Below are 57,013 nucleotides of genomic sequence, written 5' to 3' on the forward strand. Positions count from 1 at the left end.
ACCTCAGAGCGACACACAATCCAAGAAGCCCACGACCACCCCTCGACCCCGCCGCACGGGTTAAAACTCAAGCTAGGTTCTGTTTCGTAGTTGAGGCGGGGCTGCGGCTCCCACCCCAACTACGAAGCAGAACCTAGAACGCGGCGAACCGGCGGCGGTCCTGGCCGTTGATCATCGTGAAGTCGCCGCCCGCCTCGATGGTGCCGGCCACGTGGTTGACGGCTAGCACGCGGACGCCGATTACCCCGTTGGCGGTCGGCGCCCAACCGGTGAGCTGGCCCTTCGAGGTCACCGCGGCCAGCTTGAAGCGCGCCCGGGCCCCGTCCACGCAGCCGCCCTTGAGGCCGTTCCGCTCGGTCACGCAGGCGCTGTCGAAGTGGCCGCCGACGTAGGTGATGCCCCCGGTGGTGACGATCGCCGACGCGTCCCCGTCGAACACCCGCTGCCAGCGCAGGGCGCCCGTCCAGCCGTACGCGATCGCCCGTCCGCCCCGGCCCGCCGTGGCGACGTGCACGCCCAGCGGGTCCAGCGAGATCGCCCGCACCTCGGCCGGCACCCGCGGCCGGAACCGGGGCTCGACGATCCCGCTCACGCCGTTGACGCCGGCCAGCCGCAGTGTGCCCTTGACCGCGTTGACGGTGTGGAAGCCGCCACCGAGGTAGACCCGCGGGCCGGTGACCGCGAGCGCGTGCACGGTGTCGTCGGCGGCCGGGCGCCAGCGCGGGTCGAGCACGCCGGTGGTCAGCGAGAAGGCCGCCAGGTTGCTGCGCTTCTGGCCCGAGACGTCGGTGAAGCTGCCGCCCAGGTAGAGGCGGCCGTTGCCGGCGGCGAGCGCGTAGGCCGTGCCGGCCAGGGTGTGCCGGAACGACTTGAGGTCGCCGCTGGTGGGGTGGACGCGGGCCAGGGAGTCGCGGGCCTCGCCGTCGATCCGGTGGAAGCCGCCGGCGACGTAGACGCTGTCCGCAGTCGCGGCGAGGGCCCGCACCACGCCGTCAGCTCGGGGCGCCCAGTCGAGCAGCCTGCCGGTGCGCGAGTCGAAGGCGGCCAGCCGCTCGCGCGGGTAGGTGCGCCCGGCCACCGTGGCCGCGGTGAACGAGCCCCCGACGTACACCGTCGCCCCGCGGTGGGCGATCGCGTAGACGCCGCCGTTGAAGGTGGGTGCGGTGGACCGGACCTGCGGGGTGGCCGCGGGCGCGGCGGACGACGGAACGAGCAGAGCGATCAGGGCGACCAGGAAGAGGAGAAGACGAGGCACAAAGTGCCTAACCGTCGTGCGTCCGGGAAAGTCTCGCCCGATCTTGATCGTCGAAGAGGTCCGGCTGCTCGGCGAACGGCTCGAGAGCCGGCGGCTGAGTGCGCAGACCGAGCATGGCCAGCCACTCGACCAGCTGGCGGTGCACGGCGTCCGGGCCGTCGAGTTCGTTCTCGGTGACCGGCCAGCGGGCCGGGTGCACCAGCACGGCGTCGGTCTGCCAGCCACCCAGGCCGCCGTGCGAGCCGACCAGCTCCTCGAAGGCGGCCACCTCTTCGGTCACCGGGTCGACGCAGCTGATCAGGACCAGATCGCCGATGTGGACCGACTCCTGGTGGCGCAGCAGGTCGTGGCGGGCGCGGGGCCCGTACGGCAGAAGCGGGTCGACCCCCTCGACGACGCCGTCGACGAGCCGGTGGCTGCCCGAGCCGCCCAGCGCGACCGGCCCGTCCGCGGTCCGCACGATCACCAGGCCGATTCCGGGGTGGGCGGCCAGGCCGTTCACCAGCCGCGGGTAGGCCCGGTCGATCGCGGTCCGGTCGAGCCGCTCGGTGTAGCGGGTGAGATAGATCAGCGCCAGGTTGCCCGACGAGACCACCAGCAGCGGAGCCAGCGGCGACTCGGGGAAGTCCGGTTCGCGCGTGGCCTCGCTCTCGGCGGGCGTCGAGGGCGCGTCGGCGTGGCCCGGGGCCGAGAACCGCTCGACCACCTCGTCGAGGGTCTCGCCGTAGCGCTGCTTGAACGTGGCGCCCTGGCTCTGCCCGTGGTCGGACAGCACCACCAGGTGGTAGCGGCGGGCTGCCTCGGGGGCCAGCCGTTCGATCACGCCGAGCATGCGGTCGAGGCTCTCGAGCTGGCGCATCGACTCGGGCCGGGCCGGGCCGGCGTGGTGCGCCACCTCGTCGTAGTCGACCAGGTCGCAGTAGATGGCCGGGGCGCCGCGGGCCATCTGCTCGGCGACGAGGGACACGTTCACGTCGCGCAGCAGCATCGAGGCCGGCCGCAGGGCCAGGAAAGCGCCGGAGCGGCTCACCCGGGGTTGCAGGTTGCGGCGGCGCTGCAGGCGGGCCTGGTGCAGCTCGGTGAAGACGTCGCCGACACCGAGGACGAGGGCGCGTGTGAAGCCGTACGGGGAGGCCATGAACGCCGCCCAGCCGCGCGCCGACCGCCCGGGCAGTGCGGCGTGACTCACCGTGAGCAGGCTGACCGCCGCGTCGCCGCTGAACGCGTTGCCGATGCTCACCCCGCCGTCGCGCAGCAGGCCGCGACCGTCGCTGAGCCGCGGTTCGAGCACTGCCGCGTCACGCGGGCGGTTGGTCACCATGAGCTTGCCGGTGTCCTTCTCGAACCACCGGAACGCCGGGATCTGCCGGGTCGCGCCGTGCAGGATGCCGGCCTGGGACGCGGGCGTGGTGGAGGGCAGGCCGGTGTGCCAGCCGCGCATGGTGTGGCTGCCGGAGCGCAGCCAGTGGCCGAGCGTGGGCAGGTTTCCGGCACGTACCGCCCACCGCAGCACCGGTTCGGAAAGGCCGTCGAGCTGCACCATCAGCAGCCCGGGCTCGGTGCCCGGGCGGGGCCGGCGGAAGGTCAGCAGCGGACCGCCGGCGAGCCGGGACTGCCGGCGGCGCACGCCGCGCATCAGCCGCCGGGCTTCGCGCACGAACGTGTCCTCCGTGCCGCTGTCGGCCATCCAGTCGACGATCGCGGCGAACACGACGGCCAGGATCGCGGTGACCACCAGCGAGGGCAGGCCGCTGATCCGGTTGGCCGGGTCGATTTCGAGGGCGACCACGATGACCACGACCTGGGCGATGACCCCGAGCAGCATCGCGCCCCAGCCGCCGAGCGCGGTGATGCCCAGCAGCAGCAGCGGGCGCAGCACGGCGCCCACCCCGGCGACGATCGCCACCAGGCCCAGCGTGTCGACGATGTCGTTGCTCTCGACGCCCGGCATCAGCCAGAGCGTGACGGTGAGCACGACGAAGGTCACCAGCGCGCTGCGCAGCACGGCTCGGAGCCGGTTGAGGATCCGGCGCCAGCTCAACAGGACGCGAAGTTCGGCGCGCCAGCTGCGGACGACTGGAACGGAGGCGGGTTCGTGGGGGCTGATGGCCACCGGCAAACGATCGCACAACCACGGCCGGTGGTGACCGACCGTGCGCGGAATCACCCGGGCCCGGGCGTACACCCGGACGGGTGATCACCTGGGCCGGCTTGTCCGGCCCGGATAGCTTCGGAGCGGTGCGCGCCCGATTCGTCTTGATCATCCTTATCCTCCTCGGCCTCGCCGCCTGCGGCGCCCCCGAGGAGGAACCCGCCCCGGCGCCCCCGGCCAAGGTGGTCGGGTACTTCACCGGCTGGGGCGTCTACGCCCGCGACTTCCAGGTGAAGGACCTGGACGCGAGCGGGGCGGCGGGCCGGCTCACCCACCTGCTGTACGCGTTCGGCAAGGTCACCGGGGGCCGGTGCACCGCCGCGGACCGCTGGGCCGACTACGAGAAGCCGATCGAGGCCGCACACAGCGTGGACGGGGTCGCCGACCAGCGCGACGCGTCCTTGCGCGGCAACCTCGGCCAGCTGCGCAAGCTCAAGCAGAAGCACCCCGGGCTGCGGGTGTTGTGGTCGTTCGGCGGCTGGACCGGCTCGGCCGGGTTCACCCAGGCCGCCCGCGACCCGGAGGCGTTCGCCGCCTCCTGCCACGACCTGGTCGAGGACCCGCGCTGGGCGGGCGTCTTCGACGGCATCGACGTCGACTGGGAGTACCCGAACGCCTGCGGCCTGAGCTGCGACAAGAGCGGGCCGCAGGCGCTGCCACGGATGCTCGGCGCCTTGCGGGCGAAGTTCGGCCCGGACTCGGTGATCACCGCCGCCGTGCCGGCCGACGTGAAGAAGCTGACCGCCACCGACTACCGGACGGCGGCCGGCGCCGCGGACTGGCTGAGCGCCATGACGTACGACTATTTCGGCACCGGCGGTGACCCGGCGCGGAAGGCGCAGAAGACCGCGCCGCACTCGCCGTTGACCTCGTATCCCGGCATTCCCCGCGAGACGGCGACCACCACGACCACCATCGAGGAGCTGCTGCGGCTGGGCGTCCCGCCGTCGAAGGTGCTGCTCGGCATCGGCTTCTACGGCCGGGGCTGGACGGGGGTCTCGGCCGCCGGACCGGGCGGCGACGCGAGCGGCCCGGCCGCCGGCCGCTACGAGAAGGGCCTGGAGGACTACGAGGCCTTGGTCAAGCGGTGCCCGCCGACCGGAACGGCCGGCGGCACCGCCTACGCGCACTGCGGCTCCCAGTGGTGGTCCTACGACACCCCTGAAACGATCAAGGGCAAGATGGCGTACGCCCGCAGCAAGGCCCTGGGCGGCGCGTTCGCCTGGGAGCTCTCCGGCGACACCGCGAAGGCGGAGCTGCTCACCGCGGTGACCGACGGCCTCGCCGGCCCGAGGGAAAGTTAGCCGACCTGCACCCAGACGTTGTCGAGGGCGCCGTTGAACTGGTCGTTGTCGGCGAAGGCGCCCTTGCCGCCGATGCTCATCGGGCGGTTGTTGGTGACCGAGAGCGAGGCCGGGACGGTCGTGCGGCCGCGCAGGAGGTTGTCGACGAAGACGGCCAGGACGCCGCCGACCCGGGAGCAGCGCACCCGGTGCCAGCGGCCGTCGGCCACCGTGACCGTGCTGGTGGCCATCCGGATGCGGCGCAGCCGGTCGCCGACGAGCACGCAGCTCGGGTGCCCGGCGACGCCGTCGATCTGGAGCTTCCACTGGCTGCTCGTCTTCGAGAAGCCCTTCTGGATGACGTTCTGGCCCTTGCTCGTCTGCGTCGGGCTCAGATAGACGTCGGCGCCGAAGGAGATGTCACGGGCGCCCGGGTTGAGGTCGGGCGTCGACGGCGTCTGCAGGGCCACGTGCGGGCAGATGCGCAGCAGGCACCGGGACGGGAAGAGCAGTGCCGATCCCTGCCCGTGCGCGACCTTGCGGACGACGCCGCCGTGGCCCGAGATGATCCGCAGCGTGTGACCGCGGCCGGATTCGTCGAGTATCGGGTGCCCGTTGAAGGCGTACCGGGCCATCACCACGGACGTCGTGTCACCGCGGTCTGCCGGTCGGCTCCGCGCGGACACGGGGGCACCCGTGCTCACCACGACAGCGGCCGAGACAGCCACGGCCATTCCGCCGAACCACCTGGATCCCATGTCCTAATTATGGCTTGTGAACTGTTTGTAACCCTTCGGGCACTACCGGCCATCCGTCCGGACCACTCGACTGAACGGACTAATCCCCCGAACAGGCGTCAGCCCGACACCGTGGAGCTCTCCAACGGGACGGCGGCGCCCCGCACCAGGCCCAGCTGGACCCCCTGCCGGGGTAGCAGCAGGTCGAGCAGCCAGTCGGCCGCCACCCGCACCCGGTTGCCCGGCATCGAGAGCAGGTGGTAGCCGCGGGTCACCACCTTGGCCGGGAACCCGGTCAACGGCACGCCGAGCGGGTTGGCCGCCGCGTCGAGGCCGCCCAGATCGACGACGAAGCCGAGGTCGTAGTGCTTGTAGGGCCGGCGGCGGCCCTGCCCGTACGAGGCCGCGATGTTCCGGGCGACCGCCGTGCCCTGCCGGGTCGCGTGCTGCGCGGTCATGCCGGTGAGCTCGCCGGGACGGGTCAGGTCGGGCACGGCGGCGGCGTCGCCGATCGCGAACACGTCGGGGTGGCCGGGGACGCTCAGGAACTCGTCGACCACCAGGCGGCCGTTGTTGAGCGGCAGACCGAGGTCGGCCACCACCGGGTCGGGACGCACGCCGACACACCAGATGAGCGAGCGGGTGGGCACGAAGTCGCCCGTGGACAGGTGGACGCCGTCCTCAGTGGCCTCCTTGACGCTCGTCCGCAGCAGGAGCTCGACACCGCGCGAACGCAGCACGGCGTCGGCCGCGTCGCCCAGGCGCTCGTCGAGGCTGGGCAGCACCCGGTCGGCGGTGTCGAGCAGGAGCCAGCGCACCTTGTCGCGCAGGTCGGGCCGCTCGGCGGTGAGCGCGTCGGTGTAGAGCACGCCCTGCGCCGCCACCTCGGTGCCCGTGTAGCCGGCGCCGGCCACCACGAACGTGCAGCGGGCGCGCTGCTCCTCCTCGGTGGTGGCGTTGACGGCCAGTTCGATCTGGCGCGTGATGTGGTCGCGCAGGTAGAGCGCCTCGGGAATGCCGCGGTAGCCGTGCGCGTACATGGTCACGCCGGGCACGGGCAGCAGCTTGTTGACGCTGCCGGCCGCGATCACCAGGCGGTGGTAGCCGATCGAGCCGGCCCGGCCGTCGGGGTCGACGAAGGTGACCGTGCGGTTGTCGAGGTCGAAGCCCTCGACCTCGCCCAGCACCAGGCGCACGCCGGGAAGGGCGGCCTGAAGCGAGACGGTGACCCGGCGCGGTTCGAGGATGCCGGCCGAGACCTCGGGCAGCAGCGGCAGGTAGAGGAAGTAGTCGGTCGGGTTGATCACCACGATGTCGGCGCCGCCGCGGGACAGCTTGGCCAGGGTGCGGGCCGCGGTGAAACCGGCGAAACCGGCCCCGACGACCACGATGCGAGGGCGTGCCATTCAGGTTCCTTCCCTCCTGGGCGCCACCGACGCCCGCCGAGCGAACCGATGCCCGACCGACGCTACCGAAAACGGCGTCACCAGGGATGTGAGCGGCGTGACATTCGAGCGCCTCCGTTTCGCTGACCGTTCGGCCGATCTCAAAAATGGGCCGAACGGTTGTCGTCCGGCAAGGGATGGTTCGGCGTCTGGTATGGCGCCGAACAGTGCCCTCACGGGGAGGCACTGCACGGTGAAGTCGCTGGTCGGTGCCCACACGGGGTGGCATCGCCCGGCCCGCGCGGGGTGAAGGGGGAGGACGTGACCGGCAGCGCGGTCCTTGAGCCGCCTGGGTACGCTCACGTCTCCCTCGACACCTCGAACGGACACCTTCGAATGGACGCCCGCGAGGCCGACTATGCGCATTTCGTCCGTACGCGGACGCACGCATTGTTGCGCTCGGCGTACCTTTTGACCGGAGATCAACACCTGGCCGAAGACCTGGTGCAGGAGGCGCTCGCCCGCACCCACCGGGCCTGGCCGCGCCTCGACCGGGCCGAGAACGCCGAGGCGTACGCCCGGAAGGTCATGTACCACGCGCAGGTGTCCATCTGGCGCCGCCCCAAGGTGGCCGAGGTGCTGCCGGCCGACTTCGAGCCCGATCTCCGCCGGGGCGCCGACGACCCGGCCGACGCCGCTGTCGAGCGCCTGGTGCTACGCCGTGCCCTGCTCACGCTCAGCGCCAAGCAGCGGGCCGTGGTGGTGCTGCGCTTCTTCGAGGACCACACCGAGGCCGAGGCGGCCCAGATGCTCGGCGTGTCGGTCAGCACGGTCAAGACCCAGACCGGCCGTGCTCTCGACCGGCTCCGTGCCCTGCTGCCCGACCTGCGGGTACTCACCGACGTGCCGGAGGGTGGCCGATGAGCGCCGATCACGACCGGCTCCGGTCCTCGCTGCGCGACCTGGCCGACGTCGTCGAGCCCACCGACATGTACGACCGGGCCGTGCACCGGTCGCGCCGGATCGGCCGCCGCGAGGCCACCGTCGGCACGGGTGCCGCCGTGCTCGTGCTCGGGGTGCTGGCCAGCGGGCTGTGGCAGATTCCGCAGCACAAGCAGGCCGACGTCCCGGTCGCGGCCCGTCCGCAGTCCTCGGCCGCGGCCCGGCCGTCCTCAGTGGCGGCACCGCCCCTGCGAAGCGCCAAGCCGACCCGCACGTCCGCGTCCGCGACTGTCCCCGCTCGCCAGCGCGACCAGGGCGGCCGGCCCACGAAGAAGCCCCGCCCGGCCAAGCCGCAGTCGCGCGCGCTCTCCGACATGACCGGCCATGTCTTCTACGCCGAACGCGACAGCCGGCCCGACGTCGTCCGCATGTCACCGGACGACGGCGCGCACGAGGTGGTGCTGCGCGACGCCCCGTCCTCGGTCGGCATCTCACCCGACGGCAACCGGGTCGCCTACGTGTCCGACGGCACGCTGCTGATCAGCGAGGCCGGCGGCGAGCCGGAACAGGTGCTGGCGGGCGTGGTCGCCGCCGATCAGGCGCCGGTCTGGTCGCCCGGCGGCGACCGCCTGCTGATCGACGCGACCGAGCTCGACTCCGCGCCCGGCATCCTCGACGTCGAGACCGGCACGGTGACGCCGCTGCCCGCCGGGCTCGCTGCCGGACAGCATTTCCGCTGGTCGGGCGATGGCACAACGCTGGTCTACGCGACCTCGTACTGCGGCCTCAAACTGACCGAGGGCGATGCCGACACCAGCACCAGCGTGCCCGTGCTGGGCGCCACCCAGACCCGCGACAACCCCGACGGCCTGGCCGCCTGCAAGCCCACCAGCGTCGACGTCACCGGCCGCCGGGTGACCGTGCCGCTGCAGACCACGGGCGAGAACACGACCGGCACCGACACGGCCGACACGATCGTCGACACGTCGACCGGCCAGCTGGAGGATCTGCCCGTCCGCGGCTCGGTGGTGGGCGCCGTCTTCGACGCCGAGGGCAACCTGCTGGTCCGCACCGATGAGGACGGCCGGCGGGTGCTGTCGCTGTTCGGGCCCGACAACACGCTCAAGGTGCAGGCCACCGAGCCCGAGTCGGTGCGCGACCTGGATCTGCTGGCCTACACCCGCTGATGTCCGGCGCGCTCCCGCCGGGAGTGCGACGATGATCTCGATGGCCGTGCAGCAGCCGACCGCCCGGGCGACGAGCGGGGCGCCGCCGTGGTGGCGGCGGGGGCCCGCCGTGGCCGCCATCGTCGTGGTCGTGCTGGGGGTCGAGCTGGCGCTGGGCTGGTCGTCGCTGGCCACGGCCCTCGCCCAGCTGCGCGCGCCCGAGTGGGACTGGGTGGCCCTGGCGCTCGCGGCCGAACTGGCCTCGATGGGCACGTACGCCCGCATGCAGCGCGCCCTGCTACGCGGCGCGGGCACCAAGGTCAGCATGAAGAAGCACGTCGCCACCGCGTACGCGGCCCACTCGCTGAGCGCCACGCTGCCGGGCGGCCCGGTCTTCTCGACCACGTTCAACTTCCAGCAGCTCCGGCGGTACGGGGTCTCCCCCGCCGTCGCGTCGTGGTGCATCGCGCTCAGCGGGGTGCTGTCGGCCGGCGCCCTGGTGGTGATCGGCGCGGTCGGCGGCCTGCTCACCCGCAACACCGGCAGCTGGCACTCGCTGGCCGGCTACGCGATCGGAGCGGTGGCGGTGGCGTTCGGCGTACGCCAGCTGGCCGAACACCCGCACCTGCTGGACCGCCCGGTGCGGGCCCTGCTGGGCGGGGTCAACCGGGTGCGGCGGCGACCGCCCGAGCACGGCCACGCCCGGCTGGTCGGCTTCGTCGACCAGCTGCGCGAGGTGCGCGTCCGCCCGGCGAGCTTCGCCTTCGCGGTGGTGCTCGCCCTGCTCAACTGGCTCTTCGACGCGTTCTGCCTGTGGCTGTGCTGCGTCGCGGTGGGCGCCGGCGAGGTGAACCCGGTCAGCCTGGTCATCGCCTACTGCGCCGGGATGGCCGCGGCGAGCGTGCCGATCGTGCCCGGCGGCCTCGGCGTGGTCGACGCCGCGCTGGTGCTGGGCCTGGTCGCGGGCGGCCTGGACAGCGGCTACGCGGTGGCCGCGGTCGTGCTCTACCGCGTGATCAGCTTCGGCTTCATCATCGGCCTGGGCTGGCTGGTGTGGCTGGGAATCCGCTACAAGTACCGCGCGGCCGCCTAGCCTTTCCGGCCGAACAGTCGCCAGCCGCGCTTCTTGTTGTCGGCCGGGCGTGCGGCCTCGCCGTTGAGCACGGCCAGCCGGTGCTGGGCGACCGGGTTCTCGGGTTCCATCCGCAGCGAGATGAGCAGCGCCTGGCGCGCCTGGTCGAGGTGGCCGAGCGCGTCCAGTGTCACGCCGTGCGTGTAGTAGTAATGCGCCTCGGTCGGGTCGAGCCCGATCGCGGTGCGGGCAGCCTGCTCGGCGTCGGCGATCTGCCGCTCGGCCGAGAGCAGCGCCCAGGCCACCCGGTCGTGCCAGAGCGCGTTGCGTGGCTCGGCGATGACCGCCCGGTAGGCCATCGTGACAGCTTCCTCGTGCCGGCCCAGCACGGTGAGCGCGCGGCTCGCCAGGGCGAGCGGCCGCGGGTCGCCCGGGTCGAGCCGGATGGCCCGGTCGGCCGCGTCGAGGGCGGCCGGGGCGTCGTCCATCGCGAGCCTCAGCCGGGCCAGCAGGATCCAGCCCTCCCGGGCCGCGGGCTCGGTGGCCAGCACGGGCTGGAGCACGGCGACGGCCTGCTCCAGCTCGAGCTGTTCGAAGAGGGTGGCGGCCTGGGCGAAGGCCACCTCGGTACGGTTGTTGAAGGCACGCGGGCCGGCAGGCGCGGGCCCATCGGCGTCGAGTCGCTGGTCGGGGTCGGCCCGCAGGGGGTTAGCGGTCACGTAGACCACTTCGGCCGATTCGGGCCGGATTTGAGCGTTCGGCGTCAGGAAGGCTGCCAGCCCGCCGACCTCGTGTGATCGTGCGGCTCGTAGTACGGCACCTGCGCGTACGCCCGCACCGGGAACGTGCCGAAAGCCGTGATCCGCGGCGGCGCGGCAGTGAAGCGCGCACCGTGCGGCGGCAGGTTCTCGAGGCCGGTGAGGTGCTCGACGACCGGGATGCCCGCCGCCAGCAGCACGGTGTGTGCCGGTCGCTCGCCACCGGGCACGGCGTCGTCGAGGTTGACCGAGTCGATGCCGACCAGCGCGGCGCCCCGCTCGACCAGCAACGCGGCTGCTTCGCCGGTCAGGTAGGGCGCGTCGACGGAGTACTCGGGCGTGCCCCAGCCCCGGTCGCCACCGGTGTGCAGCAGCACCGCGTGCCCGGCCACGGTGAGCGGCTCGAGATCAGCCTCGGTGACTGCCCGGCGCCCGCTGCCGGCCGTGCGCACTACGACGGCGGGCAGGTCGGCCAGCCGTTCCAGGGGCATTCCGGCCAGGTCGGTGCCGCCGTCGTAGCGGTGCCTCGGCGCGTCCAGGTAGGTGCCCGTCTGTCCGAGCATCTCGATGCGGTCGAGGCTGAACTCGGTGCCCCGGGCGTAGTGCGGGCGTGACTGCTCCCAGCTCTGGTGGACAGTGATCGCCGGCGCCGCCATGCCCGGATAGGTCGTCATGCCGTCCGTGATCACGTGGCTGAGCTCGACGAACCGCAGCCGCGGGGCCGGATCGGGCGAGCCGGGCGCCGCCGGCTCGGCGAACGTGCGTACGCCGGTGAGCTCGACCCGCTCGACGTCGCGCAGCCCGAGCGAGCCGACCAGGATCCGGACCAGATCGGCCTCGGTGACCTCCAGGTGCGGCACCTCCACCCGCAGGCCTTGCGTCTGCAGGCGACCGCCCGTCGTGAAGGTGACTTCGGCCGTCACTTCCGCCCGATATTGCTGCACGCCGTTCCCCTATCGCAGCTCGATGATCGCTTCGATCAGCAACCAGATGCCGAAGATAGCGAAGAGCGCGGCCGCGCCGTACCGGATGGCCTTCTCGGGCAGGTGCCGGCCGAGCATGCGACCGACGACGATGGCCAGCGCGTCGGCCGCGACCATGCCGACCGTCGAGCCCAGCCAGGTGCCGAACCAGCCGTACTGGGTGGCCAGCGTGATCGTGGCCAGCATGGTCTTGTCGCCCAGCTCGGCCAGGAAGAACGCGCCGCCGACGGCCAGGATCGCCGAGCCGGTGCTGCGCTCGGCCTTGGTCTTCTCGTCGTCGGTCAGCTTGTCGCCGCGCAGCGTCCAGGCGCCGAAGGCGAGGAACGCGACGGCCGCGACCAGGTTGATCCAGCCGGTCGGCAGCGTCGCGCCGAGACCGTAGCCGATGCCGACCGACACCAGGTGCACGATCGCGGTGGCCACGGTGATGCCGATCAGCACCGGAAGGGTCTTGAAACGGGTCGCGAACGTCATCGCCATGAGCTGGGACTTGTCGCCCAGCTCGGCCACGAAGATCACCGCGAAACTGACCGCGGTCGCGGCGAGGAAGCCTTCCACAGATAACTCTCCCGATTCGAAGACCGGGAAGAAGAAGCGCAGGGCGGCCTCGACCCGGCCGTTGTGTGACAGCCAAGTCGAAGGTCTCGCTCGCCTTGTGTGAAAGGCCGCACGGCCGGACCCCGGAACGAGTCAGGAGTCAGTATGTCGACCGCGACATTGGGAGCTACTCCCCTTCGCGGAACCGAGCATAGCCAACGGCCCCCGCCGTCGGGCGGGGGCCGTGATCACTGTCACCGGCCGGTGATGAGTTTCCGCACCTCTTCGACGGGTCCCGGCGCCCGCTTGGCCTTGGTCGCCGCGACGGCGGCCGGCGGCTGGATCGGCTTGCAGCGCTTGTCGGAGCGCTCGCCCGGCAGCCGCTTCGGCAGCTTGCCGGTGGCCAGATAGTCGGCGATCGTGTCGTCGACACACCTGTTACCGGAGAGCGAACCCGAGTGGGTGGTGCCGTTGACGCCCTCGACCAGCACCGAGCGCGGGAACCGCTTGCGGACCTCGAGGCTGCCGCTGAACGGGGTGGCCGCGTCCAGGGTCTCGCTGATCAGCAGCACCGGCGGGACGGTCTCACCCGACACGGTCACCGGAATCCCGCTGCGAGCCGGCCAGGTCCGGCAGGGCGCGTTGTACCAGGCGTTGGCCCACGTCTCGAACGGCGCCTTGCGGTGCACCTCCCAGTTGTCGGCTGTCCACTTGGTCCAGCTCTGCGGCCACTCCGCGTCGGTGCACTGCACCCCGAGGTAGACCGCGTAGTTGTTGTCCGCGTCCTTGGTTTGCGGGTTGTTCGTGTCGTACAGCGTGCGGAGCCCGGACGCGTCGCCGTCGCGCACCCAGTCGCTGAAGGCGCGGGCGATCCCGTCCCAGCCGAAGGTGTAGTAACCGGCCTGCAGGAAGATGTCGGTCAGCTCGGACGGGCCGATCCTGCCGCCGGCCGGCTTGCGGGCCAGGTTCTTCTGCTCGGCGTAAAAGCGCCGCTCCACCTCGCGGCCGGTCCGGCCCAGGCGGTACGCCCGGTGGTTCTTGGCGATCCAGCGGAAGTAAATCTTGATGTTGCGGTCGAACGCGATGTCCTGGTCGAGGTTCGAGTCGTACCAGACCCGGGCCGGGTTGACGTTGCCGTCGAGCACCATGCGGCGCACGCGCTCGGGGTACCGGGTGGCATAGACCTGGCCCAGGTACGTGCCGTACGAGAAGCCGAAGTAGTTGATCTGACGGGCGTTCAGCGCCTGACGCAGCAGGTCCATGTCCCGTACGGTGTCGAGGCTCTTCAGGTGTTCGAGCAGCTTGCCGCCGGCCTTGCCGCAGGCCCGCGCGTAGCCCTCGGCCCGCTGGAGCCACGCGCGCTCGATCTGGGGCGTCGTCGGCACGTAGGCCGGCCGGTTGTAGCCGGTGTAGCCGGCGTCGCAGCTCAGTGACGGCTTGCTGGCCCCCACTCCGCGCGGGTCGAAACCGATCCAGTCGTACGCGGCCCCGGCCCCCTTGGGCACCAGCGCACCCATCACCGACAGGGCCCGGCCCTTGCCACCCGGTCCACCCGGGTTCACCAGCACGACGCCCTGATACTTGGCCTCGGCGACGGTGTGCTTGATCCGGGACACCGCGATCTGGATCTTCTCGCCGTCCGGGGCGGCGTGATCGAGCGGCACGGACAGCATTCCGCACTCGGCCTTGCGCAGCCGCAGGGCCGACTCGGCGCAGGCGCTCCACTTGATCGTCGGCGCTATCCGGCCCGCCGGGCTGAACTGTTGCGGACCTGCCTGGGCGGTGCTTGCCGGGGCAGCGATCACCGTCAGGGCGATCGTGGTGGCCGCCGCCAGAAGTCGTCTCATGCCAGCCTCTCGTGTCCGTTACGCCCCACTATGGTGGACTGTGGGTGGCCTGATGGGGACCGCCCACGCCGGAGCGCCACGAAAGAGCGGCTACGCGGTGACGCGTTTCCGCATCTGCTGAGCGACCAGGGCGGCCGCGCCGAGCACGGCCACGACCAGGCCGTAGACCAGAGCCGTGTCGTGCAGGCCGGCCGAGGTGGCCGCGAAGCCGGCGATCACGGCCGGAACGCTGAAGGCCACGTACGCGATGACCAGCGCCACCGCGAACAGCTCGCCGCGCTCGTGCGGGGCGGCCAGCACGGCCAGCGTGCCGAAGGAGGCCAGCGAAGAGGCGCCGAACCCGACGCCGGAGATCACCGTGCCGATGGCAGCCAGGAGCGCGCTGCCCAGCTCCAGGCCGGTCACGCTGATCGCCGCGCCGACGGTCAGCAGGCTGCCGGCCAGCAGCAGGACGCGCTTGGTGGGAACGTTGCGCAGCAGGAACGAGGTCAGCGCGCCGGTCCCGCAGAGCAGCGTCACCACCAGGCCGCCGACGAGGTGGCTGCCGATCCCGAACACGCCGGCCGCCACCGAGGGGCCGAGCGAGAGGTAGAGCCCGCCGATGGCCCAGCTCGCCACGATGATCGGGACGAGGGCGAACAGGTCGCCGCGCAGCCGGGGCGGAACGCCGAGCCGGGGTGCCAGCGAGGCGGCGGCGCCGGGGCGACGGGCCGAGGTCTCGGGGATGCGGGCCACGACGATGCCCGCCAGCACCATGCCGGCCAGCAGCAGCGCCCAGATGAAGTGGGTGGGCGAGGGTGCGTACTGGACCAGGACGCCGGTGCCGAGCGCGCCGACCGCCAGACCGGCGACCGGGGCGAGTCCGTTGATCAGACCGGCCCGGCCGGGCGCGTGCGGCGGATTGAGGTCGACCAGGGCCGCACCCAGCGTGGTCATCGCGGCGCCGGTGGCGATGCCCTGGATCAGCCGCGCGGCGAGCAGGATGCCGACGTCGCCGGCGGTCAGGAAGAGCACGAGCGAGACGGCCTCGAGCGCGATCGCCGCCGCGAGGACGGGACGGCGGCCGATGTGGTCGGAGAGCGCGCCGAGAACCAGCAGCGAGCCGATCAGGCCGACCACGTAGACGGCGAAGACCGCGGTCAGCGTGGTCGCCGAGAAGCTCCAGAGGTGCTGGTAGACGACGTACAGCGGAGACGGTGCCGCAGATGCCGCGGAGAACGTCACGAAGATCGCGGCAATCGCTGCGAACGCGACCGGGCGGGACAGCCGCCGGTTGCGGACGGACGGCGGAGCGTCGGCAAGGGTGGTCATGGAGGGTGCCTCCGAAAGATCTAACAGACAGGTCTGTCTGACCGGACGAGACTAGACAGGTCTGTCTGCTATCGTCAACGTCATGTCCGCTGCGTCACCCTCCACCACCCGCAAGCCGTCGGCCCGCGACCGGCTTCTGGCCGCCGCCGACGAGCTCTTCTACGCCGAGGGCATCCACACCGTCGGCATCGACCGCGTCATCGAGCGCGCCGGCGTCGCCAAGGCTTCGCTCTACAGCACCTTCGGCAGCAAGGAGGAGCTGGTCCGGGCCTACCTGGAGGGCCGGCACGCGCTGCGCCGCACCCGCCTGCTGGCCGGCTTGGAGCGTTACGACGACCCCCGCGACCGCCTGCTCGGCGTGTTCGAGGTGCTCGCCGAGCTGACCGGCACGCCCGGCTTCCGGGGCTGCCCCTTCTACAACGCCAGCGCCGAGTCGACCCCCGGCGGCGCGATCGAATTGGTCTCGAACGCCAACCGGGCGTGGACTCGTGGCCTCTTCTTCGAGCTGGCCCGCGACGCCGGCGCCAAAGACCCGGCCACGCTGGCCGACCAGTTGGTCGTTCTCTACGACGGCGCATCGGTCGGCGGGCGCATGGACAAGGACTCGAAGGCCGCCCTCATGGCCCGCGACATAGCCACCATGCTGCTGGCCACCGCCACCCTCTGACCAACTCGCCTCGCACTTCTCAGGATCGCGGGCGCACGCCCTCCAGTGCGAGATCGGTCAGCCGGGTGGCCTCGGCGGCCGCGTCGGCGCCGCCCTCGGTGGCGAGCGAGATGGCGTTCACCAGCGTCAGCAGATCGACGATCGACGCGTCGGGTCGCACGCTGCCGGCGGCGTGCGCGAGCCGCAGAAGCTCGCCGCCCGCGTCCACCAGCATCGTTTCGCAGGTGCTGTCCCGCGGCGGTTCGGCCGCGCGACCCCCGTCCAGCAGCGACCGGGCCAGACCCCGCGTGGTCGCCCCGTAGCGCGCGACGGCACGTAGCCACCCACCGAGCGCGGCGCCCGGATCGGGGTGCCCGGCCAGCTCGCGCGCCTGCGCGCACAGCACCTCGACGCGATCGTGGAACACCGCCTCCAGCAACGCCTGCCGCGACGGAAAGTGCCGGTGCAGGGTGGCCGAACCCACGCCCGCACGCCGGGCGATCTCCTCGAGCGATGCCTCAGCGCCATGGCGGGCGATCTCGGTCTCGGCAGCGGCCACGATCTGGTCGAAGTTGCGCCGTGCGTCCGCCCGCTTCGGCTTCACGAGTGCCACGCCGCCATCCTCCAAAAGTGGTGGGGTACCCCACTTCGTCTTTACCAAGTGGGGCGGCCCCCCATATCGTACGACAGGCAAGCGGGGCGCCACCCCGTTTTTTGAGACAGGGAGAAGACCATGAGCGAGGACATTCGCCGCGTCGTGCTGGTCACCGGCGCGAGTTCCGGTTTCGGCCGTCTGACCGTGGAAGCGCTGGCCCGGCGCGGCCACCAGGTCTACGCCGCTCTGCGCGACACGCCCGGCCGCAACGCCAAGGCCGCCGCCGAGCTGGCCGCACTCGCCTCGGCCGAGCAGCTCGATCTGCACGTCGTCGAGCTCGACGTGACCGATCAGGACTCCGCCGACCACGCGATCGACTCCGTCACCAGCGCGGCCGGCCGCTTGGACGCGGTGGTGAACAACGCCGGCGGGATCTTCCCGGGCCCGGTCGAGGCCTTCACCGCCGAGGAGGCTCAGCGTCAGTTCGATGTGAACGTCTTCGGCGCGCTGCGCGTGGCCCGGGCGGCGCTGCCGCGGCTGCGGGAGCAGGGACACGGCGTCCTCATCCAGGTCGGTTCGATCTCCAGCCGGATCACCATTCCCTACTCGGGGCTGTATGCCGCCAGCAAGGCCGCCCTCGGGAGCCTGACCGAGGCGTGGCACCACGAGCTGGCGCCGTTCGGGGTCGAGGCGGTCATCGTCGACGCGGCTCCGTACCCCACCAACATCGGCACGAATGCCGTGCTGCCGGCCGATTCGGCGCGCTTCGGGGCGTACGGCGAAGGTTTCGGCCGTTTTGTCGCCGAGCTCACTGAGCGCCAGACGCAGACCCCCGGCGACCCGACCGCCGTCTCGGACGCCATCGTCGCCCTGGTCGAGACCCCGGACGGTGAGCGCCCGCTCCGCACCGTCGTCGCCCCGGCCGCGCAGCTCGACGCCGTCCAGGCGCTCAACACCCAGGCCGCCGAAACCGCCCGAGCCGTCAGTGCCGACATGGGCGTGTCCGCCTTCTTGGCCGGCCACCCCGCCTCGTAGGCGCGACCCGGAAGCGTCCGGGATCAGCCGGCCAGGGCATCGAGACGGGCGACAGCGGACGGGGGCAGGGAGAGGTCCGCAGCGGCCACGTTCTCGCGGAGATGGGCGACGGAGGACGTGCCCGGGATCGGAAGCATGGTGGGGCTGCGCTGCAACAGCCAGGCCAGCGCAGTCTGCTGCGGGGTCGCCCCCACCGACGCCGCCACCTCGTCGAGAACGGTGGACTGCAGCGGGCTCCAACCGCCCAAGGGAAAGAACGGCACATAGCCGATGCCGTCCGCGGCCAGGCTGTCCACCAGGGCGTCGTCCGTCCGCAGAACCAGGTTGTACATGTTCTGCACGAAGACGACGGGGGCAATGGCCCGGGCCTCGGCGACCTGCTCGGCGGTGACGTTGGAGAGGCCGAGGTGCCGGATCAGGCCCTCCGTCCGCAGGCCGGCCAATTCGGCGAAGCTCCCGGCCAGCGCGCCGGGGCCTTCGACGCGCAGGTTGACTGCGTCGAGAGCGTCCAGGCCGAGGTGCTCGAGGTTCGATTCGACCTGGGCGCGCAGGTCGTCCGGGGCGGGGTCCCAGCTTCCGCCGGGTCCCCGGCGGAAGCCGACCTTGGTGACGATCCGAAGATCCGGCGGGTACGGGTGCAGCGCCTCCCTGATGATCTCGTTGGTCACGAAAGGCCCGTAGTAGTCGCTGGTGTCCAGGTGCGTGACGCCCAGGTCGACGGCCTCGCGCAACACCCGGACCGCCGTGGCGCGGTCGCGCGGCGGGCCGAAGGCGTTGGGCCCGGCGAGTTGCATGGCACCGAAACCGATGCGGGTCAGGGTCAGGTCGTCGGCGAGCGTGACGGTGTCATTCATGGCTTCGAGCGTGCCGCCGCGACGGCGGCGACGGGAGCCAACGAAGGTGCTGGTACAGGCCGTACCACCCAAGGACGGGCGGGCCGGAGGACCATGGTGGGCATGAGTCAACTCGGTGCGGCGCTGCGGGCCTGGCGGGACAGGCTGGATCCGGCGGCGCTGGGACTCGCGCACCATTCGCCTCGGCGGGTGGCGGGGTTGCGGCGGTCGGAGCTGGCGATGCTGGCCGGCATCTCGGTCGAATACGTGGTCCGGCTGGAGCAGGGCAAGGCGACCACCCCGTCGGCCCAGGTCTGTGCGGCGCTGGGCCGCGCGCTGCAGCTGTCGGACGACGAGCAGGCGCATCTGATGCGCCTGGCCGGGCACGCCGCCGATCCGGGACGGGTGCCGCGCCTGATCCCCGGCAGCCTGCACCGGATAGTGGATCAGCTGAAGGACAACCCGGTCGCGGTCTACGACGCGACCTGGCAACTGCTGCATTGGAACCGGCTGTTCGCGGCCACGTTCGGTGATCCGACACGGCAGCCCGAGGCGGAACGCAGCGCGCTGATCGGCCAGTTCGAAGGGCGCTTCTCGTGGATCCGCCAGACCGCGGCCGAGCGCGCCGAGTTCGAGAACTCCCTGGTGGCCGACCTACGCGCGACCACCGGCCGGTATCCGAACGATCCCGGCCTGGCCGCTCTGGTGGCCCGGCTGGTGCGCATCGATCGGTTCCGACGGCTGTGGGATTTGCGCGCGGTGGCCGAGCACGAAACCGCGAGCAAGACCGTGGAGCACCCCGAGGTCGGCGACATTCCGATCGACTCCAACGTTCTGACCACCCAGGGCACGGACCTGCGGATGGTGGTGAGCACCGCGCGACCGGGCACGGACGCGCGCGGCAAGCTCGACCTGCTGGCCACGATCGGCCTCCAGAAGATGTCCCCCGCTTCGTAGGCGCCTCAGTGCCGGCCGGGCGCGACCCTGCGACTCGGCCGCACTCCGCTAGGAGGCCTGCTCGGTGGCAAGGTCGCTGAGCCGCTCCAGCGCCGGCAGGGCGGCGACGACCGCCTCGTACTGCTCGGGAGTGAGGCCCTGAAGCAGTTCGGACAGCGCCTCGGCACGCACCCGGCGGCGGTGCGACACAGCCTCGCGACCGGCCTCGGTGATGCTCACAACCACGGCCCGCCCGTCGCTGGGGTCGCTCGTCCGCTCGGCCAGCCCCTCCTTCTCGAGGCGGGTAACCAGCTGCGTCATGGCCGGCTGGCTGATCCCCTCGGGCGCGTAGAGCTCACACAGGCGGTGCGGGCCGGAACGCTCGAGGCGGCGCAGCGTCGAGGCGGCGGTCAGGCTCAGCGGGCCGCGCGGTGTCAACCGGCGGAGCGTCTCGTAGAAGCGCTCGAAACCGGCGGCGACAGCCGCATCCTCGGCGGGCATGGTCGGATCCGTGGTCACGGTGGCAGGCTGCACAACCCCAATTTATATCGCTGACTTATGTACGCAGAATTCGCCCGTACGTGCGGGCCGTCCAGCAGACCTAGGGGCGACCGAAATGTCACCATGCAGAAATGGTCGACCACAGCTCGGACGCCGCGGACAGCGACTCCTGGCTGCACCCGCACCTGGGCACCACCACCCGCGGCGGCCACGCCCCGCGCGAGTACGTGGTCGCCCTGCAGCATGTCGCCCTCGCTCTCGACGCCGACCCCCGCTGGCGATCGTGGTGGCAGCAGTCCGGCCTCAGCTCCTGCGAGCTGGGCATCGTCGCCGAGGGGCGGCTCGACCACCTGCGGCCCAGCGCCGACATCCGCCGCCTCGAGGACCGCCTTCAGGCCAACTTCACCTGCGCCCTGCCCACCGGCACGGCCTCGGCCGAACGCACCGCCGCCGACGAGGTGCGCGCGATGTTCGAGGTGATCCGCCAGGCCCTCACGCTGCCCGCGCTGCCGCCCAGCCCACCCCTGCCGTGCGTCCCCCGCGACGTCCCGGACGTGCCGGTCACCGCCAAGCGCCTGCCCGAGCCCACGCACGAGCCCGAGGTGCAGGGCTACCTGACCCTCACCCAGATCCAGGAGTTCTTCGCCTAGTTCTAGGACGGGCCCTCGACCCAGGTGAGTGCGACCAGCTCGCGGAGCTGGGTGAGCGCGTCGCTCTTGGCCGGGCCCTCCGGCAGCTCGCGGCGGGCGGCCGCGACCAGGTCCGAGCGCAGCAGCGCGTAGATCTGTTCGCGGCCCGCATCGGGCAGGTCGGGTATCCACAGGCTGCCGAGGTTCTCCGCGACGACCAGGCGGAGCCGGTCGGCGGTCTTCCGGTCGTCGAGACGCGGGATGAGATATTCCAGCGTCCATTCGAAGAGCCCGCCCGTCGCCTGCCAGTCCCGGCCGGGTCGAACCATGATGAGAGCCGCCATTGTCGCCGTCCCAGGATGAAGACCCGCGGTGCCAAGCCCTGCTCCGTCACGAACTTTTCCACCTTTGCCACCTGGTCGGCGGTGAACAGTGAGACGTCCACCGGCACCAGGTCCGCCTTCTTCAGATGCAGCACGATCTGCTGCGAGAAGCGCGCCCACTGCCGTTCGAACCGGTGGGCCGCGAACGGGCCCACCGCGTCGTACGAGCGTCCGCGCTGGTCGAACCAGTCGGCCCGGCACCCGGGAGCGGCCCGGGTCAGGCGCACGCCCAGCTCGACCTCGATACGGACAGCCGTCACCGCCTCGTTGTGCCGGTAGCGACCGGTAGCAGGGTCCATGCCCAGCGCGCGGATCCGCTCCCGCTCAGGCGCCAGAACCGATCTGAGCAACATGGGGTCCATCCCCAGCGCACGGATCCGTTCCCGTTCGGGGGTCGGATCCGGCGCGCGCATCAGCTTTGCACTCGCTCGGGCCGGTGGGCGCCCGGCTCTTTGGCGGGGCGCCGATCCTTGACCGAGGGCCGTTCCTCGGCCGCAGGTCGCTCCTCGGCCGAGGTCTCGGGTCGTGGAGCCGCCGGGGTGACAACCACCGGAACGCCGCCCTGCCCGATGCCCGCGTAGATCACCGGCCGGGCGCCGCGCACGGTCAGCGCGTGCGCCACCCCGAGCAGGAACGCGGCAGCCAGCGCGACCGGCACTATCCAGCGCAGCGGCGAGCCGCCGGGCACGCCGAACAGCGCGGCGAGGTCGCGGAGCACGAGGTAGCCCAGCGCGCCCAGGGCGACGCTGGCCAGCACCGGCGCGGCGAAACGGGTGAACGCGCCCTCGCCGTTCGGCACCCGGTTGAGGTGCAGCAGCGCGGCCACCGACGTCAGGATCAGCAGCACCAGGATGCCGGCGCCGCCCGCGATCATCAGACGGCGACCGGTCAGCGGCGCGTCAGCCACTTCGACCGCGACCGCCCCGGCCAGCAGCAGCGCGGCGACGGCGGACTGGGTCAGTGAGGCGCCGCGAGGAGCCAGGGTGCGGCGGGAGGTGCGACCCAGCCCGGCCGGCAGAACGCGTTCCCGGCCGAGCGCGAACAGGTAGCGCGACATCGCGCAGTGCAGACCCAGGATCGCCGCGAGCAGCCCGGTGAGCAGCATCAATCGGCCCAGCGTGACGGCCCAGGGCGCGAGCCGGGCGGCAGCCAGGTCGAACAGCAGCTCGGAGCCGCGGGTGCGGGCCAGCCCGGTGATCCGGCCGGCGCCGGCGGCCGCGCTCAGCGACCACGAGGCGCCGGCCAGCAGGAGGGCGAAGACGACGACGGTCGCGTAGGTGGCCAGGCCGGAGTCCCGCCGGGGGCGGATCGATTCCTCGGCGTACGCCCCGGTGGTCTCGAAGCCGGCGAAGGCGAGCACGCCCACCGCGAGCAACAGACCGAGCGCGGACCGGTCGATCCCCGGCCCCGGTGGGAGGATGCTGCCGACGGTGAGCCCGCCGGCGCCCGGATCGAGCACATTGGCCGTCGCGAAGCCGGCCGCCACCGCGATCTCGGCCAGCACGATCAGCGCGATCAGACCGCCGACGATCTCGACCCGGATCGTGCCGCAGAGCGCCACCAGCAGCCAGCAGCCGGCGGCGACCATCCACCACTCGGCGCCCACACCGAACCAGCTGCGTAGCAGGGGAGCCGCGGCGGCGCCCACCAGACCGTAGAGGCCGAGTTGAATCGCCTGGTAGGACGCGAGGGCGAGCCAGGCTGAACCGATTCCGGCCGGCCGGCCCAGGCCACGAGCGACATACGCGTACATCGCACCGGCGAAGGGCGCACGGTTGGCCATGGCGGCGTAGCCGGGTGCGAACACGACGAGGACGACGCCGAGGGCCAGGAAGCTCAGCGGAACCAGAGGCCCGCCGCCGGTGGCGTAGGCGGCGGGCACCACGGTGATGAGAACGGCGATGGGCGCCGTCACGGCCAGCGCGAAGAACGTGACAGCGGCCGCGCCGAGACGGCCGGGTGCGAGGGTGTGCGGTGACTCCTCGGGCGTACCCACCCGTCTATTTGATCCTGAAGAGTGACTGCCTGACAACTGGCCGTAAGGTTTCACTCACGGCTCAATGAGGATCTTCCTCCCGACCCCGGCCCGGAACTGGTCGAGCGCCTGCGCGTAGTCGGCCAGCGGAAAGCGGTGACTCACGAAGATCGACGGGTCGAGCACCCCGGCCGCGAGCAGCTGCCCGGCGCGGTCGAAGCTGTGCAGCACCGCCATCGAGCCGGTGATCGTGATCTCGCGCCGATAGATGTCGTACGGCTCGATCGCGACCCGGGCGTCATAGCTCGACACTCCGAACTGGAGAAACGTGCCACCGCGCCCCACCCGGGACAAACCATCCCGGATCGCCGCCTCGGCGCCCGTGCAGTCGATGACCACGTCGAAGCCCCGCGGGGCGTCCAGCTCGGCGGCCGAGGTGGTCGCGGCCGAACAGCCCAGCCGCTCGGCCGTCTCGAGCCGGGCCGGGTTGAGGTCCACCATGGACACCGACTCGGCCCCGGCCCGCTTGGCCAGCTCCAGCATCATCAGCCCCATCGTCCCCGAGCCGTAGATGAGGTACGAGGTGGCCATCGCCCGCGGCAGCACGTCGAAGCCGCGGACCGCGCACGAGAGCGGCTCGATCAGCGCCGCATCCCTGGCGGCGAGGTGGCTCGGCAGCTTGAACAGGTTCGCCATCGGCGCCGCCACGAACTCGGCGGCGCCGCCGCTGACCGTCACCCCGATCGCCGCCCAGTTCTCGCACTGGTTGCCCCGCGCCCGCTTGCAGTAATAGCAGTAGCCGCAGTACAGCGACGGATCGACCGCGACCTGGTCGCCGACCGCGTAGCCGGTGACCGCCGAGCCGACCGCGACGATCTCGCCGGCGAACTCGTGACCGGGCACGATCGGGAACGACGGGGCGAACTCGCCGTCCATGATGTGCAGGTCGGTGCCGCAGATACCGACGGCGGCCGGCTTGACCACCACGTCGGTCGGGCCCGGAGCCGGGTCCGGCACCTCCTCGATCGCGATCGTTCCGGGCGTGACGACGACGGCTGCCCTCACTTGACGGCTCCCATCGAGAGGCCGCGGACGAGCTTGTTCTGGGCCACCCAGCCGGCGATGAGCACCGGCAGCGACACGATCGTCGCGGCCGCGCACAGCCGGGCCAGGAAGGCGCCCTCGGACGAGATGAACCCGACCAGGAAGATCGGCGACGTGCCGGAGTTCGTGGCGGTCAGGTTCACGGCCAGGAAGAACTCGTTCCAGGCGAAGATGAAGCAGATCAGCGCCGTGGCGGCCAGACCGGGGCTGACGATGGGCAGGATGATCTTGCGGATCGAGGTGAGCAGCCCGGCCCCGTCCACCTCGCCCGCCTCCAGCACCTCGCGCGGCACCTCGAGCAGGAACGAGCGCATCATCCAGACCGCGAGCGGCAGGTTCATGCTCGTGTAGAGGATGACCATCGTCCAGATGTTGTCGAGCATGCCGAGGTGCTTGACCAGCAGATAGACGGGCAGGAAGGCGGCGACGACCGGCATCATCTTGGTGCTGATGAAGAAGAAGAGCGAGTCGCTCCACTTGGCCACGGGACGCAACGACAGGGCGTACGCAGCCGGGGTCGCCAGCAGCACGACCAGGAGCGTCGAGAAGACGCTGGCCATCAGCGAGTTGAGCAGGAACGGCGTGATGTTGCGGTCGAAGACCTGGCCGTACTGGGCCAGGGTGGGCGCGAAGAACCAGGACGGCGGGTTGGTCGCGGCCGCGTTCTCCTGCTTGAAGCTGGTGAGCACCATCCAGATCACCGGGAAGACGAACACGATCCCGGCGATCCAGGCGGCGACGCCCCATAGGGAGTTTTGGAACCCCCGTTTTTTACTTCTGTTTTCCGCCGCGGGCGTGCTCAGCGCCCTCATCGGTTCTCCTCCATCTTGAACAGGCTGGAGATGACCCGCAGCGCGAACGTCGCGACGATGATCGTCAGGATCACCACGATGACGCCGGCCGCGGAGGCCTCGCCGTACTCGAACTTGCGGAACATCGTCAGATAGATCTCGTACGGCAGGTTGGTCGTCGCGGTGCCCGGCCCGCCCTGAGTGATGCTGAAGATCGCGTCGAACGTGTTGACCAGGTAGATCGAACCCAGCAGCGCGCCCAACTCCAGGTATTGGCGCAGGTGGGGCAGGGTCATCCGGCGGAAGATCTGCCACGCGTTCGCGCCGTCGACGCGGGCCGCCTCGAGCACCTCGTGCGACTGCGACTGCAGACCGGCCAGCAGGATCAGCATCATGAACGGCGTCCACTGCCAGACCAGGGTGGTGATCACGGCGGCCTTCGGGTACGACGAGACCCAGTCGGTCGAGCCGCCGAAGATGCCGTTGATCAGCCCGTAGGTCGGGTTGAAGAGGGCGTGCTTCCAGAGCAGCGCCGCGGCGATCGGCATCACCAGGAACGGCGTGATGAGCAGGGTCCGGACGATGCCGCGGCCGAAGAACTTACGGTCCAGCAGCAGCGCGAACACCAGGCCGAGGACGAGCGAGAAGATCACCGCGCCCGCCGTGAGCACCACGGTGTTGACCAGGGCCGACCGCAGCCGCGAATCGGTCAGGACGGTGACGTAGTTGTCGAACCCGACGAACGGCTTGTCCCCGGGGCGCAGCGCGTTCCAGCTCAGCGTGGAGAGATAGATCGTGTAGAGGAACGGCACCTGGGTGATGACGATGGCGAAGATCAGCGCGGGCAGCAACGGCGCCCGGCGTACCCAGCGGTCTTTGGCTCCGCCCTTGGGGGGCCGGACAGGCGCCTGGGCGCGCCTGCCCGGCCGGGCGACCGTAGTGGTCACTTACTTGTACTTCTTCGCCACGTCTTCGGCCTGCTTCTGGCCGTCGGCCAGCGCCTTGTCGACCGTGTTGCTGCCGGCGATGGCCGCGCTGACCTCCTGCGACACCTTGGTGCCGAGGTCTGCGAACTCGGGGATGCCGACGAACTGCACGCCCAGCGCGGGCCGGGGCTGCACACCCGGGTTGGTCGGGTCGGCGTGCTCGATCGAACCGAGCGTGACGTCGGCGAACGCCTTGGCCGACTCCTTGTACTCCGGGATCGAGTACGTCGAGGTTCGCTTGCCGGACGGCACCCGCGACCAGCCGAGCTGCTCACCGACCAGCTTCTCGTAATCCTTGCTGGTCGCCCACGACATGAACTTCCAGGCGGCGTCGGCCTTCTTGGTGGTCTTGGGCATGGCCCACGCCCACGTCCACAGCCAGCCCGAGTACTCCGTCTTGTTCACCGGGGCGTACGCGTAGCCGACCTTGCCGGCGACCTTGCTGGCGTTGGGGTCCTCCAGCGTGCCGGCGGCCGACGTGGCGTCGTACCACATGGCTGCCTTGCCCTGGCCGAACGTGTTGAGGCACTCGGTGAAGCCGGACTGCGGGGCGCCGGGCTGACCGTGCTGCTTGAGCAGGTTGACGTAGAAGTTCGTGGCTTCCTTGAACTCCGGCGAGTTGACCTGCGCGTTCCAGTCCTTGTCGAACCAGGTGCCGCCGTACGTGTTGACGACCGTGGTCAGCGGCGCGAACAGCTCACCCCAGCCGGGCAGGCCGCGCAGGCAGATGCCGGAGACGCCCTTGCCCTTGTCGTCGAGCTTGGCGGCGAAGTCGGCCACCTGGGCCCAGGTGGGCTTCTCGGGCATCTTGAGGCCCTTGGCGTCGAAGAGCTCCTTGTTGTACATGAGGAACGACGACTCGCCGTAGAACGGCGCCGCGTAGAGCTTGCCGTCCTCGCCGCTCAGCGACGACACCATCGGCTTGATCAGGTCGTTCACGTCGTACGCGGAGTCGGCCTGAGCCTGCGTCGACACCTCGTGCAGCCAGCCGTTCTTGGCCCAGATCGGCACCTCGTACGCGCCGACCGTGGCCACGTCGTACTGTCCGCCCTGGTTGGCAACGTCCTGGGTAACTTTGTCCCGCAGTTCGTTCTCCGGGAGGATCGTGAACTTCACAGTGATCCCGGTCTGCTTCGTGAAGTGCTCGGCGGTCAGCTTCTGGATGTCCTCCATCTGCGGGTTGCCGACCATCAGCGCGGTGATCGTGTTGTCGGCCGAGTCGCCGCCGCCGCTGGTGGTCGAGCCGGCGCCCGAACAGCCGGCCGTGAAGGCCAGCAGCCCGGCCACGACCACAGCTAGTTTTTTGGACATGGTGGAACCTCCGTTTTATCTAAAACGGCGAGTGGGGAGTGGTGAATCTCAGACCCGGATGACTTGCGGTCCTAGCCGGGAATAGCGGTTCGCCTCGGAAACCGGCAGTGCGGTGTCCGTGACCAGTGACTCGAAATCAGATATCTCGGCGAATCGGCAGAATGTGCGAACGCCGAATTTTGTGTGAATGCCGACGAAGACCCGGCGGCGGGCGGCCGCCACCGCACGTGCCTTCACGTCCGCGACGGCCGGGTCCGGTGTGGTGAGGCCGACCTCCCGTGAGATCCCGTTGGCCCCGATGAAGGCCAGGTCGATCACGAAGCCGGAGACCATGGCCGCCGCCCAGTGGTCGACGGTGGCCAGCGTGCGTCCCCGCACACGGCCCCCGAGCAGCAGAACGGTGGCCGGCGAGTTGGCGGCCATCCAGGCCGCGGTGTTGAGCGACGCGGTCACGACGGTGAGCGGCCGGTCGGCCGGCAGCGCCTCGGCGATCAGCTGAGGCGTGAAGCCCTCGTCGATGAAGATCGTTTCCGCGTCCCCGATGAGGCCGGCCGCGGCCGCCGCGATCCGCCGCTTCTCGGGCACCCCGCGAATGGTCCGCATGGCGAGGTCGGTCTCGAATTTCGCGGTCTCCACGGGATAGGCCCCGCCGTGGGTCCGCCGGATCAGGCCGTGCTTTTCCAGCAGGCGCAGATCACGGCGAATGGTTTCGGCGGACACGTCGAGTTCGGCCGCGAGTTTCGCGACCTCGACCTCACCGTGCCGGCGGGCCAGGGCGACGATCTGATGCTGTCGCTCGTCCGCATTCAATTGCCGCCACCTCCCGCCTCGTTGACCGACCTATTTGTAACACCGGAGAAACCTGTGGCCTCCATCACAAGGTCACAGACTTCGTTGTTTACTTGCCCGTTTCACCAGCTTCCGGGGTCGATCAAGATCGTTCTAAACTACGACCAAGCGCGCGAATCGCCTGACCGTTTCCCGGGAAATCATGACCACATCGTGACCGGTCGTGTGAGCTCGGGCGGGCCCGTTTCCCTCATGTGGGACCGTCCGGGGACGACTGGACAATCGTGCTAGCGACAGATCAGCTCGGTGAGTTCCTCTCCACGGTCGCGGACCGCCCCGAGGGTCCGGCCGCGCACCACGCTGCCGTGGAATGTGCGGCTCGCGCCCTCGATGCCGACATCGCCGTCCTCATGATCGAAGACAGCGTCGTGGCGACCGTCGGCCTGCCGCCCGACAGGGTGCCCGCACATCCACTGGCTGAGGTCGCCGCCGGTCGGCAGACCACCCTCGAGCTGCCCCACGGGCAGTACGCGGCCACCTACGCCACGATCGGCGGCGCGGCCAACGGTGTGCTGGTCCTCGGCCGGGCCCGCGCGCCGTTCACGGCCGAAGAGGTCTGCCTGCTCCGCGGCCTGGCCCGCGTGCTCGAGCTCAGCCTCCAGTCGCTGCACATGATCGAGTCGGAGCGGCGCTACGCCGAGGAGAAGGGCCGCCTGCTCGGCTACCTCGACCAGGGCCGGCGCGTCTTCGAGGAGATGGCTGCCGTGCAGCGGGCGATCGGCCGGCGCGTGCCCGTCCCGCAGATCTTCGACATGGTCCTGGTCGCCCTGCGCGACCTGCTCGGCGTCGACATGGTCGCGATCAACCTGCTGGACGCCGACGACCGTACGTTCGGCAGCACCGTCGCCGCGCTCGGTGTGCCGCCCGGGTCGGCGGCCAAGAGCCGGCGCATCCCGGTCGCCTCCGGCGGCGTCTCCGGCCTGGCGATCCTCGGCGACGAACTGGTGGCGGTCGAGGACTACGCCTCGTGCCCGATCGCGCTGCCCCCGATGACCGCCATCCAGCTCGAGTCCGTCATGGCCGCCCCCGTGCGGGTCAACGGGCAGGCCGTGGGGAGCCTTACCGTCGGCACGTTCGGCGCCCGCCGGGTGTGGGAGAAGCCCGCCCGCGAGATCCTGCAGGCGTTCGCCGAGCACCTCAGCCTCGCGCTGACCGACGCCCGCACCCAGGAGGCGATGAGCCAGGCTTTCCTCGACTCGCTGACCGGTCTGGCCACCCGCGCGCTGTTCCAGACGCGCATGGAGGAAGCGCTCGGCCACGCCGGGCTGGGCGGGGCCGTGCTCTTCGTCGACCTCGACCGTTTCAAGGTCGTCAACGACTCGCTCGGGCACGCGGCGGGCGACGCGCTGCTGACCGGCGTCGCCGACCGCATCCGGAACTGCCTGCGCGACGGCGACACCGCCGCGCGCCTGGGCGGCGACGAGTTCGCGGTGCTGCTGCCCGGCGTCCTCGACGCGGACGAGGCCGTGCCGGTGGCCGAGCGCATCCTGGCCGCGCTGCGCGAGCCGTTCGACCTGCTCGGTTCCGAGACGTTCATCAGCTCCAGCATCGGCGTCGCGTTCAGCGGCCCCGACCAGCACGCCGCGGCCGAGCTCATGGTCCACGCCGACCTCGCGATGTACCAGGCGAAGAAGCACGGCAAGGACCGGTACGAGGTGTTCGAGCCGGCCATGCAGGAGGCGTTCCAGGCGCACATCGCGCTCGAGGCCGACCTGCGCCGGGCGGTCCTGCGGCACGAGTTCGAGCTGCGCTACCAGCCGATCGTGCACCTGCAGACCGGTGAGATCAGCGGTGTCGAGGCACTGATCCGCTGGATGCACCCCCAGCACGGCATCGTGCCGCCGATGGACTTCATCCCGCTCGCCGAGGAGACCGGCATGATCGTGCCGATCGGCGAATGGGTGCTGCGCGAGGCGACGACCCGCGTCGCCGAGTGGAACGCCCGCCGCGAGGGCCCGCCGCTCTCGGTCAGCGTCAACGTCTCGGCCGTGCAGCTCGAGCAGGCGGCGCTGGTCCAGGTGGTGGAGTCGGCTCTGAACTCGGCCGGCCTGGCGCCCGACCGCCTGGTGCTGGAGCTGACGGAGTCATTGCTGGTCGACCACCGCGCAGCCACGCTGGAACGCCTGGGCGCGCTCAAGGCTCTCGGCATCCGCCTGGCCATCGACGACTTCGGCACGGGCTACTCGTCGCTGGCCTACCTGCGCCAGTTCCCGGTCGACATCATCAAAATCGACAAGTCCTTCGTGGACGACGTGGTGGACGAGCCCACCGCGGCCGCGCTCACCCACGGCATCATCCAGCTGGGCCGCGCGCTGGACCTGTCGACGATCGCCGAGGGCATCGAGCACGCGGGCCAGCTGACCTCCCTGGCCGGCGGCAACTGCGAACTGGGCCAGGGCTACTACTTCGCCGAGCCCCTGACCGGCGCCGCCATCGCCGACCTGCTCTTCCCCTGAAACGCACCTTCTTCGGACGAGCCCTGCACGCTGACCGGCGCCGTTCGGGCGGGCCTCGCACGCTGACCGGCGTCCTTCGGGCGGGCCTTGCACGCTGATCTGCGCGAGAATGCGGCCGTGCGGGAGCGACCGGACGGCCTGAGCGACGATGACCTGATGCGCGGCCTGGCCGCGGGCTGGAACCTGCGGCCGCGCGAGATCGAGTTCCTCCCGGTGGGCGCCGGCGGCTACCACTGGGCCGTCAACGACGAGGGTGGCGGGCGCTGGTTCGCCACCGTCGACGTAAGTGCCGATCTGTCCACCCTCAGGCAGGCACTGGGCACGGCAACCGCGCTACGGAAAGCCGGCCTCACCTTTGTGCTCGCCCCGGTCCCCGACCGCGACGGCGACGCGGCCCGCCCGTTGAGCGCGCAGCACGCCCTGTCGGTCTATCCCCTGGTGCCCGGAACAGCCGGCGACTTCGGCCCGCATGCGGCGGCCGAACGGAACGACGTCCTGAACCTGCTGATCGACCTGCACCGGACCGACCCACCCTCGATCACGCTGCGCACCGACCTGCGCCTGCCCGGCCGCGAGGATCTGGAGACGGCGCTGGCCGCCCTGGACGCCCCGTGGACGGGTGGCCCGTACGCCGAGCCGACCCGCAAGATCCTGAGCCGCCACGCCGCCCGCATCACGGCCTGGCTGCACGAGTTCGACGAGCTGGCCGCATCCGTCGCCCCCGCCACCGAATGGGTGGTCACCCACGGCGAGCCCCACCCCGGAAACGTCCTCCGCACGCCCGACGGCCCACTGCTGATCGACTGGGACACCGCCCGCGTGGCCCCACCCGAACGCGACCTCTGGATGCTGACCAGCGCCATGATCGGCGCTCCCCCGGCCCCCGACGACAGCCTGCTCGAGACCTACGAGCATCGAACCGGCCGCTCCGTCTCCCGCCCGGCGATCGCCTTCTACCGCCTCTGGTGGATCCTCGCCGACCTGGCCATCTACACCGCCGAGCTCCGTCACCCCCACACCGCCACCCCCGACCGGTCCGACTCGCTCCGCTACCTCACCGCCTGTCTCGAGTAGGGCCGTCCGCCTGCTCGCCTCGATGATCGCCGCCGCCGAAGCCGCCGGGCACCCGGCCGGCGTGTCAGGTGTCGTGCGAGAGGCGCTCGCCGACTGGCTCGACCGTCACGCCGGCCGCGCCAACGAGGTGCGTGACGCTCGCGGGGCCCTGGCCGTGCTCCAGCGCGTCATCAGCCACCTCGACAGCGCCGCATGACCAGTTCTCGCTGATCCGTATGCAACAACCTTGCCGGGCTCACGAGCGATCCTGGCCGGCACAACCTTGCCGGGCTCACGCGCGATCCTGGCCGGCACAATCTCTCGTCCGGCGAAACGCTCAAGGCAGTCGCGGCTGGAGCAGAGAAACGACTTCGGCCAGGTCGGGTGGCTCGAGGCGGTCGGGAAGGGCCGGGAAGTCGGCCGGGCTCACCCAGTCGTGGCCGAGCAGGTCCTCGACCTCGTACGGCATCAGGCCGGCGCCGGAAAGAGGCGGGCGCGCGGTGTCGTAGCGGGCCGCGAAGAACTGCTCGTTGCCCGCGAAGAGACGGCCCTTCCAGGTGGTCTCGCGGTAGACGTCGAGGAAACTGTCGCCGATGCGGGCGGGGTCGAGGCCCGTCTCCTCGGCCAGTTCGCGCCGGGCCGTCTCGAGCGGGGTCTCACCCGGCTCGATGCCACCGCCGGGCGGTTCCCAGAGACGGGCGCCGTCGTGCGGGTCGCGCCAGTTCATCAGAAGCACCCGGCCGTCGGCGTCGAAACAGACCACGCGTACGGCCGGGCGGTGGAAGGTCTCCATGATCCGACTCTAGGCGCGGGCCTCGACCGGCAGCAGGGCCTCGAAGTCGGCGGCCGGCATCGGGCGGGCGAAGTGGTAGCCCTGGGCGGCCCGGTATCCCAGTTCGCGCAGCCGCTCGGCCTGCTGCGGGGTCTCGACGCCCTCGGCCACCACACGCAGCTTCAACGCCTCGGCCAGGTGGGCCACGCCCGCGGCGACCGACACGCGGCCGTCGGGGTCGGCCTGGGTGAACGCGCGGTCGAGCTTGACCTCGTCCAGGGGCACGTCGTGCAGCAGGCTCAGCGGTGAGCTGCCGGTGCCGAAGTCGTCCAGAGCCAGCTTGACGCCGAGCGCGCGCAGCTCGTCGAGCATCGTGAACGACTCACCCGGCTCGACCGGCATCGACTCGGTGATCTCCAGGGTGATCTGGGTGGCGGCCACGCCGTACTCGTCGAGGAGAGCCGACAGAGCGGTGGCGAGATCCGGTTCCCGCAGGTCACGCGACGAGATGTTGATGTTGAGGAGGGTGCCGGCGGGCCAGTCGGCGAGCTGGCGCAGCGAGGTGCGCAGCACCCAGCGGCCGAGGGGCACGATCAGGCCCGTACGTTCGGCGAGCGGCAGGAACGCGTCGGGCGCGAGCGTGCCGTGCACCGGGTGGTTCCACCGCACCAGGGCCTCGGCGCCCAGCACCCGGTGGCCCTCGTCGAGTGTCACGATCGGCTGGAAGAGCAGAAACAGCTGGTCGTCGCGGATCGCGTCCTGCAGTTCGGCCCCGACCGAGGCGGCGGCCATGTCGGCGTCGTAGTGCAGGGCGGCCGTGCCGGGGAGCGCCTTGGCCGCGTACATCGCCATGTCGGCCTGCCGGAGCAGCAGGCTCGGGTCGTCGCCGGAACGGCCGTCGGCGATGCCGATGCTCGCCCGGATGGGCAGCTCGTGACCGTCGACCGGCACCGGCGCCCGCAGGGAATCGATCATGCGGCGGGCGGCCAGGTCGGCCGCGTCGGGGCCGGCGCCGTCGATCACCACCACGAACTCGTCGCCGCCGAGCCGGGCCACGGTGTCCTCGACGCGCAGGCAGCCGGCCAGGCGCTGGGCGACCGCGACCAGCAACTGGTCGCCGACCTCGTGCCCCAGGGTGTCGTTGACCTCTTTGAAGTCGTCGAGGTCGATCAGCGCGACTGCGACCGGACGGTCGCCCGGGCTCTCCAACGCCCGGCGCAGCCGGTCGTGGAAGAGCACCCGGTTGGGCAGCTGGGTGAGCGCGTCGTGGGTGGCGTTGTGGTCGAGGCGGCGCAACAGCCGGCCGTTGTCGCGGAACGCGGTGATCTGGCGGAGTACGACGACGGCGGTCAGCAGCACGGCGGCGACCACGATGATCCGGCGGTCGCTGCTCTCCCGCCACGTGACCGCGATCAGCAGCCCGTCGACGACGGCGACGGCCAGATAGGGCAGGAAGCTGAACGGACGCCGGCGGACCGGCTGGACGCCGCGGCGCGGGCCGGGCCGGGCAGCGCGCTGACGCCTGCCGGCCAGCACGGCGCAGAGGAAGAGGGCCGGCAGGTCGATCATGTCGGGGAACAGGTTGGGGTCGAGGGCCGCGAACAACGGCCGCAGCGTGGGCCCGATCGCACCGATCGCCACCGCGACGCCGATCATCCGCAGGGCGCCCGGTTCGATCTGGTTCTGGCTGGTGAGCAGGAACTTGGCGACCGCGAAGACGGCGAGCAGGGCGAGCAGGCTCAGCGCCAGCGAGGTGAAGAGCATCCGAGGATCGCCGTCCTCGAGCGCGTACCGGCCGGAGAAGTGCCACAGGTAGACGGCGCAGGCCAGCATCACTGCGCCCGCGTCGAGCACCACGCGGAACAACTCGCCGCGGGTCTGCCGGCCGAACGGTAGGCGGAGCAGGGCGTACATGACCAGCACGACGGCGATGCCCTGGAAGCCGATCTGGCCGACGCTGACGCCGGCATGCACCGGGTCGGGCACCGTGAGCAGGTGGTAGGCCTGAGCGGCGTTACCCAGCCCGACCGGCAGGCAGACCCACGCGATCCGCCTCCAGAACAGGCGTACCGGCGGGGGAAGGTGTTCCGTGCGGGCGGTCCGGACGCAGTCGACAGCAAGCACCGCGGCGCCGACGACGACGGGCAGCCACAGCAACGCCTACGTGATCACCGGGTGGACGGCGTTGACGACCACGCCGGCGATCACCGCGGCCAGCAACACGGCGGATACAGGCAGTGTTCGACTGCCACGGGTCCAGACCATGCCCATCCGGCCGCCTCCTGAGGAAAAAGTGCTCCCGTTCGATCGGCTTGTGGTGGACGAGGGTGAGGAATTGCGCTGTGACCCAGGTCCCCGGCGGAAACACTCGCGGGGCGGCCATACTTTGACACTGTGCTGCGACCTGCGACCTACGCCGAACGGGATCTGATCCTGCCCTGGCGCAACCACGAGTCGGTGCGTGCCGTGAGCCTGACCACGCACGAGATCAAGCCCGAGGAGCATGCGAAGTGGTGGGAAAAGCGGTGGCGTGATGTGCTGATCTACGAAGACGATGCAGGCACGCCCGCCGGCGTGGTGATCTTCGACGGCAACACGTGGTCCTTCTATCTGGACGCCGCGGGGCTGGGCGACAAGCTGCTCTTCGCGTGGATGCGCCTGGAGAGGGAGGCCGTCGACTACGCCTTCGGCACACTTGGCCTGGAAACCCTGGGCGGCGAGACCCTGGCTGACAACAAGCAGGTGCTCGCCCTGCACCGGCGCTTCGGCTTCAAGGAGACGCGGCGCTACGAACGACTCGTCGACGGTGAGATGAAGACTGTCGTCTGGACGGAGAGAGGGAAGTAATGACTGAGTTCGGGCCCGAGAAGCGGCCGTACATCGTCGCCGAGATGTCGGGTAACCACAACGGCTCTCTCGGCCGGGCGCTCGCGCTGGTCGACGCGGCGGCGGACGCCGGCGCGGACGCGATCAAGATCCAGACGTACACGGCCGACACCATGACCGTGGACGTGAAGCACCCCCGGTTCCAGATCTCCAAGGGCCACGAGCTGTGGTCCGAGGCCTATCTGTACGACCTCTATGAGCGCGCGCACACGCCGTGGGACTGGCACGAGCCGATCTTCGAGCGCGCCCGCGAGCGGGGCATCACGCCGTTCTCCAGCCCGTTCGACCGTACGGCGGTCGAGTTGCTCGAGAAGCTCGACGCCTCGCTCTACAAGATCGCGTCCTCGGAGATCACCGACCTGCCCCTGATCCGCCTCGCGGCGAGCACCGGCAAACCGATCATCATCTCGACCGGCATGGCCTCGGTGAAGGAGATCGCCGCCGCGGTCGAGGCGGCCAAGGGCGTCGGCGCCACCGACATCACCGTGCTGAGTTGCACCGCTTCCTACCCGGCCCCGCCGGAATACACGAACCTGCGCCGCATCCCGGTGCTGGCCCAGATGCTCGAGCTGCCGATCGGTCTCAGCGACCACACGCACGGCATCGGCGTGCCGATCGCGTCGGTCGCGTTCGGCGCCTGCCTGATCGAGAAGCACGTGACGCTGGACCGCGCGGACGGCGGCGTCGACTCGGCCTTCTCGCTCGAGCCGGCCGAGCTCAAGGCGCTGCGCATCGAGTCGGAGCGGGCCTGGCAGGCGCTGGGCACCACGCACATCGGCCCCACCGAGGCCGAGAAGGAAGGCCTGCGGTTCCGGCGCTCGCTCTACGTCGTGGCCGACGTGAAGGCGGGCGACAAGGTCACGCCCGAGAACGTACGGTCCATCCGCCCGACCGGCGGGCTCGAGCCGGACGCCATCGGGCTGGTCCTCGGCCGCACCTTCGTGGCCGACGCCGCCAAGGGCACGCCGCTGACCTGGGAACTGATCTGACCGGACAGTAAAAAGGGGGCCCCTCGGGGCCCCCTTTTTTCACACCTGTTGCTGCTTGGCGGCTGCCTTGCGGGCCCGCCGGTTGCGGACGAACTTGCGGCCGTCGCGCACGATCACCCGGTAGCCGCTGCGGGCCACCATGAGGACCCGGCCCGGCCAGGTCTTCTTGTAGAACTGGACCTCCCAGTCCATCTTGCTGACCGCGAGGTCGCGCGACTTGATCATCTGCTCGGTCCACTCCATCATCGCCAGCAGATGGCTCGCCTCGTACCGCTGGCGCCACAGCGCCTCGGTGAGCTCGCGGAAGCCGGGCACGTCGACCGAGGCCGTGCCGGGCGTGACGGCCAGCAGCTGGAGCCGCCGGTCGTGCTGGTCGGCCAGGCTCAGGTCGAACTCGGCCGCCTCGAGCTGGACGTGCAGCTCGACCGCGGCGCGCACCCGGTCGGCGTCGACACCCCGGCCCACCATGCCGAGCATGATCGCGGTCAGGTCGACCGCGCTCGACGTGATCTGCCACGGGTGGGGCTGACCCGACGTGATCAGCTGCACGGCGAACTGCCAGATCGCGCGGACCACGGCGAGCTCGACGGTCACCGGCTCGATCGGCTCCCAGCGGGTGGGCAGCAGCGCCGGGCCCTGGTCGGTGACCAGGACGTCGGCCAGGCCGGCCAGCGCGACCGGGCCGGTCAGCCGGCCGTCCTGAGCCTGGCCGCGCAGCCAGGAGTCGAACTGGCCCAGCTCGAAGCGCAGGGCGCGCAGGTCACTGGTGGCTGCGTGGTGCAGCAGGCGCTCTTCCAGCACGTAACCGGACTCGGCGCCGGGCGTGGACGGCTCGCTGACGCGACGCAGGCCGGCCCGCTCGAGTGGGCCGGAGAGCGGCTGGAGAACGGTCGTGCGGACGTCACCCTGCTGCGACGAGACCTCGTACGCGAAGCTGCCGCTCGCATCGCCGACCAGCAGCTCGTGGCGGTCGATGCCGGCGGCGTCACCGGCCCGGGCGATGACCAGCCAGGCCGGGGCGACCGTGGCCTCGGCGCCGGCGCGCAGCGACCGGCTGACCAGGCGGCGCGGGTCGCTGAGCACGGGACGGTTGCGGTAGGCCGCGGTGAAGGCGCGGGACAGCGCGGTGCCGAGCTGGGGGCGCAGCGGCGAGGAGACCACGCCGAGCAGGCCTTCGCCGACCAGGACGGTCGGGACGGCGGGCTCGGGGAACACCGCGTACGAGGCGCCGACCGTCAGGCCGGACTCGGCGAGCCGGGCCGCCAGCTGTTCCTGCGAGGCGGGACGCTGCGGGTCGTTCTCGTCCTCGGGGGCATCCCAGTCCGAGTCGAGGCGCTCGCGGTTGCCCGGCTCGAGCCGGACGGTGTGGTGCACGCCCAGGTGGTTGTCGTGAACCAGCAGCAGGACGCCGTCGGGCCGGACCGCCTCGGCCAGCCGATCGATCAGCCGGGCCGGGGACATCTGCTCGCCCTCGGTCGAGTTCAGGCGCTCCACGCCGTCGGCCGCGACGACCAGGTCGAACCGCTCACCGGCGTCGAGCTTGACCGCAGCGCCGGACAGGACGGTGACCCGCGAGTGGTTGCGGGCCGCGTCCTCGGCGTCGATCAGCGAGCGGAGCAGCCAGCTGACCGAGGCGCCGCTGTCGGCCAGAGCGACGACGACCTCGTCGGCGTGCGGACCGGCGACCAGGACCGAGCGACCAGGACCGGCGTACTGCCCGATCAGGTGGCGAAGGGCGGCGCCGCGCGGCAGCGCCTCACTACGCTGCGGGTCGCGGTCGCTCCAGTTGAACATCTCGCCGCCGATGCGCCGCAAGTTGTTGACCGGCGGCGCGGTAAGCGCAGCAGCGAAGTCCGTACCCTGATTGGGAAGCAGGGCAGCGGAGCGCTCCGACATCACTTCACCCTCTCTGTGGAAGCTGGCCGACCCGATTTGTGCTGAGGGGCCGGCGGGCGGGCGTGACCGCAGTGATTGTTGAAGTGCTGCATTCCCTCGTCCATCGCCGGCTGCTGGTGCGCTGCCATCTAGTGTCACTCGGGCGCGCGATATCGGCAGGTCCTCGAAGACCCGCGAAGTCGGACGCCGAAAGGTACCACTCAAGGTTAAGTTCCGCGCAGACCGTTAGGGAATCGTTCCCCGGTCATCCCGGCGAGCCGCCCGGGCGAAATGTACCCGAATGGCGGGTAAGTGCGGCTCCGACCGGAGGCTCCGGGTGACGCCTGAAAGGAAGCTGTGTGGCACACATCACGAGATGACGACCGTAACTTCGTTCACGCGCGCCGCCTCCCCAAGATCATGGCCTACTGTGGACAGTCCGGCCGGGGCGGACGCCGCCACGTTCGCCCCGGTCACAGCCCCGGTAGCGTGATGCAGTGAACCTTCGGACCCTCACCGTGATCGCCGTCGGCGGCATGTTCGGCGCCCTGACCCGCTTCGGTCTGAACACTGCCTGGCCCCATCCCGAGGGCGGGTTTCCCTTGGCCACCTGGCTGATCAATGTGTCCGGTTGCTTGGTGATCGGTGGCATTTCGGTGCTTGTTCCCGCGCCGCGCCGCTTGCGGCTTTTCCTGACCACCGGCTTCCTGGGCGGATACACGACGTTTTCGACGGCGATGACCGACGTCGTGGTGTCACCGACCGTGATCAGCTTCGCCTATCTGGTCGCCACGGTTGCCGGCGCCCTCCTGGCCGTCTGGGCCGGCAGCTCCCTCGCCCGGCGGGTGCGGCGATGACGGTCCTGCTGGTCGCCCTGGGGGCAGCGGTCGGCGCGCCGCTGCGCTACCTGACCGACCAGGCCCTGCGCGGCCGGGCCGGAACTTTCCCGCTCGGCACGTTCGCCGTCAACGTGGCGGGGTCACTGCTGCTCGGCTTCCTGATCGGGGTGCCCGTGCCGCCGGCGCTGGGCGCACTGCTCGGGACGGGGTTCTGCGGAGCGCTCACCACGTATTCGACCTTCAGCCTGGAGGCGCTGACGCTGGTCGAGAACGGGGAACGGGCGCGGGCCCTGACGTACGTGCTGGCCAGCCTCACCGTCGGCCTGGGCGCCGCCTCCCTGGGTCACCTGGCCGGTTCCACCCTCTGAGGATTCGCCCGGCGGAGGCAGGATCGACGCATGGAATTGGTCAAGATTTTGCAGTCGGCGGCCGATGGGGTGTTCCCGCCGGCCGACGGGGGCACCACCGTCGTCCCGCAGCCGAGCGTGCGCGACGCCGGCGTGCTGGCCTGCACGGCTCACACCGTGATCTTTCTGGACGACGACCCGGAGTGGATCCACGCCACGATCGCCGGCCTTGACTGCGACCCGCTCGCGGCCACCATGAACCCGGTCTTCCTGGCGGCGTTGATGGCCCGCACCGGCCGCACCACCGAGACGATCGACCTTCTCACCGTGGCCCCCGCCCTTCCCGGCCCACCTCCGCTGCCCGTCACCGAGCAAGACCGAGATCATCCCCGGGTACGCCGGGCACTCACCCGCCGCGACGACGTGCGCACGTGGTCGGCGCCGGGCGGACTGCTCACGATCGGCCGTGGCGTGGCGGGTCGCTGGGAGGTCTCGATCGAGGTCGACGAGCAGACGCGCGACCGTGGTCTGGGCCGCACCCTCGCCCTGTCCGCCCGCCACCTGATCCCGCCCGGCTCGGTGCTGTGGTCGCAGCAGGCCGCCGGCAACGCCCGCAGCGTCCGCGCCTTCCAGTCCGCCGGCTACCGCCCCGTCGGCGCCGAGATCCTCCTGCACCCCGCCCACTGACGGAGGCACCCCGCCCACTGACAGAGGCGCTCCGTACGCCGACGAGGACTTCGCCCACAGACAGAGGTCGGGGCCTCGGCGGAAAGCCGAGACCCCGACGGAAGGGGGAAGCACGTCAGGCGACGGTGGTCAGCTCACGCTCGCGCGGCTCGGGGGCAGCGGCCGGCGGGGGCTCGTGGGCGATCTGCGGCAGCCAGCCCAGCCAGCGCGGCAGCCACCAGTTCTTCTCGCCCAGCATCGCCATCACGGCCGGCAGCAGCACGGCCCGGATGATGGTCGCGTCGAGGAGCACGGCGGCGGCCAGGCCGATGCCCAGCTGCTTGGTCGACGCCATCGGCAGCGTCGCGAACAGGGCGAACACCGCCACCATGACCACCGCCGCGCTCGTGATGACGCCGGCCGTGCGGCTGATGCCCTCGCGGACAGCCTGCCGGGTCGGCAGGCCGCGGTCGTGGCCCTCGCGGATCCGGCTCAGCACGAAGACGTGGTAGTCCATCGACAGTCCGAACAGGATGATGAAGAGGAACAGCGGCATCCAGTTGGTGATGCCGCCGGACGCCTGGAAGCCGAGCAGGTCCTCGAAGTGGCCGTACTGGAAGACGAAGACCAGCATTCCGTACGCCGCGGCGACCGACAGCAGGTTGAGCACCACCCCGGTCAGCGCGACCACGACCGATCGGAACGACACCAGCAGGAGCAGGAAGGCCAGGCCGAGCACGAAGCCGAACACCCAGGGCAGGCTGGCGTTGAGCCGCGCGTTGAAGTCGGCGCTGCCCGCCGCCTCACCGGTCACCAGGGCTCCCGCCCCGAAGGCGGCCGGCGCCACGTCGTCCCGCAGCAGGTCCAGCGCCTTCTCGTCGGTCAGGCCGACCGAGACGACGGCTACGGTGCCCGCCGGGTTGAGCTCCACGTCGACCGGGCCGGCGAGCCGGCCACCGCTGTTCTCGACGGCCTCGCGGAAACCGGTGACCTTCTGCTCGAAGCCCGCGCCGGGCGACTGCACCACGACCTCGGCCGGCGAGATCTCGCTCGGGAAGGCCTTCTCGACGGCCAGGTAGGCCTGGACGATCGGCGCGTCGGGCGACAGGTCCTCGATACCCTCGCCCTTGGTGCGCAGGTCGAGTGCGGGGGCGGCCAGGGCGGCCAGCACGCCGACGGCCAGCACGGCCGAGATCAGCGGCTTGGCCAGCACCAGGCGCAGGAAGCCGTTCCACATCCGGCCTTCGCTGCGCTTGCGGTACAGGCCCGGGATCTTGACCGCGTCGACCTTGTCACCGAGAGCCGACAACAGGGCCGGCAGCACGGTCAGCGACCCGAGCACGGCCGTCGCGACGACCAGGATGGTGCCCATCGCGAAGCTGACGAACGTGGCGTCGTACGTCAGGAACATGCCCGCCATGGCGACGATGACGGTGAGACCGGAGATCCAGATCGAGCGGCCCGAGGTCTGGGCGGCGATCACGAGCGCGCGGTGCGGGTCGGCCCCGTTGCGCCGCTCGTCCCGTTCCCGGCGGATGTAGAAGAGGCAGTAGTCGACGCCGACCGCCAGCCCGACCAGCAGCATCACGTGCGCGGTGGTGTCGACCGTCGGCGCCAGGCGGCTGGCGAAGGCGAGCAGGCCCATGGCGGCCATCACGGCCATGATGGCCAGCGCGACCGGCAGCAGGGCGGCGACCACGGCGCCGAACGCGACCAGCAGGATGCCCAGGGTCACCGGGATGGAGAGGATGCCGAGCTGGGTCAGGCCCTTCTCGAGGTCCTCGCCGATCAGCTTGTCGCCGCTGGCCGAGCCGCCCTGGGCGACGTAGAGGTCGGGGTGTTTCGCCTGCACGGCGGCGACCGTGTCGAGCGAGGGCTGCACCCGGTCGGCCGCAGTCTCCGAATCGCCGCTGATGCTGAACGTGACCAGCGAGGAGCGCTTGTCGGGCGACTCGACCGGCGGCTGCACGTCGATGACGTTCGCCGTGCTCTTGAGGGCCTTGGTCAGGTCGGCGATCGCGGCCTTGCGGTCGGCGCCGGCCCGGTTCTGCACGATGACCATCTCGCCGGCCGGCTGCTCCGGGAAACCGGCCGCCTCGACGATCCGGTCCGCCTTACCAGAATCCCCGTGTCCCTGGTCCGACGACGTCGCCTCGAGAGTGCCGAAGTATCCACTGAGTACGGTTACGCCGATCACGAAGGCGATCCACCCGAGGATCGCGAGCGCTCGGTGGCGGGCGCTCCACAACGCGGCGCGGGCCGCGATTCCCTTGACGTTTTCCCTGTTGTCCATGGGAAAGACGCTATGAACAACCGGGATCCCGATCGATACAGCAGACCCGCGTATCGGGGGTAGTGGTAGCCCTACCCCTGCAGATAGGCCAGCACTGCCATCACGCGGCGGTGCTGCTCCTCGTCCTGGTGCAGCGAGAGCTTGGTGAAGATGTTGCGCACGTGCTTCTCGATCGCGCCGTCGGTGACAACCATCTTGCGGGCGATCGCGTTGTTGGACAGGCCCTCGGCCATCAACCCGAGCACCTCACGCTCGCGCGGGGTCAGGTTGCGCAGCGGGTCGTCGCGGCGGCGCCGGACGAGCAACTGGCTGACCACCTCGGGGTCGAGCACCGTGCCACCGCCGGCCACGCGGCGCAGGCCGTCGAGGAACTCGGCGACCAGGGACACCCGGTCCTTCAACAGGTAGCCGACCGCGCCCAGGCGGTCGGCCAGCAGGTCGTCGGCGTACGAGACCTCGACGTACTGCGAGAGCACGAGGATCGGGGTGCCGGGCACCAGGCCGCGCGCCTCCACCGCGGCCCGGAGCCCCTCGTCGGTGTGCGAGGGCGGCATGCGGACGTCCACGATGGACACGTCCGGCTTGTGCTCGACGATCGACGACACGAGGGAAGGCCCGTCGCCGACGGTCGCCACCACCGTGTGGCCGTTCTCTTCGACGAGCCTGACGAGACCCTCACGCAACAGCACCGCGTCGTCGGCAATCACCACCCGCATACGCACATGCTGTCAGATGCTCGAGTTCTACACGGGGAGGGCTGCGGTGAGCCTCGTCCCTCCCCCGGCCGGGCTCGAGACGTCGAGCACGCCGCCGGCCGCGCGGACCCGGTCGTCCAGGCCGGCCAGACCGTGACCCTTGGCGACGCTCGCGCCGCCCACCCCGTCGTCGGCGATCGAGACGATCAGGCCGGTGGCGTTGCGCTTGACGCTGACCTGGACCTCGTTGGCGTGGCTGTGCTTGGCCACGTTCGTGAGCGCCTCGGCCACCACGAAGTACGCCGTCGACTCGATCGTGGGCTCGAGGCGGTCGGCCAGCGTGGCGTCCAGCTCGACGGGGACCAGGCTGCGGCCGGCCAGCGCGGTCAGGGCGGCCTGGAGCCCCCGGTCGACCAGGATCGGCGGCGCGATGCCGCGGGAGAGCGCGCGCAGCTCGTCGAGCGTCTCGCGGGTCTGGGTCAGCGCCTCGGCCACGGTGGCCCGGGCCGCCTCGGGGTCGGTGGCGAACTGCTGCTCGGCCCGGCCCAGGTCCATCGCGAGACGCACCAGGCGCTGCTGCGGGCCGTCGTGGATGTCGCGTTCGAGCCGGCGCAGCGCGTTGGCCTCGGCTGAGACCGCGGCCGCCTTCTGCTGCTGAGCCACCGTACGGGCCGCGTTGGCCTCGGCGACCTGCTCGCGCAGCTCGTTGACGCCGCTCAGCAGGCCGCGGGCGAACCACGCCTCGAGCAGGGCGGACGCGCGGACCACGGGGTAGAGGGTGCCGAGGAAGAAGACGCCGACGGCGAAGTAGAAGAGGATGCGGGTGGCGGTGCCGTCACCCATGCCGAGCAGCTCGGGCAGGTCGGTGTTGTCTTCCGACGACGGGACCGACCACGCCCAGAACGGCGCGGTCAGGCCGCCCATGGCGCCGGACCACCAGGTGACGACCAGGCTGAACGAGATCGTGCTGGGGATGAAGCGGAACATCCCGTGCAGCATGTCGAGCCAGGACTGCCCGTCGCCCAGGACGCCCAGCGCCTGGCGCACGAAACCGCCCTCGGGCGACTTCTTGTAGTACGGGTTCGGGACCTTCTGGCCGAAGACCGGGCCGATCCGGGCCCGTTCCAGGGTGGCGAAGCCGCGCGCGGTCATCAGCGCGGCGATCATCAACGGGATGCCGACCCAGATGATCACCAGCCCCAGGCCGGTGAAGAACAGGGTCATGAACAGCGTCACGGTGACCAGGCCGATCGGGAAACCGATCAGCACGTACTGGGTGTCGATGCCGACCTGGCGCACCAGCCGGGCCAGGGGTGAGCGCGTGAGGGAGGCTTGCGTCGTCATGCTGTTGACGCTAGGCATCGGCGCGCTCCGTTCCGATCCTGCCCACCGCCGGATCGACGGTAGGGTTAACCCCACCGTACGGCTCAGGGCAACTCATAAATCGACACCGGCCCCGACGAGAAGCGCAGCGTGGCCACCTCGGCCAGGTTGGCCGACCGGCCGCCGGCCGCCCGGTCGTCCGCGAACAGCCATTTGACGTCGTACAGGCGCCTGAGCTCGGCCACGTCCCCGGGTTGCCCGTACTCGAACACCCGCTGGTTCAAGATGTACCGCATGAGATCGGGCGCCGGCTGCTTGAAGTACCGCTCGCCGTTCACCCCGTCCTGGGCAACCGCCTCGTCGGTGTAGCCCCAGCTTTCGATCACGGTGCGTCGCCCGGTCAGCCCGGCCACCCAGAAGGCCCGGGCATCGCAGCTCTGGGTCCAGTCGATCGGGATGCAGTGCACGTTGGTGGCCACGATGTCGTCGCGGCCGGAGTTCTTGTTCAGCCACTCGGCCGCGGCCATCTCTCCGCTCAGCACCACCTTGCCGGGATCCCGCTGGCCCGTCAGCACCGGGTCGAAGGTCGTGCCGACGTCCTCGATCTGGCGCTTGGCTCCGCCGACGAGGCCGGCGGTGAGCGTGGCGGCCAGGAGCGCGGGCAAGACCGCCCGCCACGGTGTGCGGCCCGTGATCATCCGACGCAGGATCAGCCCGATCGCGGTCACACCGAGGGCGACGATCGCCGTGCGGATGAGGGGCTCGGCCAGCACGAAGATCCAGTTGACGACCCGGTCCATCCGCGGCGGGTACATCTGTGGGGCCAGCCACGCCCACGTGCCGCCGGCCAGCGCTCCGGCCATCGGGGCCCGCCATCCGCGAGCCAGGTCGGCCATCATCCAGGCGACCACGGCCGTGCCGAAGGGCAGCGCGCCGGCGTAGAAGTAGACCTGGCTACCCGACGGGTGCCAGAGCAGGAAGGTCGCACCGGCGCCGGCCGCGGTGATGCCGGTCAACAGCCACGTCGCCGGCTCTCGCTTGGTGGTGCCGGTGACCAGCCCGAGCAGGGCCAGCATGCGCGGCGACTGCATCAGCAGCCACCAGATCAGGAGCCCCACGATGAAGAGCCGGCCCAACGTGCCGGTTGTTTCCACGCCGTACGGGAGAAAGCGCGTCCCGTCGATGGTGTCCTCGTGCCCGATGGTGTCGCGGTAGGGCGTCATCAGGTAAAGAACGGCTAGCGGCTGGAAGCCGAGGGTGCCGGCGCCACCCCCGGCGAACAGGCGGAAACCGACGCCGACACCGGCCAGCGTGAGGGCGAAGAGCGCGAGCAACGGCAGCAGCCGTCGCCGGTAACCGATGAGCACCACCACCGCGGCCGCGACCAGCCCGGCCAGGAACGGTGGCAGCGCGCTGGACTTGGCCCCGGCGCAGGCCAGCGCGAGCGGGAAGACGAGCACCCAGGCCCAGCGCAGGGGACGGCCCCGCAACACGTCGACGGTGAACACGACCAGCAACGCCTGAAGGGGTAAGACGTACACCTGGGACGGGCTCAGCGCGTTGACCGGGCTGCCGCCGAGCGGGGTGTAGGCGGTGCCGAGCAGCAGCGGCAGGCCCGCGATGGCCGCTGTGCCGCCGAGCGCACCGGCCCACCACTTGCCGCTCAGCGAGCGGACCAGCGCCGCCATCACGAAAATGGCCGTGCCCGCGATCGGCACGATCCAGAGCCGCAGCAGCACGACGGCCGGGTCGATCTTAGTGATCATGCTGGCCGTGGCGATATCGGCGTCGGAGAGGTAGTGGTAGTGCAGTGGGGTGCCGGACATCTGCGGCACCTGGAACGGCATCGGCCGCATCATCTCGTGGATGAGCGCCAGGTGGTAATAGAGGTCTTGATAGAGCACGCCTCCGGCCGGCGGCAGCGGGGTTGCCTTCCAGCCCGGGTATTCCGAGAGCACCAGCAGCACGAGGCCGGCGGCGACGATCCACGACCAGCGCAGCGGCAGCGGGCGGGGCCGGCTGACCCGCCAGTAGCGGTGCAGCCGGGGCACGGCCAGGAACGGCACCACGATCAGCGTCGGCCACCAGGGCAGCAGCACGAACTTGTCGAGGGCGGCCGAGAGCGCCCACGAGCCGAGCATGATCAGCAGACCGGTGGCGGCGCCCAGGCCCAGGTCTTCCGGCACGTTGCCGCGACTGCCGCGCAGGGCCCGGTAGACCAGCGTGCCGGGCAGCACGACATCGACGGCGAAGTAGAACGCGTAGAGCGCGATGTCCCGCCCCGAGACGCCGGTGTCGAGCAGCGTCAGGACGAGCGCGACCACCGGAAAGACCCAGGGCAGGATCGCCAGCGGCGCCCGCAGGCGACGGTAGACGTTCGAGGGTCGGCGGGGGACCGCCGAGGGGCGCATGATCGGATTCGGCGCCGCCTCGACCGCCTCGAGCACGGCGGTCACTCTACGAGTGTCGTCAACCGTGTGAATTCGCGCGGAAGGTCGTAGCCGTCCCAGAGCGAGCCGAAGGTCAGAGCCGACCCGAACGGAACGATCCGGTCGACCCCGCGGCCACCGAGCGCCAGCGCGAACTCGCGCAGCTCGTCCCGCGAGAAGCCGAAGTGGCTGAACGTCTGGTCCTGCCGGTTCATCGCCGGCACCAGTTCGAGCAGGGAGCCGACCTCGGCGAACGGGAAGGCCCCGGCCCCGATCCAGCGGCGCGGCGCGTCGGGCACGGCGCTGAGCGACATGGCGGTGACCGAGTTGGCCGGGAACGCCATCGACGAGACCGCGCCGGTGGCGGCCAGCCCGTAGGCGTTCACCCTCTTCTCGACCGCCATGGCCGCGTCGATCTCCCAGCCGCGCTGGTCGACGACCTGCAGCAGCAGCTCGATGAACTCTTCGCGGACGTCGCCGGTGTCCTCGCCGACCAGGAAGACCGTGCGCGGCGAGGAGCAGGCCGCCTGGTCGAACCAGTACGAGTCGTTGGTGAAGCCGAGCACCGCGTCGCGCCGCTGAGCCGGCTCGGCCGCGCGCCAGCCGGCCGCCGACAGGGCGGCCCACGACGTGCGGTCGGGGAAGGTGAGGTCGCGGGCGGACGGGCGCAGCGGGTGCTTGCGGATCGCCTCGACGGCCGAGTCGCCGCCCCAGATGACGCGCAGGTCGGCCCAGTGGCTGAGCGCCGCCGTGACCTTGTCGTCGCGGCCGTACGTGATCATGCGCTGGGTGCGGCCGATCACCGGGTCGGCGTCCGCCAGCACCTCGTTGAGCGCGGTCAGGATCGTGTCGGCCGCGGTAGCCGAACGCTCCGAGATCCGGACGACGTTGTGGTTGCCGGCCAGGGCCGAGAGCGCCCACGAATACACGAAGATCGTGTCGACGTTGGCCGGCGGGATGTGGAAGACGTTGCCCCGCGGGAAGACGAGCGCGTCGTCCCGCTGCAGGTGGCCGACCGTGCGGTTGAGTTCGGCCGGGCGCAGGAAGAAGCCGAGCGAGCCGAGCTCGGGGTGCCGCCGGGCCACGGCCGGTGCGAGCAGCTTGCGCGCCAGCTTGGCCAGGAAGTCGATGACCCGGGGGTCGCCGACGGTCAGGCGGTCGTCGGACGGCGCGGTGAGGTCGCCCTCCGCGCCGAAGCGGTACTGGATCACGCCGCCTCCCGGTAGGTGTCGGAGCAGCCACGCGCCTCGGCCCGCGGGAGCCGGCCGAGTACGGAGAAGCGCTTGCCGGGCCAGTCGCCGTCGTCGACGCCGTGCACCACGCCGAGATCCTCGGTCAGCAGCACGTGCCCGGGGTACGAGGTGGGGAGGGTGCTGATGACCTCGATCAGGCCCGGCTTGCCGACCGGCTGCTCGGCCCACGTCTCGGGGTCACGGATCACCACGTCGGCGAAGTCGGGGCAGTAGAGCGAGCCGCCGGACGGCCCCTCGAGGAAGATCGTGCCGATCTGCTCGATCATGCCGTAGTAGTTGTGCACCTGGGTCAGCCCGACCGCGGCCAGCCGCTTGCGGAACTCCTCGGGCGAGACGGCCTGGTCGACCAGCTTCTTCCAGCCGCCCGAGTGGATCAGGATGCCGTTGCTGAGGTCGAGCCCGTTCTCGAGCGCCACCTCGTAGAGGTGCAGCCAGACCAGGTAGGTGAAGCCGAAGATCAGGAACGGCTCGTCGCCGTACTGGTCGAGGAAGCCCTTGAGCGCCTCGACGTCGACGTGGCCCTCGTTGTCGAGCGCCCAGACGTGGTTACGGCCGAAGTTCGACATGCCCAGCACGCCGGCGCCGCGGGCGCTGAACGACGTGCGGTCCTTCAGCATGGCCTTGGTGTCGACCAGGATCATCGGCAGCCGCTTGGGGCCGAGCACGGACTGCACCGTGGCGCCCAGCTTGCGGGTCTGCTCGCCGGCCGCCGCCTTGTCGAGGTAGATCCGGCTGACCTCGGAGCCGGTGGTGCCGCTGGACGTGAGGACCTTGTACACCTGGTCGTCGGGGATGCTCTTGAGTTCGAGGTTCTTGAAGAGCCGCACCGGCAGCCAGGGCAGGCCCTCGACCGAGGAGGCGGGCTGATAGCCGTTGGCAGCGAGGATCCGCGCGTACGGCTCGCAGTTTTCCCGGTGATGCTCGGTCAGCGCGGAGAGTTCCTTGAGAAGGAGCTCCTCCTTCGCGGCCTGAGGCAGGGTGAAGACACTACTCACAGCGAAGACTCCAGCGCCCGATAGTCGGTCTTGCCGTTGGGCATCAGCGGCAGCGCCTCAACACTACGCACCACGACGCCGGAGAAATGTGTCCCGAGCCACTCGGCGATCTTGGTCCGCAGGCCGCGGGCCTCGTCGTCGCTGACACCGACCGCGAAGACGGCCAGCTTGTCGTCGCCGGCCACGGCGGCGACCGGGAAGTTCTTCTCCACGTCGTCCAGGTTGATGCGGACGCCGAACACCTTGGCCATGCGCTTGATGCGGCCGGTGATGAACAGGAAGCCCTCGTCGTCGACGTGGCCGAGGTCACCGGTGCGCAGCACGCCGCCCTGCACGTCGCCCAGCGCCAGGTCGGCGGCGGTCTCGGCGTAACCCATCATGACGTTGGGACCGCGGTAGACGACCTCGTCGTCCTCGATGGTGAAGGCGCCGCCGGGCAGCGCCTGGCCGACGGAGCCGAGCTTCTCCTCGAGGCGGGCCGGCGGCAGCGTGGCCATCCGGGGGCCGGCCTCGGTCTGGCCGTACATGACGTAGAGCCGGCCGCCGACGGTCGCCATGCGCTGCGCGAAGTCGGACACCAGGTCGGTGCGCAGCCGGCCGCCCGCCTGGGTGAGGCTGCGCACGGTCGGGTACTTGGCCGGGTCGAAGCGCAGGCGGCGGAGCATCTCGTACTGCGACGGGACGAACGCCAGCGAGGTGACGCCGTGCTCGTTGACCGCGGTCCAGAAGTCGCGCTGCATGATCCCGGTGCGCTCGAGCACGACGGTGGCGCCCTTGATCAGGTGCGAGTTGAGCACCGACATGCCGAACGAGTAGAAGAGCGGCAGGGTGGTGACGGCCACCTCGTCGCCGGTGATGCCGAGCACCTCGGCGATCTGCTCGGCGTTGGTCCGTACGGCGTCGGCGGTGAGCCGCACCAGCTTCGGATTGCCGGTGGAGCCGCTGGTGGTGAGCAGCACCGCGAGATCCGGATGCACCTCGGTGGTGGTGAACCGCTCGACGAAGGACGCGTTGTCGTGCTCCGGGTCGAGCAGCAGCACCGGCCGCCCCAGTCGCAGCGCCGCGAGGTAGCGGGCGACCACCGGCAGGGTCGTCTCCATCGGTAGGAAGACCACCCCGCCCGGTTCCGTGGCCAGCTGGGTGGCGGCCGCGGCGATCATGTCCTCGGTCAGCGCCTCGCCGGTGACCGCGTCGATCACGCGGGCGCCCGGGTGGAACAGATTCACAGCGTCAGTCCTCCGTCGACCCCGAGCACCTGGCCGGTCACGAACCGGGCCTGCTCCGAGAGGAGGAACGTGATCACGTCGGCGACCTCGTCGGCCTCGCCCAGCCGGCCCAGAGCCGTGTCGTCGATGCGCTCCTGGCGGCCCTTCTCGTCGAGGGTGTCGAGCATGTCGGTGGCGATGAAGCCCGGCTCGACCGCGTTGACCCGGATGCCTTGCCGGCCGAGCTCCTTGGCGGCCGATCGGGCCAGCGCGGCCACGGCCGCCTTGGAGGCCGAATAGACGGCCTGGCCGGCGATGCCGCGCGAGGCGGTGATCGACGAGACCAGGACGACGGCCGGGTTCTTGCCCCGGGCCAGCAGCCGGGTGGCGCCGCGCAGCGTGTAGACCGCGCCGGCCGAGTTGACCGCGAACAGGCGCTGAATGGTCGCGTCGTCGGTCATGCCGAGCATGCCGGCCGCGTGCGTGCCCGCGTTGACCACCAGAGCGTCGAGGCGCTTGAAGTTCTGGAAGGCGAGCTGGGCGAGCGCCTTGGACGTTTCGGGTTCGGCGATGTCGCCGTGGCCGCTGACGACGGTGACGCCGTACTTGGCGGCGAGCTCCTCGGCCACCGGGGCGATGGACTCGGCGCGGTGGCCGTGGAGAACGAGGTCGTACCCCCGTTCCGCGAGACGCGTGGCGGTGGCTCGGCCGATGCCGCGGGAGGCGCCTGTGATCAGGGCCGCCCGATCACTCATTGAAGTCAACTCCGTACTTACCGAGGATGTTTACCGCCTCGGTGAAACTCGACATGTTGATGACGTCGTCTGTGTCAATCATCACCGAGAACTCGTCCTCGAGCGCCGCCACCAAGGACATGTGAGCCAGGGAGTCCCACTTCTCATTGTCCTGGTACCGCAGGTCGTCCACGGGCGCCTCCGCCGGAAGGTCCAGGGCGGTGCGGAACGCCTCGCGCAGTCGCTGCAGGTTGCTCACGGGGGTACTCCAAAAGGGGGGCAGGTGGACAGAGGATTCTTAAGCTCGTCGTAACCAGCGACGAGGTCGTTAATGCTAGCGGAAGCGCCGATGAACTACGGTTAGCGTTTGATGTTGGCCCGCGAATCGGCTGGTGAGCTGGTTATGCTTCCGGCTCGTACTGCGTCCTGCCCACCCCCCGGGAGAAAATCAAGTGTCTGTACTCAGCGGATCGTCGATCCTGGTCACCGGTGCCACCGGGTCCTTCGGTAAGGCGTTTCTCAACTACGCCCTCACCCACCTCGACCCGCAGCGCATCGTCGTCTTCTCCCGTGACGAGCTGAAGCAGTACGAGCTCCGGCAGATGTTCGGCGACGACTCGCGACTGCGCTTCTTCCTGGGTGACATCCGGGACAAAGCGCGTCTCGACCGCGCGATGCACAACATCGACTACGTGGTCCACGCCGCCGCTCTGAAGCAGGTCGACACCGCGGAATACAACCCCTCCGAGTTCGTCGAGACGAACATCAACGGATCACAGAACGTGATCGACGCCGCCATCGACAAGGGCGTCAAGAAGGTTGTCGCGCTCTCCACCGACAAGGCGTCGAGCCCGATCAACCTGTACGGCGCGACCAAGCTCGTCGCCGACAAGCTCTTCATCGCCGGCAACCACTACGCGGCCACTCACCCGACCCGCCTCGCGGTCGTTCGTTACGGAAACGTTATGGGCAGCCGCGGCTCGGTCGTCCCGCTGTTCCGCAAGCTCGCCGCCGAGGGCAAGAGCCTGCCGATCACCGACAAGCGGATGACCCGCTTCTGGATCACGCTCCCCCAGGCCGTGAAGTTCGTCGTCGACTCGTTCGACGTCATGCAGGGTGGCGAGCTGTTCGTGCCGCGCATCCCCAGCATGAAGATCCTCGACCTGGTCGAGGCCGTCGCGCCGAACTCGGCCACCCACGAGATGGGCGTCCGGCCGGGCGAGAAGCTGCACGAAGAGATGATCGCCTCCGACGACAGCCGCCGCACGCTGCGCTTCCCCGACCGCTACGTGGTGCAGCCGGTCGTCGCCAGCTGGGGCTACGAGGCTCCCGAGGGTGGCGAAGAGGTCGAGGACGGCTTCAACTACCGCTCCGACAACAACGACCTGTGGCTCTCGGTCGACGACATGCGCAAGCTGCTCGAGGAGAACTGATGCTGCCGTACGGACGGCAGTCGATCGACCAGTCCGATGTCGAGGCGGTCGTCTCCGCCCTCGGCAGCGACTGGCTGACGACCGGCCCCCGGGTGGCGCAGTTCGAGGCCGACATCGAGGCGGTCGCCGGCGCGCCGGCGGTCACCGTCACCAACGGCACGACCGCGCTGCACACGGCGTACGCGGCGGCCGGCGTGACCACGGGCGACGAGGTCGTCACGACCCCGATGACCTTCGTGGCCACGGCCTCGACCGCGGCCATGCTCGGTGCCAAGATCGTTTTCGCCGACGTCGAGGACGAGACGGCCAACATCGACCCGGCCGCGGTCGAGGCCGCGGTCACGTCGCGCACCAAGGCGATCGCCGCGGTCGACTACGCGGGTCACCCGGCCGAGTACGACGCGCTGCGCAAGATCTCCGAGCCCGCCGGCGCCGTGCTGATCGGCGACGCCGCCCACTCGATCGGAACCACCTACCACGGCCGCCCGGTCGGCTCGCTGGCCGACGTGACGACGTTCTCGTTCTTCCCGACGAAGAACCTCACCACGGCCGAGGGCGGCGCGGTGACGTCCCTGCGGCCCGACCTGCTGCAGCGGGCCCGCGAGTTCCGCATGATCGGGCTGGTCCGCGACCGGAGCCGCATGCGTTACCCGGACGAGGGCGCCTGGCACCAGGAGGTCCACGAGTTCGGGCTGAACTACCGGCTGCCCGACGTGTTGTGCGCGCTCGGCAGCTCGCAGCTCAAGCGGCTGGCCGCTTTCAAGGCCCGCCGGCAACAGCTGACCGCCCGCTACGACGAGCTGCTGGCCGACGTGCCGGGCCTTCGCCTGCCCATCCAGCGTGAGGGCGTCGACCCGCTGCGTCACCTGTACCCCGTCCGGGTGCTCGGCGGACGCCGCCGCGAGGTCTTCGAGCGCATGCGCGAGGCCGGCATCGGCGTGCAGGTCAACTACATCCCGGTCTACTGGCACCCGGTCTTCGAGGACCTAGGCTACCGGCGCGGGATGTGCCCGGTCGCGGAGGCCTTCTACGCTGAGGAGCTATCGTTGCCGCTCTTCGTCGACCTCAGCGATTCCGACCAGGACCGTGTCGTCGAGGCGTTGCGGACCATCCTCGGGAGCTAGCGGGTGCACCACGCCAACCACTTCTACGGCCACGCACACATCCTCGCGGAATACTGCGGCCTCGATCCGGAGCACCCGCCCCGGATAGACGGCTATGTGCAGCACGGCTGGAACGTGGTGGACGGGCTCGGACTCGGCACGCCCTATGTGCCGGGCCGGCCCATCTTCGTCTACTCCGAACGGACCAGACGCAGGGCGTGGTCGATGGGGCGCCGGCAGGCCACGGTCATCGGCGCTCCCTTTCTCTACCTGCTCGCCCTGCGGCCCGCGGCGCCCGACGCGCCGCCCCGCGAGGGCACGATCTATTACCCGTTCCACGGCTGGGAGAAGCAGCAGGTCCTCGGCGATCACCAGCGCCAGGTCGACGAGATCCTCGAGACCGAGCAGGGCCCCGTGACCTTCTGCCTCTACTGGAACGAATACCGCAACGACCGGGTCCGTACGGCCTACGAGCAGTACGGACGGGTCGTGTGCCACGGCTACCGCGGTCAGCAGTGGCTCGACACCGACCGCCATTTCCTCGACAAACAGCTCACCGAGCTGCGCCGCCACCGCCGCGTGGCCTCCAACCGGCTCAGCAGCGCCATCTTCCACGGCGTGGCGGCGGGCTGCGAGCCGGCCGTCTACGGCGATCCCATGCAGCTCGACCGGGAAGACCGGCCCACCGCCGAGCGGATCCGCCGCGAGTGGCCTGAGCTGCACGGCAAGCACCTCGACGGCGCCGTCGCCCGCACCTCGGCACTGGCCGAGCTGGGTGAGGGATTTGTCGCCTCTCCAGCCGAATTGCGCGCCATGCTGGGGTGGACAAGGCACTACCTCGAGGCGACAGCTAGGGTGCCCGCGTGATCGAGATGATCGGGGGCGAGATGCCCTCCTTCACCGAGGACCGGCCTCGCGCCGGCGGGGCTCTGCTGTGTCTGCTCGCCGAGCGGCTGCCCGCCGCGGGCCGGGTGCTGGTGGCCGGGCCGCACGACGACGTCCTGATCGACACGATCGCCGCCCGCTCCGCCGTCACCTGCCTGACCCGCTCCCAACCCGAGGCCACCGTGCTCCAGGAGCGCGGCCTGCGGGTGCTCTGCGGCTCACTGGCCAAGCTGAGCAGCGACGAGCAGTACGACGTGGTCGTCGCCCTGGACGGGCTGGGCCGGCTCTGCTCGGTCGAAGGCCCCCAGCTCGACTGGCTCGAGAGCCTCCAGGCCCTGCAGCACGTGCTGGGCCCCGGCGGCACGCTGCTGCTCGCCGTCGAGAACGAGCTCGGCCTGCACCGGCTGGTCGAGCTGGACAGTGCCACGTCGGCCCACGGCGACAGCGACTGGAGCCCGCTCGGCGAGTTCGGCACCAAGCCCGGCAATCCGGCCCGGCTCGCCGCCCGCCTTACCGCCGAGGGCCTGACAATCGACTGGGTGGGCGCGGCCTGGCCCGTTCCCCCCGCCCCGACGCTGATCGCCACGCTGGAAGCGCTGAATGACGGGCCGGCCGACGCGCTGGCCGCCCTGACCGCGAGCGCGGCCGGTCGCGCGTACGCCGGAAAAGAAGTTCTGAGCGATCCGCGCCGGCTCGCCGCCGCGGCGGTGCGCGCCGGCCTCGGCCCCGAGTTCGCGGCCGCCTGGCTCGTCGCCGCCCATCGCGCGCCCGGTCCGGCGACCGTCGAGCCGCTGCCGCCCGTGCTGATCGGCGACGGGCCGGTGGTCGAGCTGACGTCCGGCGGTGACGGCCTGTGGAGCCGCCGTTCACTGCGTGAAGTGCCTGGTGGCGACGGGTCCGGGCTGGACGGGCCACTGCCGCTGGGTCGCCTGCTCGAGGAGTTGCTCCTGGCGGCCTGCCTGCGGCACGATCTTCCGATCGTGCGGCGGCTGCTCACCGGCTGGGCCTCCGCACAACCCGGTGCCACCGCTGACAATGTGGTGGTCCACCAGGAGACGTACGCCATTCTCGACCCGAGCGTCCCGCCGCAGACCGACGTGATCCGCCGGTTCGCGCAGACGCTGCTCGACGGGTGCTACGCCCACCCCTGGCCCGCTGCTGTCACCCTGGAGACCCTGACTTCGATCCTGCACAGCGCCGCAGGCTTCCCTCTCCCGCCGGGCGAGGAGCTTCCAGCGCACGAGGACCCACCGGCATCTCGCCGGAACCAAGAGGAGCAACTCCGAGCGCTGCGCCGGCAACTGGCCGACGCCGAATCCCGCGCCCAGCGGTTCGAGCGTGAGCTCGAAAAAAGGGACAAAGAACTTCGTAAGGCTCGTACGCAGATCGCGACCTTCAGCGGCTCTGTCAGCTTCCGCGTCGCGAAGCTGGGTATGGGAGTCGCCCGCAAGGCTCGTCATCGCCTTCGAAAAGGACTTTCATGACAACCCTCGGCATCATCCAGGCCCGGATGGGCTCTTCCCGGCTTCCCGGCAAGGTGCTGCGGAAGCTGGGCAACCGCAGTGTCCTGGAGCGGGTCGTCCGGGCCGCCCAGCAGAGCGGTGTGCTCGACAAGGTCGTGGTGGCCACCACGACCGAGGCGGACGACGACGCGGTCGCGACCGAGTGCGCCGCGATCGGGGTGCCCTGCTTCCGCGGCTCGGTCGACGACGTGCTCGACCGCTTCCTGGGCGTGCTGGACGAGCACGAGAGCGACATCGTGCTCCGCTTCACGGCCGACTCGCCGCTGCTCGACCCCGAGCTGATCGCGCTCACCCACCGGGTCTTCCTGGCCGCGGGCGTCGACTACCTGACCACTTCGATCACCAAGACGCTGCCCCGCGGCCTGGACGTCGAGATCGTCCGCACGCCGGTGCTGCGCGAGATCGACGCGCTGGCCACCGAGCACCACCGCACCCACGTGACGTCCTACATCTACACCCACTCGGAAGAGTTCGACGTGGTCGGGCTGACCCTGCAGCCCGACCTGTCGCACCTGCGCCTCACGCTCGACACCGAGGACGACTGGAAGCTCATCGAGGCGATCGTCACCCACTTCGGCGACGAGCCCATCTCGGTGCGCAAGCTCACCGACTGGCTGGCCGGGCGGCCCGAGCTGATCGAGCTGAACGCCCACGTCCTCCAGAAGGCCCTGGTGCAGGCGTAGCAGTGGCGATCGTCGGTATTCGCTGCGACGCCGGTGCCCGCACCGGCGTCGGTCATCTCGTCCGGTGCGTCGCGCTGGCCGAGGAACTCGTCTCCCGCGGCGCCGGGGTCGTCTTCCTGAGCGACCTCGGCGGCGTCGAGTGGGCCGAAGCCCAGCTCACCCAGCGCGGCCTGTCCTGGCACCCACCCCCGGCCGACGCGGCCGGACTGGTCGCGGCGGTCGAGCGGCTCGAGCTGGACGCGCTGGTGATCGACTCGTACACGCTGCCGCCGTCGCACTCGGTGGCGGTCCGCGAGACCGGCCGGCCGGTGCTGGCGATTGTCGACGGGGACTTCCGCGGCCAGACCGCGGACATCTACGTCGACCAGAACCTCGACTCGGTGGTCGACGTCGAGGGCGCACTGGGGCTGGCCGGGCTCGACTACGCGCTGCTGCGCAGTTCCGTGCGGAGCCTGCGTCCCCTGACGCCGCCGGTGCACACCGGTTCGCGTACGCCCAAGGTCGTGGCCTTCTTCGGCGGCACCGACGCCTACCGGGCCGCCCCCGAGATCGCCGTCCTGCTGGCCCAGACCGG

General features: G+C 70.7%; 53 protein-coding genes (1 of these 53 cut by a window edge). 22 read left to right on the top strand and 31 right to left on the bottom strand.

Features of this window, described 5'->3' with window-relative positions; translation table 11 throughout:
- Nucleotides 1-133: 133 nt before the first annotated feature.
- Nucleotides 134-1,255 (bottom strand): hypothetical protein, encoded by a 1,122-nt coding sequence (locus tag KXC43_RS30495; protein ID WP_221379648.1) that lies wholly within the window; start codon nt 1,253-1,255, stop codon nt 134-136.
- A gap of 7 nt (nt 1,256-1,262) precedes the next feature.
- The gene (locus KXC43_RS30500; protein ID WP_221379649.1) at nt 1,263-3,368 is read right to left on the bottom strand and encodes an alkaline phosphatase family protein; all 2,106 of its coding nucleotides are present in this window, start codon (nt 3,366-3,368) and stop codon (nt 1,263-1,265) included.
- Nucleotides 3,369-3,493: 125 nt separating this feature from the next.
- On the opposite strand from KXC43_RS30500, the gene KXC43_RS30505 reads away from it, so the two are divergent.
- Nucleotides 3,494-4,711: a glycoside hydrolase family 18 protein gene (locus tag KXC43_RS30505; RefSeq protein ID WP_308129321.1), complete on the top strand. Its 1,218-nt coding sequence runs from the start codon at nt 3,494-3,496 to the stop codon at nt 4,709-4,711.
- On the opposite strand, the gene KXC43_RS30510 is transcribed toward KXC43_RS30505, so the two are convergent.
- Both KXC43_RS30510 and KXC43_RS30515 read right to left on the bottom strand, forming a co-directional pair.
- Entirely contained in the window at nt 4,708-5,448 is a 741-nt protein-coding gene (locus KXC43_RS30510; protein ID WP_255645110.1) for a LamG-like jellyroll fold domain-containing protein, read from the bottom strand. The genes KXC43_RS30505 and KXC43_RS30510 overlap by 4 nt on opposite strands.
- A 98-nt stretch (nt 5,449-5,546) precedes the next feature.
- Nucleotides 5,547-6,833: an NAD(P)/FAD-dependent oxidoreductase gene (locus KXC43_RS30515; protein WP_221379650.1), complete on the bottom strand. Its 1,287-nt coding sequence runs from the start codon at nt 6,831-6,833 to the stop codon at nt 5,547-5,549.
- 375 nt (nt 6,834-7,208) lie between these two features.
- On the opposite strand from KXC43_RS30515, the gene KXC43_RS30520 reads away from it, so the two are divergent.
- Genes KXC43_RS30520 through KXC43_RS30530 form a run of 3 tightly spaced genes read left to right on the top strand, consistent with a single transcriptional unit; the run spans nt 7,209 to nt 10,013 of the window.
- Nucleotides 7,209-7,736: a SigE family RNA polymerase sigma factor gene (locus KXC43_RS30520; RefSeq protein WP_221379651.1), complete on the top strand. Its 528-nt coding sequence runs from the start codon at nt 7,209-7,211 to the stop codon at nt 7,734-7,736.
- Nucleotides 7,733-8,941: a hypothetical protein gene (locus tag KXC43_RS30525; RefSeq protein WP_221379652.1), complete on the top strand. Its 1,209-nt coding sequence runs from the start codon at nt 7,733-7,735 to the stop codon at nt 8,939-8,941. Before KXC43_RS30520 ends, KXC43_RS30525 begins: the two co-directional genes overlap by 4 nt.
- 40 nt (nt 8,942-8,981) lie before the next feature.
- Complete coding sequence (locus KXC43_RS30530) at nt 8,982-10,013, top strand: lysylphosphatidylglycerol synthase transmembrane domain-containing protein (protein ID WP_221379653.1); 1,032 nt, start codon at nt 8,982-8,984, stop codon at nt 10,011-10,013.
- On the opposite strand, the gene KXC43_RS30535 is transcribed toward KXC43_RS30530, so the two are convergent.
- The 5 genes from KXC43_RS30535 to KXC43_RS30555 form a co-directional block, all read right to left on the bottom strand.
- Entirely contained in the window at nt 10,010-10,711 is a 702-nt protein-coding gene (locus KXC43_RS30535) for a tetratricopeptide repeat protein (protein ID WP_308129322.1), read from the bottom strand. The genes KXC43_RS30530 and KXC43_RS30535 overlap by 4 nt on opposite strands.
- 44 nt (nt 10,712-10,755) lie before the next feature.
- The gene (locus KXC43_RS30540; RefSeq protein ID WP_308129323.1) at nt 10,756-11,673 is read right to left on the bottom strand and encodes a cyclase family protein; all 918 of its coding nucleotides are present in this window, start codon (nt 11,671-11,673) and stop codon (nt 10,756-10,758) included.
- A 30-nt stretch (nt 11,674-11,703) separates the two neighbouring features.
- On the bottom strand, nt 11,704-12,291 hold the full coding sequence (locus KXC43_RS30545; RefSeq protein WP_221379655.1) for a TMEM165/GDT1 family protein: 588 nt from the start codon (nt 12,289-12,291) through the stop codon (nt 11,704-11,706).
- 233 nt (nt 12,292-12,524) lie between these two features.
- Nucleotides 12,525-14,117 (bottom strand): alpha/beta hydrolase, encoded by a 1,593-nt coding sequence (locus tag KXC43_RS30550; RefSeq protein WP_221379656.1) that lies wholly within the window; start codon nt 14,115-14,117, stop codon nt 12,525-12,527.
- 90 nt (nt 14,118-14,207) lie between these two features.
- Nucleotides 14,208-15,428, bottom strand: a complete 1,221-nt coding sequence (locus KXC43_RS30555; protein WP_221379657.1) for an MFS transporter — start codon at nt 15,426-15,428, stop codon at nt 14,208-14,210.
- Nucleotides 15,429-15,510: 82 nt separating this feature from the next.
- Here KXC43_RS30555 and KXC43_RS30560 point away from each other — a divergent pair, with 82 nt between their 5' ends.
- Nucleotides 15,511-16,095: a TetR/AcrR family transcriptional regulator gene (locus tag KXC43_RS30560; protein ID WP_221379658.1), complete on the top strand. Its 585-nt coding sequence runs from the start codon at nt 15,511-15,513 to the stop codon at nt 16,093-16,095.
- Nucleotides 16,096-16,114: 19 nt separating this feature from the next.
- On the opposite strand, the gene KXC43_RS30565 is transcribed toward KXC43_RS30560, so the two are convergent.
- Nucleotides 16,115-16,687, bottom strand: a complete 573-nt coding sequence (locus tag KXC43_RS30565; protein ID WP_221379659.1) for a TetR/AcrR family transcriptional regulator — start codon at nt 16,685-16,687, stop codon at nt 16,115-16,117.
- Nucleotides 16,688-16,807: 120 nt separating this feature from the next.
- Here KXC43_RS30565 and KXC43_RS30570 point away from each other — a divergent pair, with 120 nt between their 5' ends.
- Entirely contained in the window at nt 16,808-17,704 is an 897-nt protein-coding gene (locus KXC43_RS30570; protein ID WP_221379660.1) for an SDR family oxidoreductase, read from the top strand.
- Nucleotides 17,705-17,727: 23 nt separating this feature from the next.
- On the opposite strand, the gene KXC43_RS30575 is transcribed toward KXC43_RS30570, so the two are convergent.
- A complete protein-coding gene (locus KXC43_RS30575; protein WP_221379661.1) occupies nt 17,728-18,558 on the bottom strand; it encodes an oxidoreductase in 831 nt (276 codons plus the stop codon).
- A gap of 102 nt (nt 18,559-18,660) precedes the next feature.
- On the opposite strand from KXC43_RS30575, the gene KXC43_RS30580 reads away from it, so the two are divergent.
- The gene (locus KXC43_RS30580) at nt 18,661-19,494 is read left to right on the top strand and encodes a helix-turn-helix transcriptional regulator (protein WP_255645112.1); all 834 of its coding nucleotides are present in this window, start codon (nt 18,661-18,663) and stop codon (nt 19,492-19,494) included.
- Between the two features lie 48 nt (nt 19,495-19,542).
- Here the strand turns inward: KXC43_RS30580 and KXC43_RS30585 are convergent, their stop codons facing one another.
- Nucleotides 19,543-19,992, bottom strand: a complete 450-nt coding sequence (locus KXC43_RS30585) for a MarR family winged helix-turn-helix transcriptional regulator (protein ID WP_308129324.1) — start codon at nt 19,990-19,992, stop codon at nt 19,543-19,545.
- A gap of 113 nt (nt 19,993-20,105) precedes the next feature.
- On the opposite strand from KXC43_RS30585, the gene KXC43_RS30590 reads away from it, so the two are divergent.
- On the top strand, nt 20,106-20,624 hold the full coding sequence (locus KXC43_RS30590; protein WP_221379663.1) for a hypothetical protein: 519 nt from the start codon (nt 20,106-20,108) through the stop codon (nt 20,622-20,624).
- Between the two features lie 2 nt (nt 20,625-20,626).
- On the opposite strand, the gene KXC43_RS30595 is transcribed toward KXC43_RS30590, so the two are convergent.
- The 7 genes from KXC43_RS30595 to KXC43_RS30630 all read right to left on the bottom strand — a co-directional run bounded on the left by KXC43_RS30595 (nt 20,627) and on the right by KXC43_RS30630 (nt 27,963).
- Complete coding sequence (locus KXC43_RS30595; RefSeq protein ID WP_255645113.1) at nt 20,627-20,932, bottom strand: hypothetical protein; 306 nt, start codon at nt 20,930-20,932, stop codon at nt 20,627-20,629.
- A 466-nt stretch (nt 20,933-21,398) separates the two neighbouring features.
- Complete coding sequence (locus KXC43_RS30605) at nt 21,399-22,982, bottom strand: APC family permease (protein WP_308129325.1); 1,584 nt, start codon at nt 22,980-22,982, stop codon at nt 21,399-21,401.
- Between the two features lie 54 nt (nt 22,983-23,036).
- Nucleotides 23,037-24,026: a zinc-dependent alcohol dehydrogenase family protein gene (locus KXC43_RS30610; protein ID WP_221379665.1), complete on the bottom strand. Its 990-nt coding sequence runs from the start codon at nt 24,024-24,026 to the stop codon at nt 23,037-23,039.
- Entirely contained in the window at nt 24,023-24,781 is a 759-nt protein-coding gene (locus tag KXC43_RS30615) for a carbohydrate ABC transporter permease (RefSeq protein ID WP_308129326.1), read from the bottom strand. The genes KXC43_RS30610 and KXC43_RS30615 overlap by 4 nt, the downstream gene beginning before the upstream one ends.
- A 92-nt stretch (nt 24,782-24,873) precedes the next feature.
- Nucleotides 24,874-25,803, bottom strand: coding sequence for a carbohydrate ABC transporter permease (locus KXC43_RS30620; protein WP_221379667.1), 930 nt, complete (start codon nt 25,801-25,803; stop codon nt 24,874-24,876).
- The gene (locus KXC43_RS30625) at nt 25,804-27,153 is read right to left on the bottom strand and encodes an ABC transporter substrate-binding protein (protein ID WP_221379668.1); all 1,350 of its coding nucleotides are present in this window, start codon (nt 27,151-27,153) and stop codon (nt 25,804-25,806) included.
- A gap of 48 nt (nt 27,154-27,201) precedes the next feature.
- Nucleotides 27,202-27,963, bottom strand: a complete 762-nt coding sequence (locus tag KXC43_RS30630) for a DeoR/GlpR family DNA-binding transcription regulator (protein ID WP_221379669.1) — start codon at nt 27,961-27,963, stop codon at nt 27,202-27,204.
- Between the two features lie 263 nt (nt 27,964-28,226).
- On the opposite strand from KXC43_RS30630, the gene KXC43_RS30635 reads away from it, so the two are divergent.
- From KXC43_RS30635 to KXC43_RS30645, 3 genes are all read left to right on the top strand, one after another.
- The gene (locus KXC43_RS30635; RefSeq protein ID WP_308129327.1) at nt 28,227-30,458 is read left to right on the top strand and encodes a putative bifunctional diguanylate cyclase/phosphodiesterase; all 2,232 of its coding nucleotides are present in this window, start codon (nt 28,227-28,229) and stop codon (nt 30,456-30,458) included.
- A 117-nt stretch (nt 30,459-30,575) separates the two neighbouring features.
- Nucleotides 30,576-31,532, top strand: coding sequence for a phosphotransferase (locus tag KXC43_RS30640; protein WP_308129328.1), 957 nt, complete (start codon nt 30,576-30,578; stop codon nt 31,530-31,532).
- Nucleotides 31,533-31,554: 22 nt separating this feature from the next.
- Nucleotides 31,555-31,728 (top strand): hypothetical protein, encoded by a 174-nt coding sequence (locus tag KXC43_RS30645; RefSeq protein ID WP_221379671.1) that lies wholly within the window; start codon nt 31,555-31,557, stop codon nt 31,726-31,728.
- Nucleotides 31,729-31,848: 120 nt separating this feature from the next.
- Here the strand turns inward: KXC43_RS30645 and KXC43_RS30650 are convergent, their stop codons facing one another.
- Both KXC43_RS30650 and KXC43_RS30655 read right to left on the bottom strand, forming a co-directional pair.
- Nucleotides 31,849-32,304 carry an NUDIX hydrolase gene (locus KXC43_RS30650; protein ID WP_221379672.1) on the bottom strand — a complete coding sequence of 152 codons (456 nt, stop codon included), beginning with the start codon at nt 32,302-32,304 and terminating at the stop codon, nt 31,849-31,851.
- Nucleotides 32,305-32,313: 9 nt separating this feature from the next.
- Nucleotides 32,314-34,440: a putative bifunctional diguanylate cyclase/phosphodiesterase gene (locus KXC43_RS30655; RefSeq protein WP_255645114.1), complete on the bottom strand. Its 2,127-nt coding sequence runs from the start codon at nt 34,438-34,440 to the stop codon at nt 32,314-32,316.
- A gap of 237 nt (nt 34,441-34,677) precedes the next feature.
- Between KXC43_RS30655 and KXC43_RS30660 the strand changes: the two genes are divergently transcribed.
- Both KXC43_RS30660 and pseI read left to right on the top strand, forming a co-directional pair.
- Nucleotides 34,678-35,130, top strand: a complete 453-nt coding sequence (locus KXC43_RS30660) for a GNAT family N-acetyltransferase (protein WP_221379673.1) — start codon at nt 34,678-34,680, stop codon at nt 35,128-35,130.
- Nucleotides 35,130-36,158 (top strand): pseudaminic acid synthase, encoded by a 1,029-nt coding sequence (gene pseI, locus KXC43_RS30665; RefSeq protein ID WP_221379674.1) that lies wholly within the window; start codon nt 35,130-35,132, stop codon nt 36,156-36,158. The genes KXC43_RS30660 and pseI overlap by 1 nt, the downstream gene beginning before the upstream one ends.
- A 39-nt stretch (nt 36,159-36,197) precedes the next feature.
- On the opposite strand, the gene KXC43_RS30670 is transcribed toward pseI, so the two are convergent.
- Nucleotides 36,198-38,054, bottom strand: coding sequence for a class I SAM-dependent methyltransferase (locus tag KXC43_RS30670; RefSeq protein ID WP_221379675.1), 1,857 nt, complete (start codon nt 38,052-38,054; stop codon nt 36,198-36,200).
- Between the two features lie 497 nt (nt 38,055-38,551).
- Here KXC43_RS30670 and KXC43_RS30675 point away from each other — a divergent pair, with 497 nt between their 5' ends.
- Genes KXC43_RS30675 through KXC43_RS30685 form a run of 3 tightly spaced genes read left to right on the top strand, consistent with a single transcriptional unit; the run spans nt 38,552 to nt 39,906 of the window.
- The gene (locus KXC43_RS30675; protein WP_308129329.1) at nt 38,552-38,890 is read left to right on the top strand and encodes a fluoride efflux transporter FluC; all 339 of its coding nucleotides are present in this window, start codon (nt 38,552-38,554) and stop codon (nt 38,888-38,890) included.
- Entirely contained in the window at nt 38,887-39,240 is a 354-nt protein-coding gene (crcB, locus tag KXC43_RS30680; protein ID WP_221379676.1) for a fluoride efflux transporter CrcB, read from the top strand. The genes KXC43_RS30675 and crcB overlap by 4 nt, the downstream gene beginning before the upstream one ends.
- Before the next feature lie 30 nt (nt 39,241-39,270).
- On the top strand, nt 39,271-39,906 hold the full coding sequence (locus tag KXC43_RS30685) for a GNAT family N-acetyltransferase (protein WP_221379677.1): 636 nt from the start codon (nt 39,271-39,273) through the stop codon (nt 39,904-39,906).
- A gap of 115 nt (nt 39,907-40,021) precedes the next feature.
- On the opposite strand, the gene KXC43_RS30690 is transcribed toward KXC43_RS30685, so the two are convergent.
- The 9 genes from KXC43_RS30690 to KXC43_RS30730 all read right to left on the bottom strand — a co-directional run bounded on the left by KXC43_RS30690 (nt 40,022) and on the right by KXC43_RS30730 (nt 51,071).
- Entirely contained in the window at nt 40,022-42,178 is a 2,157-nt protein-coding gene (locus KXC43_RS30690; RefSeq protein ID WP_221379678.1) for an MMPL family transporter, read from the bottom strand.
- A 71-nt stretch (nt 42,179-42,249) separates the two neighbouring features.
- On the bottom strand, nt 42,250-42,894 hold the full coding sequence (locus tag KXC43_RS30695) for a response regulator (protein ID WP_221379679.1): 645 nt from the start codon (nt 42,892-42,894) through the stop codon (nt 42,250-42,252).
- A 27-nt stretch (nt 42,895-42,921) separates the two neighbouring features.
- Entirely contained in the window at nt 42,922-44,235 is a 1,314-nt protein-coding gene (locus KXC43_RS30700; RefSeq protein ID WP_221379680.1) for a sensor histidine kinase, read from the bottom strand.
- 65 nt (nt 44,236-44,300) lie between these two features.
- The gene (locus tag KXC43_RS30705; protein WP_221379681.1) at nt 44,301-46,652 is read right to left on the bottom strand and encodes a hypothetical protein; all 2,352 of its coding nucleotides are present in this window, start codon (nt 46,650-46,652) and stop codon (nt 44,301-44,303) included.
- Nucleotides 46,649-47,836 (bottom strand): acyl-CoA reductase, encoded by a 1,188-nt coding sequence (locus KXC43_RS30710; protein WP_221379682.1) that lies wholly within the window; start codon nt 47,834-47,836, stop codon nt 46,649-46,651. The genes KXC43_RS30705 and KXC43_RS30710 overlap by 4 nt, the downstream gene beginning before the upstream one ends.
- Nucleotides 47,833-48,873, bottom strand: a complete 1,041-nt coding sequence (locus tag KXC43_RS30715; protein WP_221379683.1) for a LuxE/PaaK family acyltransferase — start codon at nt 48,871-48,873, stop codon at nt 47,833-47,835. Before KXC43_RS30715 ends, KXC43_RS30710 begins: the two co-directional genes overlap by 4 nt.
- Complete coding sequence (locus KXC43_RS30720; RefSeq protein WP_308129330.1) at nt 48,870-50,099, bottom strand: AMP-binding protein; 1,230 nt, start codon at nt 50,097-50,099, stop codon at nt 48,870-48,872. The genes KXC43_RS30715 and KXC43_RS30720 overlap by 4 nt, the downstream gene beginning before the upstream one ends.
- Nucleotides 50,096-50,833 (bottom strand): SDR family NAD(P)-dependent oxidoreductase, encoded by a 738-nt coding sequence (locus tag KXC43_RS30725; RefSeq protein ID WP_221379684.1) that lies wholly within the window; start codon nt 50,831-50,833, stop codon nt 50,096-50,098. The genes KXC43_RS30720 and KXC43_RS30725 overlap by 4 nt, the downstream gene beginning before the upstream one ends.
- A complete protein-coding gene (locus KXC43_RS30730; protein WP_221379685.1) occupies nt 50,826-51,071 on the bottom strand; it encodes an acyl carrier protein in 246 nt (81 codons plus the stop codon). The genes KXC43_RS30725 and KXC43_RS30730 overlap by 8 nt, the downstream gene beginning before the upstream one ends.
- 193 nt (nt 51,072-51,264) lie before the next feature.
- Here KXC43_RS30730 and pseB point away from each other — a divergent pair, with 193 nt between their 5' ends.
- The 6 genes in view from pseB to KXC43_RS30760 are tightly spaced (at most 5 nt apart) and all read left to right on the top strand, a layout consistent with a single transcriptional unit that may run on beyond the window.
- On the top strand, nt 51,265-52,245 hold the full coding sequence (gene pseB, locus KXC43_RS30735; protein ID WP_221379686.1) for a UDP-N-acetylglucosamine 4,6-dehydratase (inverting): 981 nt from the start codon (nt 51,265-51,267) through the stop codon (nt 52,243-52,245).
- The gene (locus KXC43_RS30740; RefSeq protein WP_221379687.1) at nt 52,245-53,369 is read left to right on the top strand and encodes a DegT/DnrJ/EryC1/StrS family aminotransferase; all 1,125 of its coding nucleotides are present in this window, start codon (nt 52,245-52,247) and stop codon (nt 53,367-53,369) included. The genes pseB and KXC43_RS30740 overlap by 1 nt, the downstream gene beginning before the upstream one ends.
- A 3-nt stretch (nt 53,370-53,372) precedes the next feature.
- Nucleotides 53,373-54,215, top strand: a complete 843-nt coding sequence (locus KXC43_RS30745) for a hypothetical protein (protein WP_221379688.1) — start codon at nt 53,373-53,375, stop codon at nt 54,213-54,215.
- Between the two features lie 5 nt (nt 54,216-54,220).
- The gene (locus KXC43_RS30750; protein WP_255645151.1) at nt 54,221-55,717 is read left to right on the top strand and encodes a hypothetical protein; all 1,497 of its coding nucleotides are present in this window, start codon (nt 54,221-54,223) and stop codon (nt 55,715-55,717) included.
- A complete protein-coding gene (locus KXC43_RS30755; RefSeq protein WP_221379690.1) occupies nt 55,714-56,439 on the top strand; it encodes a cytidylyltransferase domain-containing protein in 726 nt (241 codons plus the stop codon). Before KXC43_RS30750 ends, KXC43_RS30755 begins: the two co-directional genes overlap by 4 nt.
- Nucleotides 56,440-56,441: 2 nt before the next feature.
- On the top strand, nt 56,442-57,013 hold the 5' portion of the coding sequence (locus KXC43_RS30760) for a PseG/SpsG family protein (protein WP_221379691.1). The gene runs 442 nt beyond the window's last position; 572 of the gene's 1,014 nt are visible here — the first part of the coding sequence; the start codon lies at nt 56,442-56,444; the stop codon falls past the right edge of the window.

Source organism: Paractinoplanes polyasparticus (assembly GCF_019710575.1).
Classification (GTDB): Bacteria; Actinomycetota; Actinomycetes; order Mycobacteriales; family Micromonosporaceae; genus Actinoplanes; species Actinoplanes polyasparticus.

What these genes read in the sequence shown, in the direction of transcription:
- KXC43_RS30510 (WP_255645110.1), bottom strand. Translation starts at nt 5,448, where the DNA reads ATGGGATCCAGGTGGTTCGGCGGAATGGCCGTGGCTGTCTCGGCCGCT.
- KXC43_RS30515 (WP_221379650.1), bottom strand. Translation starts at nt 6,833, where the DNA reads ATGGCACGCCCTCGCATCGTGGTCGTCGGGGCCGGTTTCGCCGGTTTC.
- KXC43_RS30520 (WP_221379651.1), top strand. Translation starts at nt 7,209, where the DNA reads ATGGACGCCCGCGAGGCCGACTATGCGCATTTCGTCCGTACGCGGACG.
- KXC43_RS30525 (WP_221379652.1), top strand. Translation starts at nt 7,733, where the DNA reads ATGAGCGCCGATCACGACCGGCTCCGGTCCTCGCTGCGCGACCTGGCC.
- KXC43_RS30530 (WP_221379653.1), top strand. Translation starts at nt 8,982, where the DNA reads ATGGCCGTGCAGCAGCCGACCGCCCGGGCGACGAGCGGGGCGCCGCCG.
- KXC43_RS30550 (WP_221379656.1), bottom strand. Translation starts at nt 14,117, where the DNA reads ATGAGACGACTTCTGGCGGCGGCCACCACGATCGCCCTGACGGTGATC.
- KXC43_RS30555 (WP_221379657.1), bottom strand. Translation starts at nt 15,428, where the DNA reads ATGACCACCCTTGCCGACGCTCCGCCGTCCGTCCGCAACCGGCGGCTG.
- KXC43_RS30560 (WP_221379658.1), top strand. Translation starts at nt 15,511, where the DNA reads ATGTCCGCTGCGTCACCCTCCACCACCCGCAAGCCGTCGGCCCGCGAC.
- KXC43_RS30570 (WP_221379660.1), top strand. Translation starts at nt 16,808, where the DNA reads ATGAGCGAGGACATTCGCCGCGTCGTGCTGGTCACCGGCGCGAGTTCC.
- KXC43_RS30575 (WP_221379661.1), bottom strand. Translation starts at nt 18,558, where the DNA reads ATGAATGACACCGTCACGCTCGCCGACGACCTGACCCTGACCCGCATC.
- KXC43_RS30580 (WP_255645112.1), top strand. Translation starts at nt 18,661, where the DNA reads ATGAGTCAACTCGGTGCGGCGCTGCGGGCCTGGCGGGACAGGCTGGAT.
- KXC43_RS30590 (WP_221379663.1), top strand. Translation starts at nt 20,106, where the DNA reads ATGGTCGACCACAGCTCGGACGCCGCGGACAGCGACTCCTGGCTGCAC.
- KXC43_RS30595 (WP_255645113.1), bottom strand. Translation starts at nt 20,932, where the DNA reads ATGGTTCGACCCGGCCGGGACTGGCAGGCGACGGGCGGGCTCTTCGAA.
- KXC43_RS30625 (WP_221379668.1), bottom strand. Translation starts at nt 27,153, where the DNA reads ATGTCCAAAAAACTAGCTGTGGTCGTGGCCGGGCTGCTGGCCTTCACG.
- KXC43_RS30645 (WP_221379671.1), top strand. Translation starts at nt 31,555, where the DNA reads ATGATCGCCGCCGCCGAAGCCGCCGGGCACCCGGCCGGCGTGTCAGGT.
- KXC43_RS30650 (WP_221379672.1), bottom strand. Translation starts at nt 32,304, where the DNA reads ATGGAGACCTTCCACCGCCCGGCCGTACGCGTGGTCTGTTTCGACGCC.
- pseI (WP_221379674.1), top strand. Translation starts at nt 35,130, where the DNA reads ATGACTGAGTTCGGGCCCGAGAAGCGGCCGTACATCGTCGCCGAGATG.
- KXC43_RS30670 (WP_221379675.1), bottom strand. Translation starts at nt 38,054, where the DNA reads ATGTCGGAGCGCTCCGCTGCCCTGCTTCCCAATCAGGGTACGGACTTC.
- crcB (WP_221379676.1), top strand. Translation starts at nt 38,887, where the DNA reads ATGACGGTCCTGCTGGTCGCCCTGGGGGCAGCGGTCGGCGCGCCGCTG.
- KXC43_RS30685 (WP_221379677.1), top strand. Translation starts at nt 39,271, where the DNA reads ATGGAATTGGTCAAGATTTTGCAGTCGGCGGCCGATGGGGTGTTCCCG.
- KXC43_RS30690 (WP_221379678.1), bottom strand. Translation starts at nt 42,178, where the DNA reads ATGGACAACAGGGAAAACGTCAAGGGAATCGCGGCCCGCGCCGCGTTG.
- KXC43_RS30695 (WP_221379679.1), bottom strand. Translation starts at nt 42,894, where the DNA reads ATGCGGGTGGTGATTGCCGACGACGCGGTGCTGTTGCGTGAGGGTCTC.
- KXC43_RS30700 (WP_221379680.1), bottom strand. Translation starts at nt 44,235, where the DNA reads ATGCCTAGCGTCAACAGCATGACGACGCAAGCCTCCCTCACGCGCTCA.
- KXC43_RS30725 (WP_221379684.1), bottom strand. Translation starts at nt 50,833, where the DNA reads ATGAGTGATCGGGCGGCCCTGATCACAGGCGCCTCCCGCGGCATCGGC.
- KXC43_RS30740 (WP_221379687.1), top strand. Translation starts at nt 52,245, where the DNA reads ATGCTGCCGTACGGACGGCAGTCGATCGACCAGTCCGATGTCGAGGCG.
- KXC43_RS30750 (WP_255645151.1), top strand. Translation starts at nt 54,221, where the DNA reads ATGATCGGGGGCGAGATGCCCTCCTTCACCGAGGACCGGCCTCGCGCC.
- KXC43_RS30755 (WP_221379690.1), top strand. Translation starts at nt 55,714, where the DNA reads ATGACAACCCTCGGCATCATCCAGGCCCGGATGGGCTCTTCCCGGCTT.